This window comes from Bacillus arachidis (assembly GCF_030285945.1).
GTDB classification, from domain to species: domain Bacteria; phylum Bacillota; class Bacilli; order Bacillales; family Bacillaceae_G; genus Bacillus_A; species Bacillus_A arachidis.
Genome location: NZ_CP127376.1, coordinates 1,212,742 through 1,270,412 on the forward strand (window position 1 = coordinate 1,212,742; position 57,671 = coordinate 1,270,412).

Consider the following 57,671-nt stretch of genomic DNA (forward strand, 5'->3'; position numbering starts at 1 on the left):
TCTTCAAATGAAAGCAGGTGAACAACATGACTAATCAACGTGAGAAATTAATTGAAGTGAAAAATGTGAAGCAGCACTTTAATGTTAGTGGTGGTGTTGTAAAAGCGGTCAACGATATTTCATTTGATATTTATCGCGGTGAAACATTTGGACTTGTAGGGGAATCTGGTTGCGGAAAATCAACAACTGGAAGAACGATTATCAGGTTATACGATGCAACTGGTGGAGAAGTGTTGTTCGATGGTGAAAATGTACATGGTAAGAAGTCACGTGCAGAATTAAAGAAATTTAATCGTAAAATGCAAATGATTTTCCAAGATCCATATGCGTCATTAAATCCTCGTATGACAGTTGGAGATATTATTGCAGAAGGCATTGATATTCACGGTTTAGCAAAAAGTAAAAAAGACCGCATGGATCGTGTGCATGAATTATTAAACACAGTTGGTTTAAATAAAGAGCATGCCAATCGTTTCCCGCATGAGTTCTCTGGTGGACAACGTCAACGTATCGGAATCGCTCGTGCACTTGCGGTAGAACCAGAATTTATTATTGCGGATGAGCCGATTTCAGCACTTGACGTATCAATCCAAGCGCAAGTTGTAAACTTATTGAAACAACTGCAAAGAGAAAAGGGTTTAACATATTTATTCATCGCCCATGACTTATCCATGGTAAAATACATCAGTGATCGCATTGGTGTTATGTATCGCGGTCAAATTGTTGAATTAACAAGTAGTGACGAGTTATACGAGAATCCAATTCATCCGTATACAAAATCACTATTATCAGCAATTCCGCTTCCAGATCCAGATTACGAGCGCAATCGTAAGCGTATCGTATACGATCCATCTCAGCATCAATATGGAAATGAAGAGCCAAAGATGCGAGAAATCCGTCCAGGACATTTTGTTCTTTGTTCCGAAGCAGAATACAAGAAATATAAAGAAATCTATCAATAATAGAAAAGAAGCGGCCTGGGAGGTCGCTTCTTTTTTTATACATACAAATTAGAAAACTGATATAAACTCTTTCTTTTTGGATGGGAGAGAGCATCAGCTCATGTAGGCGGTCAGATCCCCATACTTTATGAATTTCCTTTTGTATTAAGCTTGAACAGGTGCTGACTCTTCAGAAGTCTCCGGTTTAACAAGTGCATAATTTTCCCAAGCTCTACTTCTCCAGCGGAAGAACATGATGATCGCGCGCGTCCACTCATCAATGGCAATGGCTAACCAAATACCAGGCAGTCCCATGTGTAAATAAAATACAAAAAAGTAGCCAAGTGGTAAACTCATTAAGACCATTGAGAATGCTCCAATTAAAACAGGATATTTTGCATCACCAGCAGCCCGCAAAGAATTAATGATTACAATATTCATTGTTCGCCCTGTTTCTAGCAGAATACTTAATAAAAGAACGGTTGATCCTAAAGTGATAATATCATGGTTAGTTGTAAATAGTCCCATTAACTGTGTACGGAATGTTATGACGAGAATGACCATACACAACGTGACACCGATGGCCCATTTTACACTTTTCCACACGCGTATATATGCTTCATCTTTCGCATTTCCACCAACTAGACGCCCAACGATGATTGCTGTTCCCATTCCGATGGCGATAGCAAATAAATAAGTAAACATTGAAATATTTGTCGCGTATTGTCTTGCGGCCAAGGATTCTGTTCCTAAGTATGTAGCATAATACAAAAAGACAATTTGACATGCTTGATACATAACTTGCTCAAAAGCCGATGGGATACCAATTTTTAAGATTTTTCCTACATATTCTTTTGATAAAGTGAAGTAGTATTTTAATTTGACGCGGTATTCCATGACGCGATATAGTAGCCAGAAGAAAACAATGAGTGCGATAAGTCGGCTGAAAGCAGAGGAAATAGCTGCCCCTTGAACACCGAGTTCAGGCATACCGAACTTTCCGAAAATAAGTATATAATTTCCAGCAATATGAAGGATATTCATCCCTAGTGAAATGAACATCGCTTGTTTTGTAAATCCATGAACACGAATAATTGCGGCCAGTGAATTGATAATGGCTTGAAGAAAAATAGCTCCCCCGACAATCGATAAATAATTTTGGGCGTAAGTCAATACATCACCTTGTAAATTCATTGCAGTCATCATATGTTTTGAGAATAAAAGAAAAACTGCGCTTATAACGAGCCCGACTCCTAAATTTAAAGTGATTGCTAATGCGGATATTTTTGATGCTTCCATAGATCGTTTAGAACCAAGATACTGCGATACAACAATAGCAGCCCCATTTCCGATTACTTCTAGTACTAAGATTGCGATATGAAGGTATTGATTCGCAGCTCCAACACCTGATACGGCGTCATCTGATAGTGCACTTAGCATAAAAGTATCAGCAATCCCCATTAACATAAAAAGAAACACTTCTAAAAAAATGGGCCATGTTAAGAAGAATAAATTTAACTGTTCTTCTTGCCCTTTTTTGGATGTAACCTCTGTCATATCATCCCTCACTTTACTGATATCTTTTTAAACAAAATGTATCTTAACACACTTTAGCAACACTTGCATTGATTTTGGAACTTGGTTAACAAATATATATTTCAAAGAAAAATAGGACATATATAGGTACAAATATAGAAGCGATCGGATCCTTTTTTAGCCCCATGCCGCGTGAAGACAAAAGGAGAGAAGAGTGGAGATATCTTTTTTAGATCAGCAACCTATATAGAAAAATCAAAATGGATTTATGTATGGTGCATGTGAAATTATAATAAAAGTTTTGCAGACTTGATAAAAGGGAGAACTGACGTATATGAGAAGGGAATAATCATGCGGAAAATATTATATAATATAAAATTAATTATACTCTGATAATTTAGATAATTACAAATGTGGTTAAATTTAGTATTTTAGGTGTTTAAATACGCGATATAAAACGTTTACAAAAACTGCTGTATTAGCAGAAAATTTTAATAAGATAGGAAAATAAATATACAAAGAATGTATTTATGTGTATAATATGAATTATTAGAACATACATATATTTCTTTCTGTTTGAAAATGAAAGGGCTAACATTTTTGGGAGGGGTAGCAGAATGAAGAAAAAAGTACCAGTTTTTGTAGCATCGACATTAGCAATGAGTATGATTTTAGGGGCGTGTAGTAGTTATCAAAAGGACGAGCCGCAAGCGAGTGCAAAAGGGGATAGCGGCAAGGCTAACGGGAAACAAGTCATCAATTTAACTGAAACACAGGAAATTCCAACAATGGACCCAGCATTATCAGCTGATGCAGTATCATCGCGCGTGATGAATAATACGATGGAAGGATTATATCGCCTTGAAAAAGGAGATAAGCTCGTTCCGGGTGTAGCAAAATCCAGTGAAAAATCAGAAGATGGGAAAAAGTATACGTTTAAATTACGAGAAGATGCGAAATGGTCAAATGGAGATCCTGTAACAGCGAAAGATTTCGTATACGCTTGGCAACGAGCGATTAATCCAGATAAAGCTGCAGTATCAGCATATATCATGTTTGATGTGAAGAATGCCCAGAAAATTAATAAAAAAGAAATGGCGCCAGATCAATTAGGGGTAAAAGCCGTTGATGATTATACATTAGAAGTAGAATTAGAACATCCAGTTCCTTACTTTGAAAATTTAATGATTTACCCACTCTTTTATCCTGTAAATGAAAAGTATGCAAAAGAGCAAGGGGACAAATTTGGTTTAGAGGCAAATACGACATTATATAATGGACCATTTGTATTAAGTGAATGGAAGCATGAAAGAAATTTCCAAATACAGAAAAACCCATCATACTGGGACAATAAAGTAGTGAAGATAGACGAAGTGAACTTTAATATTGTAAAAGACTTAGCAACATCAATTAATCTATATGATACAAAAGCAGTAGATCGTGTTATTTTGAGATCTGAGTTTGTTGATAAATATAAAGGGGACCCAGATTTCAAAACGGCAAATGAGGCTTCCGTATTCTTCCTTCGTTTCAATCAGAAAAATGAAGCTTTAGCAAATAAGAATATTCGAAAAGCAATTTCACTTGCCTTTGAACGTAAACCTTTTGTTGATACAATTTTAAACAATGGTTCTACTGAGGCGACAGGATTAATTCCAGGTAAATTTATTACAGGGCCAAACAAAAAAGACTTCCGAGCTGAAAATGGAGATTTAGTAAAAGCAAATGCGAAAGAAGCGAAGAAATATTGGGAAGCTGGTAAAAAAGAATTAGGAAAAGATAAGATTGAAATTGAGCTATTAAATGAAGATGTAGATTTATCTAAGAGAACAGGGGAGTACTTAAAAGGAGAGTTAGAAAAGAACTTACCTGGTTTGACATTGAAAATTAAGCAACAACCATTTGCGCAAAAGCTTAAACTTGAAGAAAGTGGAAACTATGACATGACATTCGCTGGATGGAGCCCGGATTTCCCAGATCCAGTAACGTACCTTGATATGTTTGTCACAGATGGTGCGCAAAATAAAATGAAATATTCTAATCCGAAATACGATGAAATTATTATGAAAGCGAAGACTGACGGTAGCGATGTACAAGCACGCTGGAATAGTTTACTTGAAGCTGAAAAAATGTTGCTGGATGATGCAGCAATTGCTCCTGTATATCAACGCAGTTCAGCTTACTTACAACGAGGAACAGTGAAAGATATTTATAAACATAATTACGGCGGAGATTTAAGCTTCAAATGGGCATCGGTAGGAAAATAATTTAAAAAGAAGCAGGAGAAATTCCTGCTTCTTTTTAGTATGTTCGTTTTTTATAAATCCCTTTTCCGCCAACTTGCTTCCAGCCGGATTGTACTTCCGCACTTTTATCAACAAATTTCATTTTCTCTTTCCCGCCAAATAGCTTTTCGCCAATGCCATTTGTAATGACACCAATCAATGCTGTAATTCCAATAACGAGGGCAGCGACAATGGCAAAATCAATAAAAAAAGCAACCATATGGAATTCCTCCTTTTGCCTGTCCGTAACTTTATTGTATGAAAAAAAAGAAAGAAAAGAAAGAAAAGTTAGAAAATAAATTTATTTTACTTGAAAATAAGCTAGACAGTAACTAGGGGATTTGATAGAATAAAAAAAGAACAAACGTTCTGTGCGCTGGTGTGTCTTACATTTCACCGCTGTTTTATGATGAAAAGAGTAAGGAAACGATATCTTTAGCAACTGGTTGATTGGATGGACAGCTTCTATAAACATGTTAAGAAGTAGCACCAAAGGTATATATATTAATAAAATAGAAGGATTTGTTCCATGAAAAATCCATGACAATTTTAGCTTAATGAAAGATGAGTTTTCCCATTGAGAAAGGAAATTTCCTGTATATTTCTTTCTCAATCTATTGTATAATGATTATAGAAGTTACTTATTTAAAGTAATTGTTGTTTAATAAGAGTTACTTGCTTAAAAGTTGTTGTTTACATGTAAGGCAATTTTTCATTATGTTGTAGGATAAGTTATAGTGGGGAATTGCTGGAAAATAGAAATTTAAACTGTAAGTAGTACAGAATTTGTACTCTTTAAGGAGAGTGAGTCTTGTATGGTAACACTATATAGTTCTCCAAGTTGTACGTCTTGTAGAAAGGCGAAATTATGGCTAGAGGAAAATCATATTCCTTATACAGAACGAAATATTTTCTCGGATCCATTAACGATTGAGGAAATTAAAGAAATTTTACGCATGACAGAAAGCGGAACGGATGAGATCATTTCAACTCGTTCGAAAGTTTTCCAAGAGTTAAATGTTAACTTAGAATCTTTACCACTTCAAGATTTATATAAGATGATTCGTGACTACCCAGGCATTTTACGCCGTCCTATTATGATTGACGAAAAACGCCTTCAAGTAGGTTATAACGAAGATGAGATTCGTCGTTTCTTACCACGTACAGTAAGAACATTTCAGCTACGTGAAGCACAGCGTCTTGTAAATTAATAATAAAAGTTTTGCATATGAAAACCTTCTACTGTAAAGTAGAAGGTTTTCGCATACATATATTCATTTGTATACAACCCATTTTGATTTTTGGCTATATAAGTTGCTACTGTGCTTGGGAGGATGCTCTCTTCTGCCTAAATAGAAAGGTTTTTCAGTTTGAGTTTATATAAATCTATATCAAATTAGAAAATACAAACTTCACCTTGCATTTCCTAATTTGATATGTTGCACAATAAATCCAATTGTTAATACTGTGAAAATAAAGAGGAAGGGCATACTTGTTGCAAAGATAGGGTTTTGCTGAAAAAAGTTTGTAAGCCGTGTTTCATGGGTGATCATTTTTCCAGCGGTGTAAGCAAGAACTGCTCCTCCGCAATAAATGAGAAAGGGAAAACGCTCCATAAGTAGTAAGATGAGCTTGCTTCCCCAAATAATAATAGGAATGGAAATTAATAATCCGATAATCACGAGTGTGAAATTTCCATGAGCAGCCCCCGCAATCGCAAGGACATTGTCAAAACCCATAACGAGATCGGCAAATACAATTGTACGAATCGCTTGAAATAATGTCGTTTTTCCTTGTATAGAAGAAAGATCATCGCTATTGTCAGTAAGTAAATTTACGGCAATCAGTGTAAGTAAGATGCCACCAATAAGCTGTAAGAAAGGAATATCGAGTAAGTAGACGGCAAGTATTGTAAGGAGAATTCGCAGTACGATTGCTAGGCCCGTACCAATAAAGATCGCTTTATTTCGTTTCGATTCGGGCAAGTTTCGGCTTGCAAGTGCGATTACAATTGCATTATCGCCGCCTAATACAACATCGATACCGACAATCATTAGTATAGATGTCAAAAAATCTAACTCCATTATTTTGCCTCCATTTATTCTGTTTTATTAAAGAGTACAGGTGTGGATATATGTATAGAATAAAAAAGCTTGATCAGCTCTATTACAATTGTACGGTGCGAAGTGTAATTGTATGTCCAATTTTTTATTAATGAGGTTTATATGGTAAGTGTATATAATGGAATATGTAAGAGTAAGGAATTACACTTGATTTGCGAACAATAATCTAGGCGAATGACTGTTTTTGTAAAATAAAACGATTTTATTTCCATTCTGGAGAATCTTATCATAAAATGAAAGTACAAGAATCTATTGATTTGTCATATGAGTGGGGAATCCCTTCATAACAATTCCAAATAGGAAGGGAGAGTTGTATTTTGGACATTGAAAGAATTAATGATCATACGATGAAATTTTTTATTACGTACATTGATATAGAAGATAGAGGGTTTAATCGTGAAGAGATCTGGTACAATCGTGAACGAAGCGAACAATTGTTTTGGGAAATGATGGATGAAGCGCACGATTATGATGATTTCTTTATTGATGGACCACTGTGGATTCAAGTACAGGCGCTTGATAAAGGCATTGAAGTACTTGTAACAAAAGCGCAGCTTTCAAAGGATGGACAAAAATTAGAATTACCAATAGGTCTAGATAAAATTATTGATATCCCTCTAGATGAGCGGATTGAATCACTATTTCAACAAGAATTAGAGGAAGAGATAGAGGCGGGGACAAACTTTAACGAAGATGGAACATTAGGCTTTTTAATTAAATTTGATGATTTTGAAGATGTCATTTCTTTAAGTCATCGTCTCATATTTGAAGATATAAAAGATGAATTGTATTCGTTTGAAGACCGCTATTATGTATATGTTGAATTCGATGAAGTGCTACACGATGAAGAAGAAATTGACCGCATTTTAAGTATTATTTTAGAGTATGGGGAAGAATCTACTTTAACGGTTCACCGTGTAAGTGAGTACGGCAAACAGGTCGTTAAAGAACGTGCACTTGAGACGATTCGCAGTCATTTTCCTTCTAAGACTTAGGCCGATTTCAATATTATGAAATCGGTTTTTTATATGCTGGGTATGACAGTAGAAATGCTTCGTAAGTAGGGGGGAAGAAATGAAAAATACGCTAAAGTTACTTGTTTTTTTTCTAGGTTTATTCGCAGCGTTTGTTTCGTTACGCATGTTTATTGATGTAGCATTTTATTCGGATGTTATAGGCATAAAAGATATTTCGTTTTTAGGAATTATAAGTATCGTATTTACTGTTTCTGCATTTTTAATTGGGTGTGTTATTTTCTTAGAAAACAGGCATCCATCTAAAACACTGACGTGGTTAATTGTACTAGGCATTTTTCCTGTAGTTGGTTTTTTTGCCTATTTATTATTTGGACAAAACTTTCGCAGAAAACGAATGTTTCAAAAGAAGGCTCTTTTGGACGAACAAGCTTTTTTGCAGTACAAAGGGCATGATGATTATAACGAACGCATTTTGCAAAATCATAAACATCAAGAATTATTATTTCGTTTAGCGGATAGGCTTGGCGCCTTAAATATTTCATTTCAGACAGAAACAAAAGTGTTAACGAATGGTGATGAAACGTTTCAATCGATTTTAGCAGGATTGCAAAGAGCGAAGCATCATATTCATATGGAATATTATATTGTACGTGATGATAAGCTCGGTACACAAATTAAAGAGATTTTAATGCAGAAGGCGCAGGAAGGTGTTACCGTCCGCTTTTTATATGATGCGGTTGGAAGTTTCAAACTGTCAAACGCTTATATTGATGAACTAAACGATGCAGGTGTAGAAATGATTCCATTCTTCCCGGTTCGTTTTCCGATTTTAAATGATAAAATTAATTATCGAAATCACCGGAAAATCGTTGTGATTGATGGAAATGAGGGGTTTGTAGGCGGATTAAATATTGGTGATGAATATTTAGGGAAAAATAAATATTTTGGATTTTGGCGAGATACACATTTATATTTAAGAGGTGAAGCAGTTCAAAGTTTGCAACTTATATTCCTGCAAGATTGGTTTTATATGACAGGTGAAGCTGTATTAGCACCTGAATATTTACAGGCGAAAGCTGTTGATGGAGATCATTGGGGCGGTGTACAACTTGTTGCAGGTGGGCCGGATAATAAATGGGAGACAATTAAGCATCTTTATTTTGCAATGATTGCTTCGGCAAGGAAGTCCATTTGGATTGCTACGCCATATTTTATTCCAGATGATGATATTTTATCTGCATTAAAAGTAGCAGCTCTTGCTGGCATTGATGTCCGTTTATTGATGCCGAGTAAACCAGATAAACGGACTGTATTTTATGCATCGAGGTCTTATTTTCCAGAGTTATTAGACGCAGGGGTAAAGATATATGAATATGAAAAAGGTTTCCTGCACAGTAAGATTGTCATTGTTGATTCTGATTTAGCATCAATTGGTACAGCGAACATGGATATGAGAAGCTTCCATTTAAATTTTGAGGTGAATGCCTTTTTATATGATACAAATAGTATTCGAAAGCTTGTTAAAGATTTTGAAGATGATTTACAAGTATCAAGTGAAATTCATGTAGATCGCTTTCATAGACGCCGTCTTCATAGGAGGATTGTGGAATCAGCATACCGTTTACTATCGCCTTTGTTATGAGGAAGAGGATATTCTTACAAGGATGTCCTCTTTTTGTTTAGAAAGGAATTTGCAATAAATTGTAGAATACAAAGCAGTATAGAAAGGATGTGGTATGATGTTTGTCGCAAGGCGAGAAAGTGGAGGGGAAGTTCACCTTCTTGAAAGCCGAGATGAAAAGGAGCTGCTTACAATGCGAAAGAAAGAGCGCTTTTTTTGTCCGGTTTGCGGGCGAGAGGTACAACTCAAGTTAGGTAAGCAAAAGAGATGGCATTTTGCTCATAAGAAAGTAAATCAGTGCCTCGTTTCATCTGAGCCGGAATCTGCTTATCATATGCACGGAAAGAAACAGTTATATAAATGGCTTAGGTCACAAGGGTTTCATGTGAAAATCGAACATTACCTCCCAGGGATTCGCCAAAGACCCGATCTTTTTATTGAAATGAAAGAGAGACAGATTGCAATTGAATATCAATGTGCCTCTTTATCCACGGAACAGTTATTAAAACGAACTTCTTCCTATTGGAAAGCAGGAATACAAATCATTTGGATATTAGGCGGAAATCAAATGAAAAAGCACTCTGCTTACTGGATTTCATTATCCTCGTTTCACTTTCTCTGCATACAATCTTATCCTCAGCCTTTCCTTCTCTTTTTTTGTCCAAATGCAAAATCATTTATGAAATGCGAACTGCTTACACCGTTTTCTACAAATGTTTATTTTTCACACATCACTCATTTTTCGGTACGCACCGTTACTTTTGAGGAGCTCTTTTGCCAAGCAGTCATTACGAAAGAACGATTGGAGCGGGAGTGGCAAAAGAAAAAGATTTATTTTCGAACGAATGTCCTTCCAATTTGGAATTATAGTCATAAATCACTTTTACACCTTTTATATCAATATCATCTTTCACCTTCTTGTTTTCCATCTGAAATTGGTGTTCCTCTTCCATCTGCATTTGCGTTTCAAACACATCCTTTTATATGGCAAGCTCTTCTTTGTATAGATTTCATTGGTAAATTTAAAACTGGAGAATACTTTTCATTACATGCCGTTTTTTCCTATGTAAATAAAAGACGTAATATTCAGCGGCGTACGTTACCTTATTTTTCGCAAAATGTATGGAGGTTAGCGATTCTAGAATATATAACGTTTTTATGTAAAGCAGGAATGATTGAAATGGTGGATGTGCATAAGTACCGAAAAATCAGGCAATTTATGATACTGAAAACGGAAGGGGAAATACAAGAATATGATGCGATTTGTTTGTCGCATGCACTATCGTTATTCGAAACAAAGTACAACATGAGAGAAGGAAAAGCGGATATAATAAGAGAGTACATGGAAGGAATTACATAACAAGAATCGAATTGTACTAAATAGAGATTCGAAGGAGGGTTTATAATATGGCTGATCAAAAAACAGCAAAAGCATTGCCGGACCGTAGTGAGATTGAGGAAATGAACACATGGCGCTTGGAAGATATTTTCCAAACGGATGAAGAATGGGAAAAAGAATTTCAAGCAGTGAAAGAGTTATTGCCGAAGTTAGCTGAATTTAAAGGGAAACTAGGTGATTCTGCTGATTCATTATTAGCGGCTTTACAGTATGAAGATGAAGTTTCGATGAGATTAGAAAAATTATATACATATGCTCATATGCGTTACGATCAAGATACAACAAATTCTGTTTATCAAGCGTTAAATGATCGTGCAACCAACTTATATTCTCAAGCTGCCAGCAGCACGGCGTATATCGTTCCTGAAATTTTAACAATTGCAGAAGAAAAGTTACAATCCTTCTTACAAGAAAACAAAGAATTAAGTGTATATGAACATGCGTTAGAAGAAATTACACGTCAGCGTCCACACGTACTATCAGAAGCTGAAGAAGCATTGTTAGCTGAAGCATCTGAAGTCCTGAATGCATCAAGTAATACATTTGGTATGCTTAATAATGCAGACTTGAAATTCCCATCTATTAAAGATGAGAATGGTGAAGAAGTAGAAGTAACACACGGTCGTTATATTCAATTTTTAGAAAGTGATGATCCTCGTGTTCGTCATGATGCATTCCATGCAGTGTATGAAACGTATGGGAAATATAAAAATACATTTGCAAGTACACTCAGCGGTGCGGTAAAACGCAATAATTTTAATGCGCGCGTTCGTAAATATGATTCGGCACGTCAAGCTGCGTTAAGCAATAATAACATTCCTGAAACAGTATATGACCAGCTTGTTAAGACGGTAAATGATAACTTACATTTATTGCACCGATATATTGACATTCGTAAACGTGCATTAGGTCTTGATGAATTGCATATGTACGATTTATATACACCGCTTGTACCAGAAGTGAAAATGAATGTGAAATATGAAGAAGCACAAGACATTCTACTCAAGTCATTAAACGTCCTTGGGGATGAGTATGTTGAAATTTTGAAAGAAGCATATGAAAACCGCTGGGTAGACGTGTATGAAAACAAAGGAAAACGAAGCGGTGCATATTCATCTGGTGCATATGGAACAAATCCGTATATTTTAATGAACTGGCACGATAATGTAAACAATTTATTTACACTTGCACATGAGTTTGGTCATTCTGTGCATAGCTACTATACAAGAAAAATACAACCACATGTTTATGGTGACTATTCAATCTTCGTTGCAGAAGTTGCATCAACTTGTAACGAAGCACTTTTAAATGATTATTTACTAAAAACGACAGAAGATAAGAAAGAGCGTTTATATTTACTAAATTATTATTTAGAGGGATTCCGTGGAACTGTATTCCGTCAAACGATGTTTGCTGAATTCGAGCACATCATTCATAAAAAAGTGCAAGAAGGTCATGCAGTAACGCCAGATATGTTAACGGAAATTTACTATGATTTAAATAAAAAATACTTTGGCGATGCTTTAGTCATCGATAAAGAAATTGGTATAGAGTGGTCTCGTATTCCGCACTTCTATTACAACTATTATGTATATCAATATGCAACAGGATTTAGTGCGGCAACAGCTTTATCAAAACAAATTTTAGAAGAAGGACAACCAGCTGTAGAGCGTTATATTAATGAATTCTTAAAAGCTGGAAGCTCCGATTATCCAATTGAAGTACTGAAAAAAGCAGGAGTAGACATGGCGTCTCCAGAGCCTGTTAAAGAAGCACTTCAAGTATTTGAAGAAAAGTTAAATGAATTAGAAGCATTATTATTTGAAGGGAAATAATAATGAAAGAAGAAGGGCGAGAGGAAAATTCTCGCCTTCTTTCTTTTTAGCCTTGTTACATAATATTGTTGATTTCAGTAAAAAGTAAGGGAACTCCTAATTTATGGAGTTCCCTTGTTTTGTTAAGCCCTCGATTATTAAATAAAAAAATCGGTCAAAGTATGTTAAACGATCGTGTTGATTATTTATCAATTTCATCTTAACTACGGTTTTTGAAAGAGTTTCAGTTGTTTCATATAGTCAACAGCCTTTGTTTTATTCTTTTGTTTAGAAACATAGTCTGCCTCGTTTTTATCTCTATAATAGTGATTAAATGCATCTTCACAAAGAGTACCGTCAGAAATGGCTTTTTTAACGGCGCAGTGTGGCTCGCTTGTATGTGTGCAATCAGAAAATTTACATCCCTTGGATAAACATACTATATCTTCAAATCCAAAATCTAAGTTTTCTTTCGGGTCTATCATTTCAAATCCCATTCTACTAAAATTCAATCCCTCACCTACTTTTAATAATATCTAACAATTGAAATCTTATCTTGCTAGTTCTCTAAAAGAATTTAATTTTGTAAATTCTGATAATTCAAGTGTATCATACGTCATTTCCGTTGAGAACAGATAGTTTTCAAGCATCATTTTACTAACTGTTGTATCGTCATTTCGAGCTCTGATTTGTTCAAAGAACTCTTTCAGGACGTATTGATTTGCTATGCTTAACTTTCTAATTTCTTAGGTGATATCCTTCAGTGTCATGCGAAACAAACCGCTCTCGTATTTTTTGTATGAAGAACAATCGTCTGTTGCTTTCGAATATCAACAGAGAAATTTAACATAGCGTTCTTTTTAAAAACCTTTAAAACGCTTTCTATGATTGAAATAAGAGAGGCTAACGAAGATGATTGCAAACAAAAGCGGCAAGGCAATAATCTTTGGGAATGCTTGTAATAGTGAAAGGATGTACAGGAAAAAAGAAATACAAGTACAAAAAAGAAGAAAGAAGATATGTGTTTTTTTCATCAAATCCCTCCTAAAAAGTTTCCTTTTATAGCTTATTCAGTAATGAAAACGTTTAGAATGTGACAGAAGTGTGAAATTCGACAAAAAGGGTTGTCATCTGACGTCGAATCTTGTAATATAATAGATGTGAACGAATTCACATACAAACATATACCCCTTTGTTTGAACGTGAAAATTTCTCCCATCCCCTTTAATATTTTTATAAGCCGTAAAGAAAAAGACCTGGTGTTTACACCAGGTCTTTTTCTTTTGCAATCCATTTCCAATAACGCTCACATTTTACTTCAACCATTCGTACTTTTCTTTTTAATGACAATTTTTTGAGCTCGCGTTCTATTTCTTGCTCCGAGCAGTCATAGATAAATGCAATTTCTTTAGATGACATAAATTGAGCCATCTCTAGCAATGTCTCTAGTGGTGGTAACGGAGCAGGCTCGATATCAAATTTTACAAGTTCTTTTAAGAGTTGTACGTACACATTATATGAATAAATGCCCGCAATCTTAATGCCTTCCTCATCTGAATTTGCATGGAAGAATACAAGAGAAGGGATTTCCGTGATGTGCATTTCATTTGTGAACTTTAGATCACATTGGAATGCTTTTTTTGCACTAATTGAATGCAAATCTTTTTTAAATTCTTCTACATCAATACCGCTTTGCTCTGCGCAGGCAAGTAGTAATTCTAAATCTGGTTTTGATACATTTTCAAGAAAAATGTATTCTTGGAGTTTCCGCAAAAATTTCGAACCTGCTTTTCGGCCTTGTAACTCAGCTGCTTTAATTGCAATAGAAACTAAATACGGTGTAGATGAGGCATCTTGCATATGCACTTTTCCATCGCATGAAAAGCCTTGTAAACTTGTTGTTTTTTCCCACACAAATCGAATATTAGCAGGTTTATTCCATTTGTGTGGGGAGGCGATTGCCCCTTCCACTTTGCCGGTTAATATGTGCCGAATCGAAAAATATGTTCCGTATTCGAGCCATAATTTAATGATAACTGGTTCAATGTCCCAGCAATCTTTGCAGAGCGGATCAATAAACAAATAGGCTTCTACAGATTTATGTTCGCACTTGGAAAGAGAAGGAATGCGTATATGCTTTGCTTCCTGTTTATCCATTACGCTTCACCTGTTTCGTTTGGAGTGTTGACCATATGCTGCGCAGTTAATGTTAAACGTTCAAAAACAAATTCTCGAATCTGCCCGTGTACTCCCGTATCTTCCATCGCTTGTTCCATACATGCTAACCAGGCTTTTGCTCGCTTTGGTGTAATCTCAAAAGGGAGATGGCGTGCTCTTAGCATAGGGTGACCATGTTCCTCTGTATACAAATTCGGTCCACCTAAATATTGCGTTAGAAATTGCTTCTGTTTCCTGGCTGTTTCTGTCAAATCGTCTGGGAAGATCGGAGATAAGTCAGGGTGTTTACTGACATAGGAATAAAACGTATCGACTAATGTTGCAATGGCTTGTTCACCGCCAATCGCTTCAAATGGTGTCATCGGTTGCTTGTTCATCCTGTATAAACTCCTTTTTCCATCAAATGTATATCTATTGTAGCAATGGATTGTCACGAAGAGCAACTAAACAGCTTTCGTACAATCTTTTGCTTAAAATAAAGTGAAACTTTAATCAGTTAGGGTCTTACTGACCGTAAGAACCCGATTGGTGAGGGCTAACCATCAGTGAGAAAAACGTTCGCTCATGGAAGTTTCACTTTAGCGTGCTTCGTTTTGTTTTGCAAGAAAAAAGCGTTGCACTTTATTTTTTGTATGACGAACAGGTATATGATATTTGTTTAACAAATTGAGGAAAGCCGCTTTGCCCGCTGCTTCATCTTGTACTTCATACTCAAGTTCATAATCATCGTGATTGTAATAGAAACTATGATCAAATACAAGTGTGCCGCCTTCGAATGTAGTTTCTGCTCGCTTTGTTGTTAAGCTTCCCATATAAGCTAAAGTAGAAACAGGGATTTGAAGTTTATGTAGTTGATCTAGCACAGGGCCTGTAATGAGCTGATTTGTTTCCATCATTTGCATTGCCTCCTGCTTTGTTACAGATTGATGAGTTTCTAGTAATCCAACTTCAGCGGGTTGTTTTAAAGTGAGTGTATACGCTCCACCTTTATAGCGAATACGAAGAGCAGAGCCCGCTGCTTTTAAAGAGAACTGAGGTGTTTCAAAATAATGATTCACTTGCTCTGCAAGTGATTGAATGGAAAAGGCGTTACATAATACTTGAAATTCTTCTTCTGTGACCATATTTTTAAACTCAATTTCAATTTCTTGTGTCATGGTTTAGGCTCCTTCTTAAAAATAATTCTTTAGACATTATCGCTTTTTCACAAATTTGGTTCAATGTTTTATTTGTTTGCGTCTATGTTATGATACAATAATAGTGTGAAGTAAGACAGGAAGTTGATATGGAGGAGTTAGAGCATGCAGAATAAAATTCAAGTTAAGAGCGTAGAAGAAAGAGAAAATGCTCTTATTTTTTGTGCGGAAAATACTGAAATACAAGTGGAGGAGTTAACAGCGCGTAATCACGTACTTGTAGACTCAGATCATTTATCATTTTTATATATTTTAGAAAACGAATCATCTTTCATTTATGTAAGTATTCCGCATACATGCTGGGAAGCAATGCAAGATGCAATGAAGAATGATAAAACGATGTTTGTTCGCGTAAATAATACTGAAATTGAGTTAGAGCAATTGAAGGAAGAAGTAGAATATTTAATTGAAAATATTGAAGGTAATGCAAATTATGGGGAAGAGCTTGTAACGGCTGTAGAAAAAGTATTTCTATAAGCAAATGGATTGACTTTGGTGGTGGTTGAAATGAATCGTAATTGGGAAGAATTTTTAGCGCCATATCACCAGGCGGTGGCAGAGCTAAAAGTGAAATTAAAAGGAATGCGTTCTCAGTTTACAATGTTAACAGAACACTCTCCGATTGAATTCGTAACAGGCCGAGTGAAGTCGGTTGCAAGCATTATTGATAAGGCGGAAAAGCGAAATGTACCGCTTGACCGGCTCGGAGAAGAAATGCAGGACATTGCTGGTCTTCGGATGATGTGTCAATTTGTTGATGAGATTAAGCCTGTTGTTGAATATCTTCGAAAACGGAATGACTTTGAAATTGTGGAAGAACGAGATTATGTAACGCAAAAGAAAGAAAGTGGCTATCGTTCATATCATGTTGTAATTAGTTATCCCGTTCAAACGATTTGCGGAGAGAAAAAAGTATTAGTTGAAATTCAAATTCGCACGCTAGCAATGAATTTTTGGGCAACAATTGAGCATTCTTTAAATTACAAATATAGTGGGCGTTTTCCAGAAGATATTAAAGTACGTCTTCAGCGTGCGGCAGAAGCGGCATTTTTATTAGATGAAGAAATGTCTTCGATTCGTCTTGAAATTCAAGAAGCACAAAAGATTTTTTCGCGCAAACAAGAAGCGAAAGAATCCGAATCATAAACTAAAGGGTGTTGGGCGATGAAATTTGCAATTATGTCAAAGGGAGATCAATCATCAAACGCACTTGCAAGTACAATGACCAATTACTTGCAGGATTTTGGATTTACAATGGATGAAGCAAAGCCGGATATTGTCATTTCTGTTGGGGGAGATGGCACGCTCTTATATGCGTTTCATCGCTATTATAACCGATTAGATGAGACTGCATTTGTCGGTGTACATACAGGGCATTTAGGATTTTATGCCGATTGGTTGCCAACAGAGGTAGAAAAACTTGTCATTGCGATTGCTAAAACGCCGTTTCAAGTAGTGGAATACCCGCTTTTAGAAGTCATTATTCGCTATGTGAATGGCGGTAAAGAATCGCAGTATTTAGCAATGAATGAAGCGACAGTGAAAAGCGCAGAAGGTACATTAGTAACAGAGGTAGAAATTCGCGGGGAATATTTTGAAACATTCCGCGGGGATGGTCTTTGTATTTCTACTCCTTCGGGAAGTACAGCGTACAATAAAGCGCTAGGCGGAGCGATTATTCATCCTTCTATTGAAGCGATTCAAATTGCAGAAATGGCTTCGATTAATAATCGCGTGTTCCGTACAGTCGGTTCACCGCTCGTTTTACCGAAGCATCATACATGTGTTCTAAAACCAACTGCAGGAATGAATTTACAAATTACAGTGGATCATTTAACGATGGTGCATCAAGATGTAAAGTCAATTCAATACCGCGTTGCAAACGAGAAGGTAAGATTCGTTCGTTTTCGTCCGTTCCCATTTTGGAAACGTGTCCGCGATTCGTTTGTTGCGGGTGAGTAGAGAGGATTTATGCATTTGAGAAGATTTACATTAAAATGGTGTATGACAGAAGCAGAGAAGGGAATGCTCATCCGGGAGTTTCTAAAAGTGAAAGGGATCTCTAAAGCTGCTTTGACAGATATAAAGTTCCAAGGCGGGGCAATTGAAGTTGACGGTAAGCATGCGACAGTGCGGCACGTATTACAGACTGGGGAAGAATTACAAGTGTTCTTTCCAGTTGAGGAGAGAAGCGAAGGAATGCTTGCTGAAAATATTCCTTTACACGTCCTATATGAAGATGAATCTGTACTGGTGATGAATAAAGAACCATACATGTCTACGATTCCGTCTAGGGAACACCCAGCAGGAAGTGTCGCCAATGCGCTACTTTATCATTATGATAAGCAGAATCTCGCAAGTACAGTGCATATCGTAACGCGACTCGACCGTGATACGTCAGGGCTTATGCTGATTGCAAAAAATCGTTTCATTCACCACCTTTTATCAAAACAGCATCAGCAAAAGCAAGTGAAACGAACTTACGAAGCAATTGTTCATGGAGAATTGATAGAAGAATCAGGAACGATTGATGCGCCAATTGGAAGAAAAGACGATAGTATTATTGAACGAATTGTATGTGAAGACGGCCAAAGGGCAGTTACGCATTTTCAAGTGCTAGAGAGATTTTCTGATAAGACGCGAGTTTCATTGCAGTTAGAAACAGGAAGAACGCATCAAATTCGTGTACATATGGCATATTTAGGCCATTCGCTATTAGGAGATGACTTGTATGGAGGGAGTAAGTCGCAGATAGGGCGACAAGCGCTCCATAGTACGAGTTTAACGTTCTATCATCCTATTTTAGAAAAACAGATGACATTTCATGCGGATGTGCCGGAAGATATGAAAGAATTATTGAAATAAGCTGCCTTGAGTATTGAAGTGACCGAAAAAAGTTAGACAGGTTATTTCATTAGGCAGCTTTTGGGGCATGGACCTGGGTATTGTACCGGGCTCATGCCCTTTCGTTTTGTCTTAATTCTTTTATGATATGTATGATTTACTTTGTGTCCGCGATTCGTAAGTTCATCACGAATATGACGATAAACATAAAGCCCTTCAAGTTCGTTATAAATGGCTTGAATTACCCCTTTTAGTTCTCCATCTGGATCAGGACGATCGAATTTTTTATCCAATAATAATACGTGCTTCGTGGAATACATATTCACTATATATTGTTTTTATAACGAACTCTACATGGAATATTATATTCATATTAAGTTATTAGGAACACCCAATGTTGTTTCACAACTGAAAGGAATTTGAAAAAAAACTGAAACTTTTCTCATTAAAATTCAATCTTACTTAAAAAATGAAAGAAAAGTGAAATTTTCCAAAAGAAATTCTTTGTTAAAATAAAAAGCATAAATAAAAAAAGTGTTGACATATGGAGAAGAATGTACTTTTTCAAGATGTAGTGGGGGAAAAAATGAGATTAGAAAAACAATTAATAAAAAAGACATATTATGAAACATTCCTAATGGAGAATGAAACAAATCCACCTCTTCAAGTACTTGGAGAAGCATATTTAAACGAACAAAAAAATGAGATTTCCGATGGATCTTATATTCGTTTTGCACAGGGTGAATTTTATTATCATCATCAAGATTTTGAAACAGCTATTTTTAAATGGGAGAAAGTCAGTAATGAATTAGCGCCATGGGCACAAAAAAATATTGCGGATGCTTATTTCGAACTTGACCAATTATCAGTTGCTGAAAATGTTTATACCTCGATTACTACTGATAACAAAATACTTATGACTGAAATTGTACTGCAATTACTGTCTCTTTACATCGAGCAAAATAATCTTGATTCAGCCTTCGGTGTTATTAAAGAAGCGGTTTCTTTAAATCCCGATTATCCAAACGTCACAACAATTGCACGTTCCTTTTATGAAGAACAGCAGGATTTTGACAGCGCAGTAGAGCTTGCTGTGAATGAGTTAATTCGAACAGAATCTTTTCCATGGTTTGAGGTTCTAAAAGAATATATCGATAAAGGATTTACTAAAAATCTTTCACCAGACTATTTTTATCAAGTATTAGATACATTAAATAATGTAGATCAAGTACAATTTACGCAAATTGTTTCATCACTTTGGCACAGCTATAAAAATGAACAAAATTACTTATTATGGCTTAAAACAATAAATGAATTTTTATTACATATTGAAATACATTCGTCCGATAGATGGGACGAAATTTCTGCTCTTTACGAAGAAACGTACTTTGAATTAATTCAAGGTCAATATATGCTAAGACAATTACAGGATATCATTCCTAACTTTTTAACAAATTGGTTAAAGATAGCCAATCCGTCTCATTCTGTATTTCCATCTGCAGCAGTATTGGCATGGAATGAGAGTTTCCCTTCCAAAATAGATTCAGAAAATATAAAACATGCGGAAAGCCTACTGTCATATTCTATTAATCATGTGAATGGCTTAGAGCATAGTTTACATCTTTTTGAATCTATTACACAGTGGGCACAAAAACATGATTTAGAAATGGGTCATCGATTTAGATGGTTAGTTGGTGAGCTTGCAGATTTAAGGACAAATCGCCTTTTAGTAACTGGAACTTCGGGAAATGGAAAAGCTTCATTTATTAACTCTATACTAGGAGAAAATATATTAGAAAACTCAATCTCAAATGTAGTTGTCTTTAAAAATGACGCTCATACAGAAATTAACGCGATAACAGATGCAGCAATTACAACAACTGAGAATTTCTCGGATTTCTATAACATGATGTCCATGCACCGCCAAACATATAGAGATAGAGCATGTGTTGAATTTAAATTACCATGTAGATTTTTAGGTAAAAATAAACTTACATTCGTTGTTGCACCTAGCTTTAATAGGAACAACGACACTAGAGATGAGATATTCGAATATTTGAATTCCGTAGACGAATTATTATTCGTATTGAATGCGGATTCACCTTTTACTGATAAAGAACGTGACATTCTATTAAGTATCCAAGAACATATACCAAATCTACAAATTCATTTCTTATTAAATAAAATCGATAACATTTATAGTGAAGTAGAAGTGAATAGAGTTATACATGATACGCAAGCGAGAATAAACGCATATTTTCCGTATGCGAGAGTTTTCCCTTACTCTTCGTTATATACAAACAGTCAACAACTAAACGATTTAACTGAGTTTATTCATTTTAACTTTAACCATAAAAACATCGATGCAGAACGTACTGAAAAGCTATTATTTTTCATTCGAAAAACAATTACATATCTTTTGGATAAACGCGTCGAGATGGAAAATGATCTAGTGGATTCTATTAATTGGAATGAAGATATGTTAGTTAAACTAAATGGTTGTATTAATAACCTTACTGCTTTTGAGAAGGAAAAAATTCATTTAATTACAGAATCATATCGTACAATGAAAAACGAAATTACGAATGATCTTACAGAACATATTCCGAAACTATTGCAGAGTTGTTCTGATTTAATTAGTGAAGAAAGCGATTTTGGGCACATTGATATTGAACTAAATACAGCGATGAACGAAAGAGTTCAAAAATATCTAGAACAAACTGTGTTACCTAATCTTGCTCGCTCTATGCAAAATTGGATTGAAACTTCTAATAACGAGTTCCTTCAAAGTCAATCGTACTTAGAAGAAATCAGTGAAGGACTTAATTCTTTATGTGGAGAAAATCGAATACAGTTAGAATGTGACTTTAAAGTGCTTGATGACTGGCGCAGAGATACTGATAGAATGACAACTAGAATACAAATGGAAGAAGTAAATATCTTACGCCGATTTACACCAGCACAATTTTTACTGAAAAGTGCCGGTAAATTATTTGGAGTTCTTCCTAAAAATAAAACTATGCTATATAACAAATACAAACAGTATTTAGAAAATGAAGATTATACAGATGTAACGGCTTCTATTATGAACAAATTTTTCTTGCAATTTGAGCTGTTTGAAAACGCACTAGAGCGGGATATTAATATATTCTTTAGAAATCCATTTGGCTCATTGAAACAAGCTGTAGAAAACACTCATTTAGAAATAAAAGAAAAACAAGATACACTGCATAAAATGAAATCAAATCCTGAAGTTTATCATGATTCTATAACGCTCTTTGAATTGAGATTACGTCAATGTGAAGTAATCTTAAATATAGGTGAGGATAATTCCTATACAGATTTAACTTTAGAAACAAGCATAGAATAAACGTAAAGTAACTCCAAAATCTACAATAAAAGTTGATTTTGGAGTTGTTTTTTATTTCCTTTCCTTTTTTTTGGAACTCTGCATTTAGACGGTAAATCCTTTAAACGCGGCAAGACTTTATTATGTAATTGCACGGAATTTTTCTGGTACAAAGGGCATCGAAGAAGGAACTGAAACAGTTTCCATCTCTGGATAACGCAGCCCTGTTAATTTTCCGCCAAATACAGCACCTGTATCAATATTTACCGTATGATTTACAAAACGGGGTTCTGCGACAGGTGTATGTCCATATACAATCCACGCTTCCCCTTCATAATGCTTCGCCCAATCACGGCGGACAGGTGAACCATCGGGATGTTTTTCTCCTGTAATGTCACCGTATAATACGAAAGTTTGGACTTTCTTATCAGTCCTTCCAATATAATCTTGGCGAATACCAGCGTGACAGACAATGAGTTTACCGTTATCTAATACATGGTAGAGAGGAGAGTGTTCATATAAATCAATAAACTTTTTCTGCACTATTTTTTGCTCACGAGTAGGTAATGCTTCATATTCAGCGACAGTTGTTTCTAAACCATGTGATACTTGTACTTTACGTCCAATAAAATAACGATACAGTTTGTTGCAATGATTCCCAGGAGCATAATAGGCTTCTTTTTTATTCATAACAAGCTCCCACACAATTTCAATCATGCGAAGGGATGCCGGGCCACGGTCAGTAATATCTCCGACAAAAGCAAGTTGTCTCTTCTCTGGATGGACAGGAAGACCGCTATCCCAGTTATAACCGAGCTGCTTTGTTAACGTTTGAAACTCTTCTAAACAGCCGTGGATATCTCCGATAATGTCGTATTTCATATTGTAACCCCCATTTCGAGTTTTTCTTAGTATACCTAAAGTGGATATAGAAAAAACCATACCCAAGTGGATATGGTTAGTCAAACATAAACGTTTTCGTTCGCGATCGTACGTTCAGTATGAAGCCAATCGCAATCATATATGTCAGCAAGGAACTACCGCCATAACTCATAAGAGGAAGTGTAATCCCTGTAATCGGAAGCAGTCCAATTGTCATCCCAATATTTTGGAATACCTGGAATGTAAACATTCCAATCGTTCCTGCACATAAATAGCTACCGAATGGATCATTACTTTCTAAAGCAATATGAATCATTCGATAAATAAGAAGGAAGAAAAGTGAAATAACAACACTTGCTCCTAAAAAGCCGAATTGCTCGGCAATGTTTGTAAAAATAAAATCGGTATGCGGTTCCGGGAAATATACTTGACCATTTTCCCAACCCTTACCATGCAATTCACCTGATCCAGTTGCTAAAACAGATTGCCTCAACTGATATCCTTGCGTTTCGTATTCATAAGGTGCTAGCCAGCCGTAGAAACGATCTAATTGATATTCTTTTAAAATATGTTCTTTAAAGAATGCTGTATGTTCAAAATAAATATACGTTAGCGTAGAAGCAGCTGCTACTACGATCCCAGCTAACCCGAAAATAAAGCGCCAGCGTACACCTGAAACTAAAATCATTGCTGCAATCATTGCTGAAATAACCATTGTATTTCCTAAATCAGGTTCTTTCGCAATTAAAAGTAGCGGCGGTAAACTTGCGCCGAATATTTTCCCGAGTAAAATTAAATCCTCGCGTGGAGAGCGAAACGGATATTTTTCATTATGATTGACGATAATGCGGCCAATAACAATGATTAAAAATAATTTCATAATCTCGGAAGGCTGGAAGTTACCAAGACCTGGCACACTGTACCAAGCAGTAGCACCTTTAATTGTTACAGCTCCAGGGATTTTTAATTCAAGTCCAATAAGTAAAATCATCGCAAATCCATACAAATACCAAGCAATTTGCTTATATCGGTCAAAATCAATAACCATAATTGCAACAACTGCGATGGACCCAATGACATACCATTGAATTTGTTTTGCTACAAAGTTTACTTTTTGTAAGGCTGGTGGTAAAGATGGTTGAGCACTTGCAATGGCAAAACAACTAACAATTGCAATTGCGAGTACAATCAGGATCAATATGTAATCTATTCGATATTGGGAATTCTTGTCTTTCACCGTACGTAGTCCTTTCTATTACTCTTTGTGAAATGAAAAAAAGACGCTATTACCATATTAGCGGATTTTGAGTGGTTTGCAAATATGTTGTTTTGATTTTGATTGTGAGATGTTAGATTATATAAATATAAATAGAGATAAAACCTTTCTTTTTTAGATGGAAGAGAGGCTCCGTCCGTGGGTAGAAGCGGTCAGTGTCTATTTTAGCCCCATGCCATGTTTAAGATAAAGGAAGAAAATGAGTGCGGTTCCCCTTTTATCTTTCATATCCGCAATCTATATAGCAAGTACATGTAACATAAGAAAGATTGAAATTATATCATTGCAGGAAAGTGAAAGAGCAAAAGAGAAGTAAAGAACCAGTCATACTAATAATTTTGTTTTGCCTTATTTTGAATTTGTGATATGATATAAACATATTACCAGGTACTAATAACTGATGTTATTTAATAAATTTAGGGGGATAAATAAATGAATCTTCTCAACTTAAAAGGAAAAAACATTATCGTAATGGGAGTTGCGAACCAACGAAGCATCGCTTGGGGAATTGCTCGTTCACTACACGAAGCAGGAGCAAACTTAATTTTCACATATGCAGGTGAGCGTCTAGAAAAGAACGTACGCGATCTAGCAGAATCATTAGAAGGACAAAAATCACTTGTTTTACCATGTGACGTAACAAACGATGAAGATATTGTACGTTGCTTCCAATCAATTAAAGAAGAAGTTGGAGTTGTTCATGGATTAGCACACTGCATCGCATTCGCAAACCGTGATGACTTAAAAGGTGAATTCGTTGATACATCTCGCGATGGTTTCTTACTTGCACAAAACATTAGCTCATTCTCATTAACAGCAGTTGCAAGAGCTGCGAAGCCATTAATGACAGAAGGCGGCAGCATCGTAACATTAACATACCTTGGCGGAGAGCGCGTTGTATCAAACTACAACGTAATGGGCGTTGCAAAAGCATCACTTGACGCAAGTGTAAGATACTTAGCAAACGATCTAGGACAGCACAACATTCGCGTAAATTCTGTATCAGCAGGTCCAATCCGTACGCTATCAGCTAAAGGTGTTGGCGACTTTAACAGCATCTTAAAACAAATTGAAGAACGCGCACCACTTCGTCGTAACGTAACACAAGAAGAAGTTGGAAACACAGCGTTATTCTTATTCAGTGATCTAGCAACTGGAGTTACTGGTGAGAACATTCATGTGGATTCTGGGTATCATATTTTGGGGTAATACATTTTCATATATTTGAAAATCGAGCAGCCGGCTGGAGACAGCTAGCTGCTTTTTTGTGTACTAACTATAGAAATAGACATGAAATGAATTGCGCCCTCTCATATACAAATTGTACATGGTTCGGTTAGTACCATATGACTATAAGTGGTATATATACCGCAATTGAAAAGTAAAATGGGTAGAGATAAGGTTTAGGGTGAAGAGCATATTAGGTTTTGCGGGTAGAAATATATAATAGCTCAGCCAACAGATTTTTAGAAATGAAACAGGTTTATTCACAATAAAAAAGAGTAATAAGATGGGAGGGGGAATGAATAACTAAGACAATAAATTTCTATGTACATAACTCGAAATTTATTTGGCTCATAGTGATATATAATAAGGTTCTTTATTCTGAAATTTTCACTTCCTTACGTCACATATAATTATTAAGTAGATAACAGAGCGAAACACTATTTTACTAGAAGTACTGTTCCAATATTTATTCAGAAATATTTGTAATTATCCTGTAAAAGTTGATAAAGCGTCTTTATGAAAATGTTGATAATCCCATATTCTAAAATAGAAGAAGGAGGTTCGGTTATGAAAGAAATTTTCAAGCGTATTTATCAAAATAATTTATGGGGAGGAAAACAATCTGTATCTGGACCTGGATCAGATGTTGAACAGACTGAAACCATTGTAACGCAAATTCCTATTTTAATTCATAATTTTAAAATTAAAACTATGTTAGATGCACCATGTGGGGATTTTAACTGGATGACACATATTAATTTAAATGTAGACTACACAGGGGTTGATATTGTTCCGGATTTAATCGAAAAAAATAATAAAATGTATGCTAACCCAAGAAGAAAATTCCTCTATTCGGATATTACCCGGGACCCTCTTGCTAAGGTAGATCTAATTCTTTGTCGAGATTGCCTTGTACATCTCTCGTTTCAGGATATTCAACTAGCACTTCATAATTTTAAAAGAAGCGGTTCAAAATATCTTCTTACTACAACATTTACTCGAATAGAAAGCAATAAAGATATAGTTACAGGAGAATGGCGCCCTTTAAACTTTGAAAGGCAACCTTTTAACTTTACAAAACCTTTGTTCATTATTAATGAAAATTGTACTGAGAACAATCTGCAATATTCAGATAAGTCATTGGCGTTGTGGGAAATAGATAGTATACCTCCCTGTTAAGTATAGAATATCTTGATCTTAAAATAGAGGAAGATGGAGCTCTACATTAAGAAAGGAGACTATCAAAACTTATATATAGAAAAATAAACATAAGTATGAAATTTATAAATTATGGTTGAATTCTAGCACTTTTCGTATCGGAAATTTAAATAATGAATTTAATCAATCGTACGATTGAACAATTTCGAAATATATTGAGTATACAGGATATTGAGTTAATCTATATCAATCACTTGATTCAATTTCCTATACCATTATTAATGAATCTTATTCAGGATTCTGGCGTAGGCTATATTTTTCCTACATTAACGGGCAGTAAGACCCTCACCAAAAAATTCAGCAAAAGCAAAGAAGTTAGGTGGGGGATCAACTGCCCGTAAAAGTTCGATTGGTGAGGGCTGATAATTAGTGGGAGAAAAAGCCCCCCCGCTGATTAAAGTTTCACTTTATTATAATAGAACCCTACGATAATACTAAAATGACATTCTTTTTTATAGCTGGATAAGGTTCAATATAACTGGTTAAATAAGGAAATAGAATTTATTTTCACCAACACTCATCGGTGAAAATAAATTCTCCAGTATTTGTAATACGTAAAATTACATCTTTATTTACAAGGTTACCAAAAACGTCATATATATATTTGTAACATTGTAGATTATCTAGTAAATTCTTAGTTTGAATATTGATCTGGTTTTGGGGGTCATTACTTTTATTTGGTATAAAGTTGACATGATCATTTAAAAATACTGGATGTAAAGATAAATATAAAGTTGGTTTTTGCAATTTTAAAAATTCATGTAAAAAGGGGATTAAAGAATACTCTCCACCCTCAATATCCATTTTTATGAAATTAACATTTTCAATATTATTTTCAGTAATTAAATCATATATAGTCAAAGCTCTAACCTGACAATAATGATCTGAAATTGTTGGAATAAGACTTGAGGAAGAGTCACCAAATCTAGATCTCATATATAAATTGGTATTACCCGATTTCTCAGCTATTGCCGCATTGATACAAGTTATTTTTGAGGAAATATCAGGATTTAAGTTCAGGTTTGTAATAAGTTCATTAAAAGCAACGGGATCAGGTTCAAGGCCATAAACGTGTTTAGCTTTATGAGCCCCATATAATACTGTTGGTCCAATCCAGGCTCCTATATCAATATAGGGATGTTCGGGGTGTAAGAATCTGTCAAATATCTTGAATGTCTGTTCTTCCCAATTATTTCGGTGCATTTCATCCCATATCCATCTCGTGTTTTGATTAGAAATTACACTGAAGTTAATCCCATTTTTTTGAATATTTATTGTGCCTGAAGGCATGATTTAATCGCCCCTTTATAACGTTTTTTAATGAAATATTTAAGAGGTTATTGGAGATTTGTATTTTCATGTATACTATTCTGCTGGTTTATGAGAAAAATCATAATAGTATAAAATAGAAGGAATTCTTATTTGATTTACAATATCTTTTGAAACTCTAGCTCCCTATTCATCGTCTTCTCCAAAGCTAATATTTAAAAATTTATGTTGAACGGCAATTTTCTTTGCATAACACATTAAATGGTTAGGTTTTCTATAGTAGAAATTTGCATCTTCCTTTTTTTAACATCACTAAGATTTCCACAGGCTTACTTTGTGATTGTTTATCTAATTCATCAATTATTCGCTGTAAGTAACTTTTTCGCTCTGGAACGGATGGGGGAAGGATAGATATAGATAATGTAACACTCAACTTATCACTTCCTTTGGGTAGATTGTTTATGCGAGAAGCTAATATATAGTAATACTATTTAACATATATATGCTTTATGTTTGCATCTTTCAATCTATCTCTATAGTATGCGGTAAGTTCTTTTTTGTTCGTAATTTTCTATAAGTAATTATCGTATTTTATAAGAGTGTCTTATACAGCGGGATAAGGTATCTACGATTTGTAAAAAAAGAATCAGGATTTGTGTATAAATAGGAAGTAAAACGATAGAAATAATGGATGCTCATGTAGTAAACACATACGCTAAGGCAATATCTTATGTAAGGATTTAGATAAAAAGGGAATATAGAGAGGTATTATATACATATATAGGATATGTATAAAGTTTACAGAATTGAATTCATCATTTGTGTAACGTTAAAGGTAATAGAAAATAGCAGCATGAATACACAGCTTTGAAGGAGAAGCAATAAAATGAAAGGAATTATCCTTGCCAGTGGAACTGGGTCTCGGTTATACTCGATTATAAAAATCATAAATAAACATTTGTTTTTCGTCCGTTACTCTCCTATGATTTATCACTCTGTATATAAGCTTCGGGAATGCGGTATTACAGATATTATTGTCATTAACGGGAAAGAGCATATGGACGATGTAATCAGTTTTTTTGTAGTGAAGCTGAATTTGAGATGTTCTTCACATAGCATGTACAAGAGAAAGAAATAACAAAAAGTATGCTAATTCTAAAAGGAAATTTCTCGTCTCAAGATATTCAACTAGCACTTCATAATTTTAAAAGAAGCACTCGAAATATATCCTTACTACAATATTTACTCGAATAGAAAGTAGTTACAGGAGGATGGCGTCCTTTAAATCTTGAAAATCACCTTTCAGCTTTACAAAACCTTTGTTTATCATTAATGAAAATTGTATAGAGAATAATCTACAGTATTCAGATAAGTTCTTGGCGTTAAGTATAGAATACCTTAATCTTAGAATAGAGCAAGATGAAACTCTCGATTAAGAAAGGGGACTATCAACATGGATGATTCTCAGTTCTTTACTTTTACCGGAAATGAGAAATTCTGTGTCCAAAAGTGCTTTCATTCTGTTAAAAATTCCTTTACGTATGAGTTTTTGGTAAAACCACAAGCTCTTCATAAAGTAGATATAGAGTCTCAAAAAGGTTGCTCAGGCACATCTAGGCAAAGATATTTAATCAGTGCAGAATATGGTGGGGATGAAAATACAGCAGGAGTAGGGGTATCTGTAGGGATAAATGGAATATCCGTTTATGAGCATTCGGTCAATCATCTACCTGCAACTCTAGTTTTCCAAAGCTTTATTTCTGGCTGGACACATGTAACAGTAGTATATGAAAATCGGACTCCTACTCTTTATATAAATGGAGAATTTATAAAAAGAGGATTACCTAGTACAAAAGCTAATGTCCTAGCATCAGGAGTTTTTGGCGGACTTGATCCCTATGGTTTTTTTATTGGACAGCTAAAATATATTAGAATATGGGATTATCCAAAGTCAGCAAAACAAATTAAGGAAATGCTGACTCAAGGGCTAAAGAATAAAGAGACGGGTTTAGTTGGTTATTGGGAATTTAATCGTGACTCTTCTGAGGGTTTAGTAATTAGTAATCATAAATTGAACGATATGCCGAGAAGAGGGATTTTATTTGTTATGAATCCTATAGGTGGGGGAACAGAACACTATCAAAACCTATATATAGAAAAAAATAAACATAAGTATGAAATTTATAAATTATGGTTGAATTCTAATACTCTTCGTATCGAAAATTTAAATAATGAATCGTACACTTTTAAACTAAATGATTTTAACAGTGAACATTTTCAGAGGGTGTTAATTTTATTGGGTATAGATTTGATTTATATTAATCACTTGATTAATTTTCCTATATCAGTATTAATGAATCTTATTCAGGATTCGGGTATAGAATATATTTATTTTATACATGATTTTTATTGTGTATGCCCTCTAATACATCTAATAAATAGTGATGGGGTATATTGTAATAATGAAACGGATGAATTTATATGTCAAAATTGTTTGGATAAAATTAATGCTATAAACATTAAGAATTGGAGAGAGAATTTTTTATCTTTTTTACAAGGGGCCAAAAAGGTAATTGCTCCAAGTAATAGTACAAAAGAAATGATACAGAAACATTTTCCACTTGTTCATATAGATGTTAAGGAGCATTCTCTATCTAGTACTGTTCGCTATACCTTCAATTCTCAATTTGTAAATGGAAAAGAGCTTAATGTAGCGTTTATGGGAAATATGCATTATATTAAAGGATTTCATATTTTGTATGAGTTGAAAGATGCTATTGAAAGAGAAAACCTGCCTATTTATATAAAAGTCATTGGTTCAACAAATAGACATCGGAGTTTTAGAAGTGCAGATGGAAAATTTATTGTAACAGGGCCCTACGATAATACTAAAATCTCGGATCTTCTTGCAAGTCATAAGATAGCTCTTACCATAACGTCTTCTATCTGTCCTGAAACTTTTTCTTATACAACAGCTGAAGCTATGTTTTCAGGATATCCTGTTATAACTTTTGATATAGGGGCACCAGCTGAACGAGTTAGAAGGTATAATGGAGGATGGATTTTAGAATCCGTAAATAGTACTAGTATTTTGCAACTTTTAAAACAACTGTTGAATAACCGGAATGAAATCTTGGAAAAGGCAAATAATCTATTAAATATTTCTCAAAATAAACTCTAATTAATAATTCTTTAACAAGGGTGTATATATATGTCATTAATAAGTATCATTAACTTTAAACAATTTTCAAAAAACTAAAACATGTATAGATAGTATTTATACATTTACTGATCAGCCATACGAGTTAATCATCGTTGACAAGAGTTCGAAAGATGAAATTTTAGAGTATTTAAAAAACCTTCAGATATCAACTTAATATGTAATAAGCAAAATAAAGGGTTTGCTGCAGGATGTAATCAAGATATGAAGATAGCGAAAGGAACACAAATATTATTATTAAACAATGACACAATTGAGTGGAAAACATTGAATAAATATTTACAACTCAAAACCCCTTTGAAGCAGGAAAAAAGATAAACAACATAGTGCTAATTCCTAACATCCTGTTGTTTGGGAACTTTTATAAGTAATGTTAGTGCTAAGGAATTACGTGAAAGCAGGAAAGGAATCGAAAAGACGAAGAATAATAACGGTTTCTAGGCATAAACTACCAGTTTATCTATGCTCAAGCGAATTCCTTCCTGCAAAGAACAAAATAGCTTTGAAAAATGGTTGATACAAGTAAAGAAGAATGACATATCTGAAATAAAACAATGTATCAAATATATCCGAGCAGATATAGAGGTTGTGCAACATGTCTTATCTTATTCTAGGAGTAATAGACTTGTTAAAGGTCATGTTAATCGACTAAAGATTATCAAATGATGCATATATAGGCGTACGCTATCAAACTACATAATATATTCTTGAAATAATGTTGATTAGGGATATTATGATACCCTGTATTCCTTCACTAAAATTACAGAAGAACTATTTCACCAACGTTATTAACAGTCATGGTATTAATAAAACTTAGAATTACTTTCAACAACGCTTGCTATATGTGGTGGTAAGTGTTTGATTTTAGATTGAAGACGTTTCTGAGCAGCACGACCTAAGTGACGTTTGTTTTCGATATAGTACGCACATATGGAAATTTCATAGTCAAACAGATAGTCGTAGACGTGGTAATCTACAAAAAGAATATCTTCTTTTGGGAAAGGAATTTCTTTTCCTTGTAATGCATACATCAAACTTATGTTATTTTTTGCTTTCAGTCGATACATTCTCGCAAGGTGGGATAAAGGTTCTGCTCTACAGGGTCTGTACTCCCAAGCATTCTGAAGATAAGTAGTAGCAAGAGCAAAAAATTGTTCTTCCTGATGGATGAAGGTATCTATTTCGGATTGATCAACTTTTGAGTTATTTTGTTCTGACACTTCGATTAATTGAGCGCGTTGGAAAGCAGCCGTATTTGCCAAACGTTCATAACAGAGTCCAATTCGTAAGAGGGCATAAAATACTTCTTCCGCCCATCCGCCCGCTTCAACTCTTTTTTTATACCATTTGATTGCTTCATCTAGTTCATTGAGAGTGGATAATGTTTGTGCTAAGTAAAACATGTATCTGATTTTTAAATCGGGCGGGGTTGCTTCATCGTGAATTCCTTCTAATAGCAACCGTTTATCTCGTTCAAATTTATCACTCTTACTCCCACCATCTCCTTGATCATTGATAATTAGACTATCGAGTTTTTCAACTGTATCAAAGTAAGTTAGTTGATCAGCCTTTAATTTAGAACGATCTAAATCCCAATATTCATGTGTAACTCCAACGGATCGCCATGGTAAAGATGTTTTAAGAATACGAGAAAGCCAATATTTAATGTGACTATCATATTGCATAGTCAAATAATGATCCTTATCTAAGCTACACTTATCAAAATGAGGTGTAACTTCTAAAACCATATCAGCATCGAGCAACAACAAATAATCTGCCTCTGGATAAGTTTTTTGGGCCAAAGATACAGCTAAACTTCGATTATATCCAAAATTTTTAAAAGGTTCATGGTGTACAGTGCCAGGTATGTTATTTTCCCTGCACCAATTTTCAATAATTTCAGGTGTTCCATCAGTCGAACCCGTATCACAAATAGAAACAAAATCAATGATAGATTTAGTCGGATTTAAACATCTTTCTATAATTTTTGATTCATTTTTTACAATCATGCAAAGACATATTTTCTTTTGCGATTTTATGTGCTTTGTTGTTTTTAATTTGTTTTTAGCCACTATTTTCCCCCCTATTTTGTTCAAAAGGTTTTATTCGTTCAACAACATCTGATTTTATATACTTTGAACAAATGCTAATAAAGAGTTATAAGTTCTCTAAAGTATTGTTAATAACTTTCAATCTTACAAATTCTCCTCATTTTAATCATTTGCCTTGCAATCTAATGGGTGCGCTATTGGTATGTGCAACTTCATATACGTAATTAATTACAATGGTAAAGCATGTAAGTATTTTGTTTTACTTTATGTGCGGAAACCATATTAGGCATGCGCTAGATGTATCATATGCAGTAGGCTTTAATTTTGTGAGTCTCTTTAAGCTGACGTTAAAGAGTTATAGGGCTTACTGTAGTAAAAAGTATATCGTCAACATAAATTGTAACGACATTAATGTTATAGAAACGATTATTCTATTGATTGGGACATCAAATATTTTTAGTTGTTTTATATTTAAGGAAATATAATTTTTGGGAGAGCGAATATTTGAAAGCTTTAGTCACAGGTGGACCTGTATCTATATTGTTGATTTCATATTGGAAAACAATATAGATACAGTGGTTGTTGATAATTTAGTTACTGGGCATAAGTATAATATTCCATCAAAAGTTGCTTTCTACCATTTTGATATAAGGGATCCAAATATCGATAAAATTTTCATAGTTGAAAAACCTGATTTTGTGATACATCAAGCGGCGCAAGTATCTGTACAGGAATCTGTAAAACAGCCATTTTACGATTGCAGTGAGAATGTAATGGCTACTGTTAATATTCTTCAAGCTTGTATAAAGTATAATGTAAAAAAATTATTTATGCATCAACTGCTGCTGTATACGGTAATCCCCAATACTTACCTATTGATGAGAACCATGATCTCAATCCTGTATCATTTTACGTTTTATCAAAATTGACCAGTGAAGCATATGTTCAATTATTTGCAAAGCTTTATGGTTTAAAATATACAATTCTTAGATATTCCAATGTTTATGGTGCAAGGCAGAATGCAGATGGAGAAGCTGGTGTCGTTTCCATTTTTATAGATCGTTTATTAAAGAATGATAGTCCAATTATATATGGTGACGGAAATCAAACACGAGATTTTATTTTTGTTAAAGATGTAGCGCATGCTAACTTCTTGGCATTTAGAAATGCTGACAATCAAATATGTAATATTAGTTCGAATCTAAATATTTCCGTCAATGAGCTGCTAGATACAATTTGTAATTTAATGAAAATAGAAGATAAAAGAATATATAAAGAGGAAAGACCAGGGGATGTTATTCATAGGTATTTATCAAATGATAAAGCTAAAAAACATTTGAACTGGCAACCGAAATGTTCATTGCTTAAAGGATTAGTGGAAACAGTTTCTTTTTTTATAAAGAATAAAGAAATATTACAACTCAATTATGAAATTTCAAGTAGAATATATTTAATTACTGGGGCTTTCTTATATTTGATGAGAAGGCTCTTTTCTTATGATAGGTATTCTAAAGCTTAGTAAATAGTAATTTTTTACATAACATGGTGATGAAAACACTTTCTTTATTTTCTGCTTTCAACTATATCGTTTGTAACACACATATATATGTGTGTAGGTAGTTAAATGTAATGTGTAAGGAAAGTAAAAGATAGGAGTTGTTTAAAGGTATTTGGAAATCTATATGGTTATTCTGAAGATAGGTTAGAGCGTAAAAAGCAGTGTGTAGCAAGTATTTTTCTTTATATAAAAGACGAAATTAAATAATTGTTTATCAAATGAAGCTAATGGAAGATAAGCTCCTTTACAAGCAAGGAATTAGATAAAGAGGAATATAGAAAAGCATTATGCACATATATAGGGTATGCAGAGAGTTTGCAGGATTCGGTTGATAATGTATGGAGATTGAAAGCTGTAGTGTATGAACCAAAAATAAAAATGTCTTAAAGGGGGAGGGATAAAATGAAAGGGATTATCCTTGCCGGTGGAACTGGATCACGATTATACCCGATTACAAAGGTCACAAATAAACATTTGCTTCCCGTCGGTCGCTATCCAATGATTTATCACTCTGTATACAAGCTTCGAGAATGCGGTATTACAGATATTATTGTCATTACCGGGAAAGAACATATGGGCGATGTAGTTAATTTTCTTGGCAGTGGAGCTGATTTTGGGGTGTCTTTCACATATCGTGTACAAGAGAAAGCTGGAGGAATTGCTGAAGCACTTGGATTATGCGAAACGTTTGTAGGAAATGAGAAGATGATTGTCATTTTAGGTGATAATGTTTTTTCAGACAGCTTGAAACCGTATGTGGAAAATTACAGAAAGCAAGAGGCGGGAGCAAGAATTTTATTAAAAGAAGTAGATGATCCGCAGCGCTTTGGAGTTCCTCATATTCAAGAGGGGGAGATTGTATGCATTGAAGAAAAACCAGTTTTTCCAAAGAGCAACTATGCTGTAATCGGGATTTATATGTATGATAGCAGTGTGTTTCCGATGATTCGTCAGTTAAAACCTTCTCAGCGAGGAGAGTTGGAAGTAACTGATATTAATAACGAATATTTAGCAAGAGGGGTTCTCAACTACGATACACTACAGGGGTGGTGGACGGATGCCGGAACGCACCCTTCGCTGTATAAAGCGAATACATTAGCGCAGCATGTAGATTTTGGGGATGAGTTTAATGGAGGGGGAGGGAAGATTTGAAGACGATTCCTACATCGCTTACTGATGTTAAGTTTATTGAGCCGAGTGTGTTTCATGATGCACGCGGGTATTTTAAAGAAAGCTATAACGAAAAGGTGCTGCAGCAATTCGGCATCCATCATAAATTTGTGCAGGATAATACATCATATTCAAAGGAGGCGGGTGTGATAAGAGGACTGCATTTTCAGCTAGAGCCGAGAGCACAAACAAAGCTCGTACAGGTTATACAAGGTGCGATTTTTGATGTGATTGTGGATTTGAGGAAGGGATCTCCAACCTATAAGAAATGGCAATCATTTTTGCTAACGGGTGATAATCATCGACTGTTATTTGTACCAAAAGGATTTGCACATGGTTTTTGTACACTCGTTCCTCACACAATTGTCCATTATAAAGTAGATGAATTTTACGACGCGTCATGTGATAGTGGAATCGTATGGAATGATGAAGAATTTGCTATTTCATGGCCCGTTAGTAACCCAATTCTATCAGAAAAAGATGGCATGTTACCTAAATTCAAAGAAATAACTCATTACTTTCAATTTAAGGAGATATTAACATGAATGTACTAGTCACAGGAGGAGCGGGATTTATCGGTAGTAACTTTATTCGTTATTTTCTCAAGAAGTATCCTGATTCCCGTGTTATTAATTATGATTTGTTAACATACGCTGGCAATTTATCTAGTATCAAGGATATAGAGCCTCTTAGTAATTATACCTTTATACAAGGGGATATAAGAGATGCTAAGAAAATTCAAGCTGTAATGCAAGATTACAAAATTGATAGTATTGTGCACTTTGCAGCGGAATCGCACGTAGACAGAAGTATACAAGGTCCTATGGAATTTTATACGACAAACATAGTAGGAACAGCTGTATTATTAGAAGCTGCTAAAGCTTTCGGTATTCAGCGGTTTCTTCACATTTCAACAGATGAAGTGTACGGATCTCTAGGAGAAATAGGTCATTTTACGGAAGAGACTCCTATCTCACCAAATAGCCCTTATTCTGCTAGTAAAGCCAGTTCGGATTTAATCGCTCTTTCTTATTTCGAAACGTACAAACTTCCTGTAATTGTTACACACTGTTCTAACAATTATGGTCCATATCAATATCCAGAGAAACTCATTCCGCTTATGATTACAAATGCAATGGAAGATAAAGAACTTCCTGTATACGGGACGGGACAAAACGTGCGGGATTGGCTTCATGTATTCGATCATTGCACAGCAATTGATTTAGTTCTGCATAATGGGAGAGACGGAGAAATATATAATGTTGGAGGCAATAATGAAAAGAGAAACATAGAGATTGTGGAAACGATTTTAGAAAAACTCGGAAAATCAAAGAGTATGATATCATTCGTCCCAGATCGCCTTGGTCATGATTGGCGGTACGCGATTGATTCGTCTAAGTTACAGAGAGAACTGGGATGGAAACCGGTATACTCATTTACAAAAGGCTTGGAGGATACAATAGAATGGTATAGAGAGAATGAACAATGGTGGAAACCACTGAAAAGTAGGTGAGATAAAGTGAAAGTACTTGTTACAGGAGCAGGAGGTCAGCTTGGTAAAGAATTTGTTGCGTACTTTGCAGAAAAGGAATGCACATTATATCATTTCACAAGGAAAGAATTAGATGTTAGAGATGCTACGTCACTTATTCCTATCATGAAAAACCTAAAACCAGATCTTGTCCTTCACTGCGCTGCGTATACAAGAGTAGATGCTGCGGAAGAAAATTGGAAAGAAGCATATGCTGTAAATGCATTGGGGACAAGAAACATAGCGGTAGCTTCGGAAGCAATAGGAGCGAAACTGGTTTATTTTAGTACGGATTATGTATTTGATGGAATGCAAACGCGTGATTACCACGAATTTGATCAAACAAATCCTCTTAACGTATATGGTGCTTCTAAGCTAGCGGGGGAAGAAGCAGTAAAAAACTTTCACAGTCGGTACTTTATTATTAGGACTTCTTGGTTGTATGGCAAATACGGCCCAAATTTTGTACGGACAATGCAGACGTTGGCTCAGACAAAAAAGGAGCTAAGTATTGTTTGTGATCAAATTGGGTGTCCTACTTATACAAAAGATCTAGTATGTAAAACCGGCGAAATGATACAAACGAATCAGTATGGAACCTACCATGTGTCAAATCAGGGGGAATGTTCTTGGTTTGAGTTTGCTGCTCGTATTTTTCAGGAAATGGGAGCGGATGTTAAAGTGATCCCTGTGAAAACAGAAAAATATGAGGCGAAAGCAGAAAGACCACGCTATTCAGTTTTACAGCACCTGTGCCTAGAACTGAATGATTTTGCTCCTATGAGGCAATGGGAGGAAGCGCTGAGAGAATATGTAATGGAAACTTTGTAATGACAAGTGAAAAAGTATTCAGACACAAAACAGGCTGTGGAGAAGACTTTCTCCACAGCCTGTAAATCGTAGCTCCATTAAGGAACTACGATTTTGTCAAATAATTAGAAGAACTTCTGCACACAACCATCACAACCTCCACCGGTAGGTTGGAATACGACGTTGTCGATGGATGCGTCACCTGTTGATCCTGCGAGGTTTTGGAAAGAAATGCACGCTGTTGTCGCGCCGGAAGGCACACAGACAACGAGAGTGTAGTGTTGGAAGAGAGATTGAGGTTGATTACCAACTGGTACAATGTGTGGAATAGGATTCGGCGTATTCAGTGAATTAGCAATCTCCGCAGGGTCAGGCGGACATGTCGTTCCCAGTACTCCTGGAAATGAAACGGACGCTACAAGTATCGTATTAGCTCTTACATCAGCAGCAAAGGAAAGCGTATAGCAACAACCTTCATCGACATCGACAGACTGGTTGATACTTCCTCCTGGTGGAAGGTCCGCAGCTTGGAGACGGCGTGTTGTAGCACTAGTTAAAATGCCACTGTGGGCGAAGTTGTCTGCATTTGAAGCTGTTCCTCCTACTGTTTGAGGAGATCCCGTCGGCGACCCCGTCGGACTCGGATTCCAAAATGGAATTGCTCCTGTAGCCCCTGCTGAAGCCCCTGTCAATCCTACATCAGCATCAAATCCAGGATTGTCGAGCAGATTAGTACATGGACAACAACCTGGCCCAGTCGGCCCGGTATTACCAGTCGGCCCAGTCGGCCCAGTCGGCCCAGTCGGCCCAGTCGGCCCAGTCGGCCCAGTTGGCCCAGTCGGTCCGGTCGGCCCAGTCGGCCCAGTCGGTCCGGTCGGCCCAGTTGGCCCAGTCGGTCCAGTTGGCCCCGTATTACCTGTTCCAGCAGCTCCAGTTGGCCCAGTCGGTCCAGTCGGTCCAGTTGGCCCAGTCGGTCCAGTTGGCCCCGTATTACCTGTTCCAGCAGCTCCAGTTGGCCCAGTCGGCCCAGTCGGTCCAGTCGGCCCAGTCGGTCCAGTTGGCCCAGTCGGTCCAGTTGGCCCAGTCGGTCCAGTTGGCCCAGTCGGTCCAGTTGGCCCAGTTGGCCCAGTTGGCCCAGTCGGTCCAGTTGGCCCAGCAGGTCCAGTTGGTCCGGGTTGAGGTAAAGGGAATAAACAATTAAGCGGTATGCAGTTATGTTGATTAAACCTATCCAAGTCAGTTCCTCCTCATCTTTTGTATAAAACTTAATAAAAATATAAACATCCATACATTGTATGAATGATAAAAAATAATGGTACCGAGTATATACTCTAAAAGGTGTAAATGAGTACATTATTTTAAGGTGGGATTTCCAAATGATTTGAGAGTCTGTTCTATATTGTACAATTGGAGTGTTTTTTTGTTTTTATATACATTCTGATAACTTAAAATAGGTTATGTGAATGAGCTTTCTCTTGTAAACAGAAAAAAGATAAGTAATTATCAGAATTGAGAGTAAATTGAAAAGAAGTATCCTGCTTTTATGAATGGTAGGATACTGATATTTTTTAAGAAATAGGAACTAGTGTTAGGGTTCTTCCTGTGAAAACAGAAGAATAGGAAGCGAAAGCAGAACGAATACGATATTCTGTAGTTGGGCTATTATATGTAAAAAATCAACCGACCACCTCAATTTCATGGTAAACATGAAATTGAGAGGTGATTGATTGATGAACTTTCTAAGCGAGTTTTTCAAACAGAATCGATGCACTGACCACAGCAGGATTAGGACCACCCGCTACTTGGTTATTCAAAGCAGTATTACCATCAATATTTCGTAGGGTAATAGTGTCCCCTTGGTTTAATGCAACGATTACTTGCCCAGGGAGTGTTTGGTTACCTGAACCAGATCCATAATTTGAACCTGCTATTTGAGTCGCATTATTTAAAAATAAAGCGAAGGCAGAAGTACCTTGTTGAGGGAATGTCTCCCAATCGATGCGGTATGTTCCTGTTTGATTAATAGTGATAGTTGTAGATGTTGGAGTAAATGTTACAATTGTTGAGTTAGCCCCGACATTATTAAATGAAACATTCGCATTTGCAGCTAAGGTTTGTGCATCGGTACTATAAATATAGGCAAAACCTATTGTACCAGTCGGCCCAGTCGGTCCGGTCGGTCCAGTCGGTCCAGTCGGTCCAGTATTACCTGTACCAGCTTGCCCAGTCGGCCCAGTCGGCCCAGTCGGTCCAGTCGGCCCAGTTGGCCCAGTTGCCCCGGTTTGGGGTAAAGGGAATAAACAATTAAGTGGTATGCAATTATGAAACCTATCCAAATCAATTCCTCCTAATTTCTTGTATGAAATTTAAAATATAGAAACTTTAATATATTGTATGAATGATAAAAAATAATGGTACTGCTTATCTTTGAAAATGGGACACCTCTTTTTGACACATTTTAGTTTGCAATATTCCTATAAGAAATGATGTCTATTCCTTATTATTGATAAATTTAAAGGCAAGTTCTTCAATTTTGGGAATATACTTTGAAGAGAAGTGTTGTTGACAGGAGGGAGAACCTTGACTAAAAAGCAAACTGAGGATATAAAAAACCAGCCTCGTCTTTATACGGCAGAACCTAATTTGGAGAAAAGTAAGTGGAATATACAACAAACGTTTATTCTTAAATTGAATCAAAGCGTTTCTGAAAAAAAGGAAGAAGTGCAAAATGTTGTGAAAGAAGAGCAAGTCGTCAAGGAAGATAAAGTAGGGCCATTTGTTCAAGAAGAAATCGTTACATCGGATGAAGAGGCACTAACAGAACAAGAACAACAAGGAAGTTCAGACATTATAGAAGGTATTGAGTTAGTGGAAGTAACAGACGTAACAGAGGTATTAGAAGAAGCCGAAGAATCAACAGAGGTGATAGATGAGTTAGCGGAAGAAAAAAAGGATGGGAAGCCACAAATTTTTTTAAAGGATTTGACGAAAAAATCGTTTAAGGATATGGACAATGAAGAGAAAATATATTTTTTTCTTCATAGACCGCATTACATTCCAAATGTAAAATGCCGCGTAATAACAGTGAAGGATATATATGTAGGGTTTATCATTTCGTATGAAGATGGTTATGTATCTATTAATTCAGCACAAACATTCGAAAAATTCCAAGTGAAGTTTGAAGAGATTGTATCGATTCAAATTATGGGAATATAGAAAAGGTGGTAGGAATACCTACCACCTCATAGTTTTTTAGTTTTACAAATTGTTCTAATCAAGCGATTATACGCCTGGAACATTTACATCACGTAAACATTGAATCGCACAGAAACAATTTAAATCAACTGTAATAGATAAATTTGTAGAGATTAATTGTGGTATTGTTTGTTTTAAAAACGCACAAACAATATCTTCAGGTGTTGCAGCCGTTTCTGGAGTAAGTCCAGGCGGAACTAATATCTGTAATACGGCGCAGCAATCATCTACACTCGCTACGCGATAAATAGGGGCGCTTGCACAGATATCATCACTTGATATTCCAGGATTGTTTTCTTGGAAGAATACGGAAGAAAAAAGTTCTCCTTCTGTAGTATATAACAAAAAAGGGCGAGTGTTTGCGAATTTAGCGCCTTGATTTGCTCCTAAAAATGGAACGTCACAGCCTGTTGGGCAAGCAGAAGAAGCACAATCTTGCAATTCATCGATAAATTTTACCACGTCACATACGCAGTTTGAGCGGTGATGGTGATGATCATGTCTTTCATCTTTACAACTCATGAATTTCACTCCTTATATTTAGTTTTCATTTACACTATTAGAGTATTGAAATAGGAGCAAATCGGTTACGGTTCATAGGATGTTTTTTTTTCGGGATAAGCCTTTATTTGTCCTCATTTAAAGGAGAGTAAAGTCTTCGGCTTTGGATGCTTACGATATGTTTTATGTTTCGGTAAATAGAAATAAGGAGATGAGAAGAATGTTCTCCAATAGTTGGTTTTTATTCTTTATTTTTTCGTTAGCTGTGTTTCGGTTTACGCGTCTCATTGTATACGATAAAATTACCAGCTTTATACGCTCTCCTTTTATTGAAGAAGTACAAATTCAAGAACAAGACGGAACCATGTCTACATATATGAAAGTGAAGGGGACTGGACTCCAAAAATGGATTGGTGAATTGTTAAGTTGTTATTGGTGTACAGGTGTATGGATTAGTGCATTTTTACTTCTCTTGTATCATTGGATTCCTAAAGTTGCAGAACCTGTATTAGCGTTGTTGGCACTCGCCGGGGCAGCGGCTATTATTGAAACGATAATTGGACGATTTGTTGAAGAATAGAGGTTTTTAACTGATGATTAGTTGAAAAATCGGACTTTAATAGCGTAAAAATAGGTGAACAGAAAGGATAGGCTGTTCATATAGTGAATAGATAGAAATGCACAGCAGAGGAGATGTTTGTTATGGAAGATAATCTGCAATCCAATCCATATAGTCTTCAACAGTGGCAGCAAATGCAGCAACAAGCGCAGCAACAACAGTTATATCAGCAACAGGCACACCAATTACAACAGCAAGGCTTCGTAAAGAAAAAGGGTTGTAATTGTGGTAAGAAAAAAAACATTTCTAATCAACAAAATCAAGGTTGAAAAACACTCATGTTATCGTGAGTGTTTTTGTTTTGTATCAAAATATATGAAAAAGAATTTTTGTAATAAGACAATGAAGCTATATTGTATCGGAGGGGGATATGCCTTTAAAGCATGACATATAGCGAAGGGGTAATTTTGCGGACATATTGAGATACTACAGTGAAGAATCGGGAAGCTAATGGACGAGAAAAATTATATATGTTAAAAGGTTATACTATGCTGTTATATGCTCAGCAGATTGCAACAAATGCATCACGCAAACATTGAATACCACAAAAACAATGTAAATCAACCGTGACACGAGAGGAAGTTGCATGCAATTCAGCATGTGGAATACTTAAGTAAGTACAAACAGGGTTTGGGCTCGTGTCAGGTTCTTTTCCTACAATAACGATCAATGCTTGAAGCACGGCGTAGCAATTTTTATCTACACTTTGTACACGGAAAATAGGAGAGCGGCAATATTTATTTGCAGAAGGAACAGATAATTCGAATGGGTTTCCTGAATTTGTGAATAAAATAAATGGCCGTGTGTTTGCTGCTTTTGCTGCATAATGCGAACCAAGGAATGGAGCATTATACTGCGATGAATAAGCAGTAGATGTGCATTCTTGTAATTCATGTATGAATTTGACGACATTACATATACAGCTTTCATCAAAGTATGTATCATGCCCGTCGCTAGAATTACAGCTCATATTGTTCACTTCCCTATCCTCAAGTTTTTACTATTAGAATATGAGTCGAGAAGAGTCGATATTACGGAGGACAAAGGTGATTCCTGTTTAAAGCAGTGGCGGATTTGACGAATTGTATTGGACAATAAGCAGGATATTATTTGAGGAATATATGAAAAAAGTCAGCACCACATCACATTAAGGTGCTGATTTTTTCGGTAAATCTTTTCGAGCAATATATAAAAATCTCGATACATCTAATTTTTTTCCTCTAAAAAATTGCGGAGAGGAAATATACAGTTCTTCTTTTGCGCGAGTGATGGCGACATACATGAGCCTTCTTTCTTCCTCTAACGCTTCAGAAGTATCAGTCACACGGTCATTTGCATCTTTTAAAGAAGAAGAATGAGGCAGTATACCATCGCTCGCTCCAAGTAAAAAGACACATGGGAATTCCAGTCCTTTTGCATTGTGAATTGACATGAGAGAAACTGCATCTTTTTGTTGCATTGTTTTTAATGCTTCCATTTCTTTTTGGCTTTGAATCGCTGTGCTTACAAATTCTAAATAGGAAGGGATATCGGTAAATCGAGTAGCCGATTCCATTAATTCTTCGAGCATTTCTTCTTGTATGTCTTTATGCATCGTAAAGGAAGAGCGGTCATTGCTTTGTAGGTACTCTAGATATTTACCCTTACCTTTAATAATTTCTTTTAGAGCTTTCTTTGGTTCTAATTCTTTAATGAATTTAATGAAGTCAATCCGTTCGTTTATTTTTTTGACTTGGAATGGTTTTAAACTCGGGTTTAGCAATAGAAAATGCAGGAGGGAAGGGAATCTTCCTTCGCCGTATTTCCACTGCTCGCGTTCAATAAATGAGATGCATTCATCACGGCCGATATACATCGTCGGCAATATGTTTGAGAGCGATTCGATTCGAAACGGTTCATATGCGAGACGTAGCTGATCGAGCACGGGCTTAATTAAAGAATGCTCATAGAACGATTGGCTTGCACCGTGTTTGATAAACGGAACTTTATGAATCGTTAGTTGGTCGAGTAAAGAACGACTGACAGAGTGCGTACGATACAATAAACAAAAGTCTTTGTATTCTCGTTCGCCACTCGCTACTTTATCTTGAATGAGTTGCAGGATTTGATTTGCCTCATCAAGAGTAGTGGCAGGGCGTGCATAAAATGGCTGTATACCTTCTTCATGAACAGAATATAATTCTTTTTTAAAACGTTCTTGATTCAGTTTAATGACTTCGTTTCCAAGACCAACGATAAATGGGTTAGAACGATAATTTGTATTTAAAGCAATAATGGTTGTATCTTCAAATTCTTTTGGGAAGGATAAGATAATTTGATGGCTCGCGCCGCGCCAGCCATATATCGCTTGATCGTCATCTCCCGCGATAAATAAATTATTTCGCGGCGAAGCTAACAGTTTTACAATCTCATATTGCGCATACGACGTATCTTGAAATTCATCGACTTCAATGTAATGGAATCTATTTTGTAATTGCGTTAATAAAGGTGCGTTATTTTCAAGCATATAGAATGTTTCTAGTAAGATATCATCAAAGTCTATATATCCGTATCTTTGTTTTACATCTTCATAGCGTTCATATACTTCACGGAATTCTTGTTCAACGGGTGTTTTTGCTTGTACATCTTTTGGACGATTTAATTTATTTTTCTCGAGTGAAATCATTGCGAGCATTGTTTCTGCGTCATAATCGTCTTTTAAGCGCAATTCTTTCAAAATTTTCTTTATCATAATTTGTTTATGTTTTTCATTTGCTAAAATCTGCTGGTTGTATCCTTGACTGCGAAGCAATTTTAAAAAGACAGAATGGAATGTGCCTGCGACAACGTAGCGACTTGCAGCATGGTTCATACCAGGTAAGCTTGCCACGCGACTTCGAATCTCTTCAGCAGCTTTTTGTGTAAACGTAAGTAGTAAAATGTTGCGTGGATGAACATTTTTTACATTAATTAAATAGCCAACGCGAGTTGTTAACACAGATGTTTTCCCGCTCCCAGCTCCGGCCAATGTAAGAACAGGACCTTCTGTCGTTCTGACTGCTTCTAATTGTTTTTCATTTAAATAGACGCCTTGTCGCTCTAGGGCACGAAAATAAGCTGCATCTGCTTCTTTCTCTGGGATTAAATCAACAGAGGTTTTCGGGATATGATATATTGCCTGCGGAATGCTAGCATGTGTTAATAATTTTTGCGAAAATTTCTCCATTGTCATAACTTCACCTTCAAATATGGGATCAAATAATAACTTTATCGGAAGAAAGGCGAAAAGGCAATGTTAAAAAGAGTATATGGACATGTTTGCATTCGGATATTTTGAATACTGGGGTCAGTTTTATGTAGAATTTTTGAAAAGTATAGGACATACGTTTGCGCAAAAATAAGGATTTAGAATATTAATATATTTAAAGTGCATTTTCTATAGTGGTGTATATGATAGTCTATCAAAAATAGAGAGGTCATGTATTGTGAAGAGAAGGGAAGAGAGTCTCTGTTGTTGTCACTACGTTGCATTTCCAGTTTATAATGCGCCGACAGGACCTAGGAGAGTAACAAATGAAATTTATTATGCTCTTTCAGATGGTCAGAAGTTAATTTATACAAATAGTGATGGGCTACAGGAGTATGGAACTACACAGATTTTGTCACCGAATCAAGTTTCGTGTATGAATTTATTTGTGAATGGTGTTCTTCAACCACCGATAGCTTACAGAGTTGAAGATGGTCAATTGACACTTTTAATCGACGAGGTTCCATTAAAAGGTGTGCCAATTATACTTCAGTTTATTACTGTATATTAAGGAAGGATGAGATTTAAACGATGGCGGTTTCACTAATTAAAATGGTAATTACAGCAACGAGTACGATTTCAGGAGAGGTTACAACAACGACGAATACGACCGTTACTCCTACTGGTAACAGATTTGTGGCGTTTGTAACGGCAGGGATGGTTGTAGGAGGAGTTACTACAATTCCTGCAGCGAATTTTGCAGATGATAGCGGAACGGCAGTAGTAAATTTACCTGCTATAGCAGGTGATTCTTATGTGAATCTGTACGTGAATGGTGTGCTTCAACAAGCGGATCTTATGACGACTTTATCGACAACACAAGTAGTTCTTGGTGCAGCACTTACAGAAAGCCAGCCTGTAATGCTAGAATTTATTAATGTAACAGCAGCTTCTACGTCAACTTCTACGAATAATTTAACAGTTAATACAACAATTAACACATAAAATTGATTGGTATCAGATTTCTTGATAGGGATTATAATCTGATTGAGTTATACTTCTAGCTAATAGAAAAAGCCTTAGCTCTATATTCTTATAGGCTAAGGCTTTTTTCATTAGATTAAATTTCTTTTATCATAACAACATGTGGTATATCTGCTTCTATAAATACATCAGAAACAGTTTCATATCCGAGCTTCTTATAAAAAGGTTCCGCTTGTGTTTGCGCATGAAGTTTCAATTTTGGTAGCGATTCTTCTTTCGCATATGCTTCGAGCGAGTCCATAATGATTTTTCCGACACCCTTTTTGCGATAGGAAGCGAGAACGCATATCCGTTCCATTTTCCCGATGTCATCAACGATGCGAAAGCGACCTGCCCCAACTGGAATATCCTCATCATATATAACGATGTGTTTAGAAGTTTCTTCAAATTCATCGTATTCTTCTTCAGCAGACACATGTTGTTCTTCAACAAAGACTTGTTTGCGTACAGAGAATGCGTCTCTTAGCTGCTGATCTGTTTGTACGATTTGTGCTTGCAAATTAGTTGTTCCCCTTTCCAATATGGAATGTTTCATATACTGTCCATGTTTCATTTTCTAATTGATATAGAAGGTGGAAACGGTCGATTGGTTGCTCGTAATAAAAGTCTTTCATACGTAAGCGACCTAATACATCAGCATGCTCTGCATCTGATAAATTTTGACCAATTGTTAAATGTGGTACGAATGCATATTCACGCTCTTGTGTGAAGAATCCTTTATGCATTTCTTCATTTAACAATGTAAGTTCAGGTGTTTTTTCTACTTTGAAATAAAGAACATTATTAACGGGTGCGAATGAGCTTACCTTTCCAACATGAAGGGTAAACGGATTTGTTTTGTTTGCGATTGTATGCAGTTCTTGTACAATTGCTTCTAATTGCTCATCTGGTGCCTCAAAGGGTGCTTTTAATGTGATATGTGGTGGAACTAATGCATAATGCGGATCATAACGCTTACGCAATCCGTTCGCTTTATCTTGAATCATTTTTGATGGGAAAATTACAATGCCTAGTTTCATCTTTCGATTCCTCCCTTTGTAAGTCTAGTTAGATTTGAGAAAATAACTCCTTATTCTATTGTATCAAATAATTCTGAATATAGCTCTCTATTATTTCATTGATAGAATGTAAGAAAATGCTTTTGGTAAATCATTTTGCCAATATTTCCATGTATGATTGCCTTCAAATTCTTCGTAATGCGTTGTGAAATTTTTCTCTGTAAGCAAGGCATGTAATTCGCGATTTGGCTCTACAAAATCAGAAATTTGCCCATCCGTTCTTTTCACAGCAGTTTCTTCTGTCCCAATTACATGATAAATTTCTAATGCTTGTGGCTCTGTAAAATCTTTTGCAAGGCTCAGTACGGTTTCATCAACAAATGGGGACTGCATAACGACTTTACCAAATGTATGCGGATACATAAGTGATGTCATAAAGGACACTGTACCGCCAAGGGAATCGCCAATTAATACGCGACCTTTTCCCATTTGATAAGTTGGATAGTTTTCATCAATATATGGAACGAGTTCGTGAGCTAGGAAACGAATGTATGCGCTATTTTTCACATCGTTTGGAAAGTATTTTTCTTTACGATCGTGCACATTTTTATATGGAATACCGACAATAATTGTTCGGTCAATTTCTTCATTTTCACGAAGATGCTCAATTACGCGGTGCGCTTTACCAAGCTGGAAATAATCTCTTCCGTCCTGTGCAATTACAACGGTGTGTTTGTGCAGCGGTGTATAATTAGCTGGTAAATAGACGAGAAGTGTAATCTCTTCTTGAAGTGATGTACTGTAAAATGAAAGTTCTTCTATTCTCCCGATTGCTTGACTCATGTGTGATCCCCCTAAATAAAAAATATGCTGTAGTTGCTTTGTGAGGGTAGCGCAGATAGTCAAAATGAAAGGATATATTTACTACCTGTGCTTCTCATTTTATATTTTACCATAGTAGTATGAAGAATCTAAAAAAATAGTATTCATATGATGGAAGAAAGGTTGAGGTAAAAGCTTTCTTTTTTAGATGGGAGAGAAGGTACGGCGATGGATAGAAGTGATTCAGCCCACATCCTAAGTGAAAACAAGGCGAGACAGTAAGTGCAGGTTCTTTTTTGTTTTTCATAACAAAGATTTATATGTTGAAAGATTAAATTGGATTTATATATAATGAGGTGGGGATTTTTACAGGAGAGGGGCAAAACAACTTTGAAACAAGAAAAATCAATCGCACTACCGTTAGCAGTTTCTATTATAGCCATTTCATTTGCAGCAGTTTTCGTAAAGATGTCCTCGGCGCCATCTTCAATTTTAAGTATGTATCGATTATGGATTATTGTAATCCTTATGCTTCCAATCGTTTGGAAAAAGCGTGAAGAGTTTCGCAGAATTCGAGCGCGAGATTGGTGTTTTTTAATAGGATCTGGATTCTTTTTAGCGCTGCATTTCCTTTTATGGTTCGCATCTTTAAAGTTTACAACTGTAGCAAGTTCAACGATTATTTTAGCGCTCCAGCCCATCGTATCGCTAGTTGGAGGTTTTTTTCTGTTTAAAGAAAGAACGACTTCTTCAGCGATTGCCACAATGGGGATTGCCATCTTAGGTGTAATGTGTATTGGATGGGGAGATTTAGGATTAAGTGAGCAAGCGGTGATAGGAGACATTTTATCCTTTTTAAGCGTAATTGCAGTTGTTGGTTATTTATTTATTGGGCAAACAACTGTAAAAAAAGTTTCACACTGGATTTATAGCTTTACCGTGTTTGCATTTGCGGGGCTATTTATAGCTATTTATAATGTAATCATGAGCGTGCCATTTACAGGATATTCCACATGGGATTGGTGGATTTTCATTTTACTTGCGATTGTACCAACTGCTTCACATATGATTAATAACTGGTTATTAAATTATGTGAATGCCACAACGATTTCAATGAGTATTTTAGGCGAGCCTGTTGGTGCGTCTATACTTGCCTTTTTCTTGCTTGGTGAGAAGTTAAATGTGATGCAAGTGATTGGTAGTGTTCTCGTATTATGCGGTGTGTCTATTTTCTTGCTGCAGCAGCAAAAACGTACGCAAAAAGAGCCGGTGCAAAGTGTAGCATTTACGCAAGAGCTGTAGTGTATGTATAGATAATTAGTAGGCTGTTAGGGGCGATCCTAACAGCTTTTTCTATATAAGTTGAAAAACTGATAAAAAACCTTTCTTTTTGGGTGGGAGAGAGGATCCGTTCCTTTTTTAGCTGCATGCCCAGTGGAGTCAAAGAGAGAAAACGAGTGAGGATATCCTTTTTGTTGAGTAATAATAAAATTGTTTACTTACAAATAAAATCGTTACATTTACAAAAAAAGATGCTTAAAAACCTTAATCATGTTATGCCATGAAAGGGCTATTATCTTGAATAAGAGAAAGGGTTATTCGTAAGTAAATCGAAGTTAATTTAAAAGATGTTATTTCGTTTCGCATCGAGCCGTACTACTTAACATTAAGGAGGAAATCGATTATGAGCGACACACAGACATTACGAGGACTAACCACAGTCAGTTTTTGGACGGATAATCTAACAGCGGCAAAGAAGTGGTACGCCAATCTATTAGGCATCGAACCATACTTCGAACGTCCAGGATATGTCGAGTTCCGCCTTGGCGACTACCAGCACGAGCTGGGTTTGATCGATAGCCGCTATGCGCCCGGTGATTCAGTGAGCGGCCCAGCCGGTGCTGTAGTGTACTGGCACGTCGACGATGTAACAGCAACTTTCAAAAAGCTGCTGTCTATGGGAGCAAAAGAGTATGAGGCACCCACAGAGCGCGGTGAGGGGTTCATTACTGCTTCCGTGGTCGATCCCTTTGGAAACATCCTAGGTATTATGTACAATCAGCACTATTTAGAGGTTCTGGATTCGAACAGAAAAGTATAATCCTTTCATCCGAGGCTTGGTAAGTTGAACTGTGGTGTACAGCAATTATCTATGCCAGTGGTAGCTGTCTCGATTTATGTTTACCGCAACTGTTCGGTATTCAACTACTATTCTGGAGACAAAGGGCACAAGAAAAATGAAAAGGGCTTCACGAGGCAATTTGATATATAATGGGTGCGGGGGATTGTATATGTACTTTCCATCAAAAAAAGATGCATGGATATATTCAATTTATTTGGCGGGGTCGCTGCCTGTTTTGCTCCATTTCTTGCAGGAAGGGACTATTTCCTTCTATTTTTCACCATTCCTCTTGCAATTCTTCTCATTTGGAGCTGGTTTACAACAGGGTATACGGTAGAGAATGAACAAATTATTATTCGATATGGGCCGATGAAAAAAAGAATTTCAATTAAGGATATAAGGAAAATTTCAAGAACAAAAAATCCACTAGCAGCCCCGGCATTGTCCTTTGATAGACTGGAAATACTTTATGGTTCTCAGTTTCAAGCAGAGCTTGTCTCACCGAAAGATAAGCAACAATTTGTTTCTTTGTTAAAAAGCATTCATCCGCAAATTGAAGTGGAATATCATATAATGAACAAGTGATAAGAGTGGTCTCAAGAGCCACTCTTATTTTTATTCTCTCGATGTACAGAGAAAAATGTGAAAGCGAGACGGAGATGAAGAAAAATCACGCTGATTTAAAGGTTCACTTTATATTTTGATGCTGAAATTTAAGATTTGCTGGCTATATAGGATGTGAAGTTGATATGTATATGAATTATATGAAAAGCAGAATAACTAAAACGGAATTTTCATAAATAGTAAAAGGAATGAAATTAGTTTTTATGTAAAAAATGGAAAATTATATAATTTGTTCTCAGAGGGGAGAGCGGAAAGAAAATGGAATTAATTAGATGGGCCGTTGAACTAGGAGCTTCAGTACATGGTGGTACCCCTAATGAGCTGTTACCTGCATTGGAATATTACTATGATCGAGATCATCTAAAAGCCTTTTTGATTGCAGGTCTCCTTCTTGAAATGGATCTCTCACCGAGTCAAAGAGAGGCTGTTGAGCTGAAAAAATGTATATCAGCGTACTATGCGGGATTGCATAAGATTGGGAAAAAATATGCCGATAAACTTCTAGCTGAGCATCCTGAAGTAGTTCTTTATCAAAATAATGTAAAAGCATTTGAAGCGTATTTCAACGAATCTTATGACTATTGTCTTTATATATGGCCAAATACATATATAAGTTTTATTGATGTTGCCAGGGCTTTAAAATGGAAATTAGAACAGCAGGGGAAAACGGCGATTATATCAGAAACACTATTAACAAACGCGAATAATACAATAGTTTTTGGTGCACATTCATATGTCCGTACTCCTGTTGAGATTCCAGAAGATGCGATTATTTATAATTTAGAGCAGCTATATGATGGATGCCCTTATGATAATATTGTTTATCGCAATATATTGAGAAATAGGATAATTTGGGATTACAGTTCTCAAAATATTGCTTGGTTGAAAAAGAAAGAATTAGGAAAAGAAGTGAAACACGTCAAAATGAATTATGCTCCTACTTTAAAGATTAAAACAGATACTTTTATAAAGCCTATCTCTGAAGACATTGATGTATTATTTATCGGTGCTATGAATAAGCGCCGTAATGCAATTTTTGATCAGTTAAAAAAGCTTGCACCAGATTTAAATATTATTTTTAATAGCAATGTATGGGGAATTCTCAGAAATGAACTTATCGCGAGATCCAAAATTGTTTTAAATCTACACTACTATTTAACAGGTATTCTTGAAACGCCGAGGATTTCTTACGCTGTCGCGAATCATAAATTCATTATCTCTGAAAGTAGTAATCCTGATGATGAAGCAGAGTGGCCAGGAATTGTTTTTGTCCCTCATGAAAAGATTGCGGAGACAGTTATAGAGTATCTCCAAAAGCCAGAGGAACGTAAAATGTTAGCAGAAAAGGCCCATGATCATTTTAAGTCACAAGGATAAATAAAATCCCTTGCTTAACAAAGCAAGGGATTTTATTTTGGATTTGTTATAAAAGGATGAACATAAACGACGCATAAATCTCGAAATTTCCCTTCGGCAGTTGTTACGATCACGACAGCTCGCCCAGGGTTCTTTCCCGTTATGATGGCTTTGTCGTCATCTGTATGAACTGTTATAACGTCATGATTCATGTTTGTCCAAATAAGTTCTTGATTTGTTGCTTGAATTGGGAGAACAGAGGCAGATAATTCAGCGCTTTGTCCTACTTTTATTTTTAGTTTGTTTTTTTGTATATGCACACCAATTACAGATACAACAGAAGGAGCAAGTGAAATTCGAGGTTTTGATTGTATGTTTGGGCAAGAAGTATTTGTGATAGGTGAAAAATTTTTTTGATTTTGGTTTCTTATTGATGCCATCATTTCGAAGTCTCCTCTCTGTATAAGTGCTGATACTAATACTATAACGAAGTAGTGTTATAGTTAATTTAACGAAACATAAAGAAATTGTTAATTTCAAAGAAAAAATTGTCGAAAGGTACATAAAAAAAAGAACCTCCACTTTTATGATGAAAGTGGAGGTTCTCTATTCTAAAAAATATTATGCAGTTTTTTCAAATTCCTCAAACTGCTTTTCAACTTCTTTTGAAGGTTTTGTTAGTAAACTAACAATAACAATCGCTAGTAAGCTTGCTGTGAAACCTGGAATCATTTCATATAGGAAATCTTTTAAAAACTTAAATTGTGTCCACGTGATAACAGTTGCAGCACCAGCGATCATTCCAGCTAACGCGCCCCATTTTGTCATACGTTTCCAGTATAAGCTTAGTAAAACGACAGGACCAAATGAAGAACCGAAGCCAGCCCAAGCATAGCCAACAAGCGCTAAGATTGTGTCGTTTTGTTTAAATGCTAATCCACAACCAATAAGTGCAATAACAAGAACTGCCATACGACCAACAAATACAAGCTCACGATCAGATGCAGAACGTTTAAAGAATGTTCTATATATGTCTTCCGTTACCGCACTTGATGTAACAAGAAGTTGAGAAGAGATTGTACTCATAATAGCTGCTAAAATAGCTGCTAATAAAAATCCAGTAATTAATGGATGGAATAAAATATTACCTAGTTCAACGAAAATTGTTTCTGGGTCAGAGAGCTTTAATCCTGCTTTTGAATAGTAAGCGATACCGATAAGACCAGTAAACATAGCTCCCACTACAGAGAAAATCATCCAGCTCATACCAATTCGGCGTGCGCTTTTAATTTCTTTTACAGATGAAATAGCCATAAAGCGTACGATAATATGAGGTTGTCCAGCATAACCAAGACCCCAAGCGAATAATGAAATAATACCTAATACGGATGTTCCTTTAAAAATATCTAATAGTGCTGGGTCAATAGATTTAATTGTATCAAATGCTGGTCCAAGGCCATTTACATTCATAATTGTTACGAGCGGAACAAGGATAAGAGCAACCACCATGATGATTCCTTGAACGAAGTCTGTCCAACTTACAGCTAAGAAGCCGCCGAATAATGTGTAAGCTACAACAACGCTTCCAACAATAAGTAATCCAACATGATAATTTAGTCCAAATGAATTTTCGAATAATACCGCACCTGAGACGAATCCTGAAGCTACATAAAATGTGAAAAAGATCATAATAACAAGTCCAGAAACAAGGCGTAGCATATGAGATGCATCATGGAAACGATGCTCTAAAAATTCTGGAATAGTAATAGAGTTGTTAGCAATTTCTGAGTAGGTACGTAAGCGAGGAGCGACATAGATCCAGTTTGCGTATGCGCCAAGTGTAAGGCCAATCGCAATCCAGCTACTACTTAATCCAACGCTAAACATAGCACCGGGTAATCCCATTAACAGCCAGCCGCTCATATCGGCTGCTCCAGCACTTAATGCTGTTACTGCGGGACCTAGTGTACGCCCGCCAAGCATATAATCTGTTAAGTTGGATGTCTGTTTATAGGCAAAATAGCCAATGACTAGCATCCCGAGCATGTAGATAGAGATAGAAGTTAAAATTAACATCTGCGTACTCATGTAGTTCCCCTTCCTTTTGTAATATCTTTTGATGAATTTTGCATATTTATAATCTATCATGATTATTTCAGAAAATCCATACACAAATACGAATTTTCTGAAATGTAAGCGTTTTTTGACATTGGTTTATTTTTCGAATATATAATTTTCTGACAAAAAACTTTGATTTTAATAGAGTATTTATTATATTTACATAAAAACGGGTTGTTTTGTCAATATAATATTGAATGAAGAAAAAATATTTTTTTTTTGAAAAGCGTTGACTTTTCGGAAAAGTAGAGAATATAATGAATGCAACTTAAAAAAATGCAAGCGTTGATGAAGAAGAGTACGTATTATGAACATGTCAGAGAGCTGATGGTTGGTGCGAATCAGTATGGAATTAATATGGAATGGCCTTCGGAGCTTCCAAACCGAACCGAAAGAAGTAGGCTTTGGCGACATGATCTCATCGATACAAGAGACACGTATTAACTTTTGATACGGCAAAGTGCGTTACATGTGTAACGAATTAAGGTGGCACCACGGGAGTACCCGTCCTTTTTATAGGATGAGTACTCCCTTTTTGTGTATAAATATTTGTTCAAAAAGGAGGATACGGAGTGTAGATAGAACTACATGAGTACCAGACTGGCGACACAGGCGAAGAAATGCGAAAGCTATCTTTACCGGACTTTTTGAATATCCTGTATAAAAATAAATGAACTAAATAAACTAAATCGTTTAAGTAAGAAGAGTACGTATATTGGAGACGTTCCAGAGAGCCGGGGATAGGTGGGAGCCCGGTGCGGTGCCATATACAGAATGGGCTTACGAGAGGTATGCTGAACCGAAAGAAGTAGGCAACCCGGGTTCCGCCGTTACAAGGATAAGGTATATATTTGTACCTGAATAAAGAGGGATGCTTTTGCATCCAAACGAGGTGGTACCGCGGTAACTTTATCGTCCTCTGCATATTCCGATATGCAGGGGACTTTTTTATTTTAAATAGTGAGGTGGCAGTCATGATAAGGAAAGAACAATTTCAACAGAAGCAAGGAAAGACATTTTTGGTCATTGATGAAGAAGAAGGAGATAGTGTGACACCGATTGCTTTATATCGCCGGATGAAGGGTGAGAAAAAATTTTTACTCGAGAGCTCACAGCTTCATCAAGATAAGGGACGTTATTCCTATTTAGGATGTAATCCATACGGAGAAATCAAAAGTAATGGCACAGCGGTAGAGATTACGATAAATGGTAGGAGTGAACAGATAGAAGAAAACGTATTGCAAGCATTGAAAAAGATACTTGCGCCATCGGAGGTGGAAAGTCCATTTCCATTTTGCGGAGGAGCAGTTGGATATATTGGTTATGATGTGATTCGGCAATATGAAGATATTGGAGAAGAACTGTTTGATCCGATAAATATTCCAGAGGTTCATGTATTACTATACCGCGAGTTTGTTGTATACGATCATTTACGTCAGAAATTATCGTTTGTATATGTATACAGAGAAGAGGATACAGACTCTTTTGAAGAAGTGTATGAGAGATTGCAGGTATATAAACAAAATGTGTTACATGGAGAAGAAGAACAAGTAACAGAAATGCAGTCTTCTTTATCCTTTACTTCTTCTATAACGGAAGAAAAGTTTTGCGAAATGGTAGAAAAGGCAAAAGAATACATTCGAGCTGGTGATATTTTTCAAGTTGTATTATCTCGGCGTCTGCAAAGTGAATTTATAGGCAATTCATTTGCATTATATCGCAAACTTCGTATTGCAAATCCATCACCATATATGTTTTATATTGATTTCCAAGATTATGTTGTGCTTGGTTCTTCACCAGAAAGCTTACTGTCTGTACGAAATGATAAGGTGATGACAAATCCGATTGCAGGAACAAGACCACGCGGAAAAACAAAAGGTGAGGATGAAGAGATAGCGAAAGAGTTGTTAGCAAATGAGAAAGAGCGTGCTGAACATATGATGCTTGTAGATTTAGGGAGAAATGATATCGGGCGAGTGAGTGAAGTCGGTTCTGTTAGATTAGATAAGTATATGGAAGTAGAGAAGTACTCGCACGTTATGCATATTGTATCTGAAGTTTCCGGAATATTAAAAAAACAAATGGGTTGTTTTGACGCATTAGCTTATTGTTTGCCAGCTGGCACTGTATCCGGTGCCCCGAAAATTAGAGCGATGGAAATTATAAATAGATTAGAAAAGGAAAAAAGAAATGTATATGCCGGAGCAGTAGGATATATAGCTTTTTCTGGAAACCTTGATATGGCGCTTGCGATTCGCACAATGGTTGTAAAAGATAAGAAAGCATATGTGCAGGCGGGAGCTGGTATTGTCTATGATTCAGATCCAATTGCTGAATATGAGGAGACATTGAATAAAGCGAAAGCACTTTTGGAGGTAATGAAATGATTGTACTCATCGATAATTATGATTCGTTTACTTATAACTTGTATCAATTGTTGGGGGCGTATTACAAAGAGATAGTGGTACTGCGAAATGATAAAGTGACGGTTCAAGAACTTGAAGAAATGAA

The 57,671-nt window shown here is 35.9% G+C and carries 51 protein-coding genes, 5 pseudogenes and 2 other annotated features (2 of these 58 only partly in view); of the genes and pseudogenes, 34 read left to right on the plus strand and 22 right to left on the minus strand.

Going from position 1 to position 57,671, the window contains the following annotated elements:
* Positions 1-34 carry the final stretch of an ABC transporter ATP-binding protein gene (locus QRY57_RS07620; RefSeq protein WP_286017106.1) on the plus strand. It extends 1,010 nt beyond the left edge of the window, so only the last 34 of its 1,044 coding nucleotides appear in the window; the start codon falls outside the window, past its left edge; it ends in the stop codon at positions 32-34.
* Positions 27-962 (plus strand): ABC transporter ATP-binding protein, encoded by a 936-nt coding sequence (locus QRY57_RS07625; protein ID WP_026590448.1) that lies wholly within the window; start codon positions 27-29, stop codon positions 960-962. Before QRY57_RS07620 ends, QRY57_RS07625 begins: the two co-directional genes overlap by 8 nt.
* Before the next feature lie 144 nt (positions 963-1,106).
* On the opposite strand, the gene QRY57_RS07630 is transcribed toward QRY57_RS07625, so the two are convergent.
* Positions 1,107-2,498 (minus strand): MATE family efflux transporter, encoded by a 1,392-nt coding sequence (locus QRY57_RS07630; RefSeq protein WP_286017107.1) that lies wholly within the window; start codon positions 2,496-2,498, stop codon positions 1,107-1,109.
* Between the two features lie 596 nt (positions 2,499-3,094).
* Here QRY57_RS07630 and QRY57_RS07635 point away from each other — a divergent pair.
* Positions 3,095-4,744, plus strand: coding sequence for a peptide ABC transporter substrate-binding protein (locus QRY57_RS07635; protein ID WP_286017108.1), 1,650 nt, complete (start codon positions 3,095-3,097; stop codon positions 4,742-4,744).
* A 34-nt stretch (positions 4,745-4,778) separates the two neighbouring features.
* On the opposite strand, the gene QRY57_RS07640 is transcribed toward QRY57_RS07635, so the two are convergent.
* Positions 4,779-4,982 carry a hypothetical protein gene (locus QRY57_RS07640; RefSeq protein WP_000225326.1) on the minus strand — a complete coding sequence of 68 codons (204 nt, stop codon included), beginning with the start codon at positions 4,980-4,982 and terminating at the stop codon, positions 4,779-4,781.
* Positions 4,983-5,577: 595 nt separating this feature from the next.
* Here QRY57_RS07640 and spx point away from each other — a divergent pair.
* On the plus strand, positions 5,578-5,973 hold the full coding sequence (gene spx / locus QRY57_RS07650) for a transcriptional regulator Spx (protein WP_000258267.1): 396 nt from the start codon (positions 5,578-5,580) through the stop codon (positions 5,971-5,973).
* A gap of 201 nt (positions 5,974-6,174) precedes the next feature.
* Here spx and QRY57_RS07655 read toward each other — a convergent pair whose 3' ends face one another.
* On the minus strand, positions 6,175-6,846 hold the full coding sequence (locus tag QRY57_RS07655) for a TerC family protein (RefSeq protein ID WP_208017822.1): 672 nt from the start codon (positions 6,844-6,846) through the stop codon (positions 6,175-6,177).
* Between the two features lie 356 nt (positions 6,847-7,202).
* Between QRY57_RS07655 and mecA the strand changes: the two genes are divergently transcribed.
* From mecA to pepF, 4 genes are all read left to right on the plus strand, one after another.
* A complete protein-coding gene (gene mecA / locus QRY57_RS07660; protein ID WP_208017823.1) occupies positions 7,203-7,880 on the plus strand; it encodes an adaptor protein MecA in 678 nt (225 codons plus the stop codon).
* A gap of 79 nt (positions 7,881-7,959) precedes the next feature.
* Positions 7,960-9,504: a cardiolipin synthase gene (gene cls, locus QRY57_RS07665; protein WP_090693262.1), complete on the plus strand. Its 1,545-nt coding sequence runs from the start codon at positions 7,960-7,962 to the stop codon at positions 9,502-9,504.
* A 97-nt stretch (positions 9,505-9,601) separates the two neighbouring features.
* The gene (locus QRY57_RS07670; protein ID WP_286017819.1) at positions 9,602-10,843 is read left to right on the plus strand and encodes a competence protein CoiA; all 1,242 of its coding nucleotides are present in this window, start codon (positions 9,602-9,604) and stop codon (positions 10,841-10,843) included.
* A 47-nt stretch (positions 10,844-10,890) separates the two neighbouring features.
* Entirely contained in the window at positions 10,891-12,717 is a 1,827-nt protein-coding gene (gene pepF, locus QRY57_RS07675) for an oligoendopeptidase F (protein WP_286017109.1), read from the plus strand.
* Positions 12,718-12,920: 203 nt separating this feature from the next.
* On the opposite strand, the gene QRY57_RS07680 is transcribed toward pepF, so the two are convergent.
* The 4 genes from QRY57_RS07680 to QRY57_RS07695 all read right to left on the minus strand — a co-directional run bounded on the left by QRY57_RS07680 (position 12,921) and on the right by QRY57_RS07695 (position 16,031).
* Entirely contained in the window at positions 12,921-13,193 is a 273-nt protein-coding gene (locus QRY57_RS07680) for a P-loop NTPase family protein (protein ID WP_286017820.1), read from the minus strand.
* A 766-nt stretch (positions 13,194-13,959) separates the two neighbouring features.
* Entirely contained in the window at positions 13,960-14,853 is an 894-nt protein-coding gene (locus QRY57_RS07685; RefSeq protein ID WP_026590439.1) for a ClpXP adapter SpxH family protein, read from the minus strand.
* The gene (locus QRY57_RS07690) at positions 14,853-15,251 is read right to left on the minus strand and encodes a globin domain-containing protein (protein WP_026590438.1); all 399 of its coding nucleotides are present in this window, start codon (positions 15,249-15,251) and stop codon (positions 14,853-14,855) included. Before QRY57_RS07690 ends, QRY57_RS07685 begins: the two co-directional genes overlap by 1 nt.
* 201 nt (positions 15,252-15,452) lie before the next feature.
* Positions 15,453-16,031, minus strand: a complete 579-nt coding sequence (locus QRY57_RS07695; RefSeq protein WP_090693251.1) for a CYTH domain-containing protein — start codon at positions 16,029-16,031, stop codon at positions 15,453-15,455.
* Positions 16,032-16,175: 144 nt separating this feature from the next.
* Between QRY57_RS07695 and QRY57_RS07700 the strand changes: the two genes are divergently transcribed.
* Genes QRY57_RS07700 through QRY57_RS07715 form a run of 4 tightly spaced genes read left to right on the plus strand, consistent with a single transcriptional unit; the run spans position 16,176 to position 18,935 of the window.
* Entirely contained in the window at positions 16,176-16,547 is a 372-nt protein-coding gene (locus tag QRY57_RS07700; RefSeq protein WP_026590436.1) for a UPF0738 family protein, read from the plus strand.
* A 30-nt stretch (positions 16,548-16,577) separates the two neighbouring features.
* Positions 16,578-17,216 carry a GTP diphosphokinase gene (gene yjbM, locus QRY57_RS07705; RefSeq protein ID WP_026590435.1) on the plus strand — a complete coding sequence of 213 codons (639 nt, stop codon included), beginning with the start codon at positions 16,578-16,580 and terminating at the stop codon, positions 17,214-17,216.
* Positions 17,217-17,234: 18 nt separating this feature from the next.
* Complete coding sequence (locus tag QRY57_RS07710; RefSeq protein WP_208017826.1) at positions 17,235-18,032, plus strand: NAD kinase; 798 nt, start codon at positions 17,235-17,237, stop codon at positions 18,030-18,032.
* Positions 18,033-18,047: 15 nt separating this feature from the next.
* Positions 18,048-18,935 carry an RluA family pseudouridine synthase gene (locus tag QRY57_RS07715; RefSeq protein ID WP_208017827.1) on the plus strand — a complete coding sequence of 296 codons (888 nt, stop codon included), beginning with the start codon at positions 18,048-18,050 and terminating at the stop codon, positions 18,933-18,935.
* 131 nt (positions 18,936-19,066) lie between these two features.
* Here QRY57_RS07715 and QRY57_RS07720 read toward each other — a convergent pair.
* Positions 19,067-19,230: pseudogene (locus tag QRY57_RS07720) on the minus strand (IS3 family transposase); the annotation flags it as partial.
* Between the two features lie 270 nt (positions 19,231-19,500).
* On the opposite strand from QRY57_RS07720, the gene QRY57_RS07725 reads away from it, so the two are divergent.
* Complete coding sequence (locus QRY57_RS07725) at positions 19,501-22,284, plus strand: dynamin family protein (RefSeq protein ID WP_286017110.1); 2,784 nt, start codon at positions 19,501-19,503, stop codon at positions 22,282-22,284.
* Between the two features lie 120 nt (positions 22,285-22,404).
* Here the strand turns inward: QRY57_RS07725 and prpE are convergent, their stop codons facing one another.
* The gene (gene prpE / locus QRY57_RS07730; RefSeq protein WP_286017111.1) at positions 22,405-23,145 is read right to left on the minus strand and encodes a bis(5'-nucleosyl)-tetraphosphatase PrpE; all 741 of its coding nucleotides are present in this window, start codon (positions 23,143-23,145) and stop codon (positions 22,405-22,407) included.
* Between the two features lie 76 nt (positions 23,146-23,221).
* Positions 23,222-24,382, minus strand: coding sequence for an FtsW/RodA/SpoVE family cell cycle protein (locus QRY57_RS07735; protein ID WP_098302790.1), 1,161 nt, complete (start codon positions 24,380-24,382; stop codon positions 23,222-23,224).
* A 471-nt stretch (positions 24,383-24,853) separates the two neighbouring features.
* Between QRY57_RS07735 and fabI the strand changes: the two genes are divergently transcribed.
* Complete coding sequence (fabI, locus tag QRY57_RS07740; RefSeq protein WP_286017112.1) at positions 24,854-25,630, plus strand: enoyl-ACP reductase FabI; 777 nt, start codon at positions 24,854-24,856, stop codon at positions 25,628-25,630.
* Positions 25,631-26,215: 585 nt separating this feature from the next.
* Positions 26,216-26,827, plus strand: a complete 612-nt coding sequence (locus QRY57_RS07745) for a class I SAM-dependent methyltransferase (RefSeq protein WP_286017113.1) — start codon at positions 26,216-26,218, stop codon at positions 26,825-26,827.
* 546 nt (positions 26,828-27,373) lie between these two features.
* Here QRY57_RS07745 and QRY57_RS07750 read toward each other — a convergent pair.
* Entirely contained in the window at positions 27,374-28,156 is a 783-nt protein-coding gene (locus QRY57_RS07750) for an FkbM family methyltransferase (protein WP_286017114.1), read from the minus strand.
* A gap of 865 nt (positions 28,157-29,021) precedes the next feature.
* Here QRY57_RS07750 and QRY57_RS07755 point away from each other — a divergent pair.
* The 3 genes and pseudogenes from QRY57_RS07755 to QRY57_RS27100 all read left to right on the plus strand — a co-directional run.
* Positions 29,022-29,213, plus strand: a pseudogene (locus QRY57_RS07755) (sugar phosphate nucleotidyltransferase); the annotation flags it as partial.
* Between the two features lie 375 nt (positions 29,214-29,588).
* The gene (locus QRY57_RS07760) at positions 29,589-31,316 is read left to right on the plus strand and encodes a glycosyltransferase (protein ID WP_286017115.1); all 1,728 of its coding nucleotides are present in this window, start codon (positions 29,589-29,591) and stop codon (positions 31,314-31,316) included.
* A gap of 64 nt (positions 31,317-31,380) precedes the next feature.
* Positions 31,381-31,512 (plus strand): annotated as a pseudogene (locus QRY57_RS27100) (glycosyltransferase family 2 protein); the annotation flags it as partial.
* Positions 31,513-32,158: 646 nt separating this feature from the next.
* Here the strand turns inward: QRY57_RS27100 and QRY57_RS07765 are convergent.
* Entirely contained in the window at positions 32,159-33,364 is a 1,206-nt protein-coding gene (locus QRY57_RS07765; protein ID WP_286017821.1) for a glycosyltransferase family 2 protein, read from the minus strand.
* 617 nt (positions 33,365-33,981) lie between these two features.
* On the opposite strand from QRY57_RS07765, the pseudogene QRY57_RS07770 reads away from it, so the two are divergent.
* From QRY57_RS07770 to rfbD, 5 genes and pseudogenes are all read left to right on the plus strand, one after another.
* Positions 33,982-34,925: pseudogene (locus QRY57_RS07770) on the plus strand (NAD-dependent epimerase/dehydratase family protein).
* Positions 34,926-35,366: 441 nt separating this feature from the next.
* Entirely contained in the window at positions 35,367-36,116 is a 750-nt protein-coding gene (locus QRY57_RS07775; RefSeq protein WP_286017116.1) for a sugar phosphate nucleotidyltransferase, read from the plus strand.
* Positions 36,113-36,679 (plus strand): dTDP-4-dehydrorhamnose 3,5-epimerase, encoded by a 567-nt coding sequence (gene rfbC, locus QRY57_RS07780; RefSeq protein WP_286017117.1) that lies wholly within the window; start codon positions 36,113-36,115, stop codon positions 36,677-36,679. The genes QRY57_RS07775 and rfbC overlap by 4 nt, the downstream gene beginning before the upstream one ends.
* Positions 36,676-37,647 (plus strand): dTDP-glucose 4,6-dehydratase, encoded by a 972-nt coding sequence (gene rfbB / locus QRY57_RS07785; protein WP_286017118.1) that lies wholly within the window; start codon positions 36,676-36,678, stop codon positions 37,645-37,647. Before rfbC ends, rfbB begins: the two co-directional genes overlap by 4 nt.
* A gap of 6 nt (positions 37,648-37,653) precedes the next feature.
* Entirely contained in the window at positions 37,654-38,496 is an 843-nt protein-coding gene (gene rfbD / locus QRY57_RS07790) for a dTDP-4-dehydrorhamnose reductase (protein ID WP_286017119.1), read from the plus strand.
* 104 nt (positions 38,497-38,600) lie between these two features.
* Here the strand turns inward: rfbD and QRY57_RS07795 are convergent, their stop codons facing one another.
* Both QRY57_RS07795 and QRY57_RS07800 read right to left on the minus strand, forming a co-directional pair.
* Positions 38,601-39,710, minus strand: coding sequence for a hypothetical protein (locus tag QRY57_RS07795; RefSeq protein WP_286017120.1), 1,110 nt, complete (start codon positions 39,708-39,710; stop codon positions 38,601-38,603).
* A gap of 504 nt (positions 39,711-40,214) precedes the next feature.
* A complete protein-coding gene (locus tag QRY57_RS07800) occupies positions 40,215-40,811 on the minus strand; it encodes a BclA C-terminal domain-containing protein (RefSeq protein ID WP_286017121.1) in 597 nt (198 codons plus the stop codon).
* A 244-nt stretch (positions 40,812-41,055) separates the two neighbouring features.
* On the opposite strand from QRY57_RS07800, the gene QRY57_RS07805 reads away from it, so the two are divergent.
* Positions 41,056-41,691 carry a CotO family spore coat protein gene (locus tag QRY57_RS07805; RefSeq protein WP_286017122.1) on the plus strand — a complete coding sequence of 212 codons (636 nt, stop codon included), beginning with the start codon at positions 41,056-41,058 and terminating at the stop codon, positions 41,689-41,691.
* Positions 41,692-41,757: 66 nt separating this feature from the next.
* Here QRY57_RS07805 and QRY57_RS07810 read toward each other — a convergent pair whose 3' ends face one another.
* The gene (locus QRY57_RS07810) at positions 41,758-42,252 is read right to left on the minus strand and encodes a CotY/CotZ family spore coat protein (protein WP_026591483.1); all 495 of its coding nucleotides are present in this window, start codon (positions 42,250-42,252) and stop codon (positions 41,758-41,760) included.
* Between the two features lie 199 nt (positions 42,253-42,451).
* Between QRY57_RS07810 and QRY57_RS07815 the strand changes: the two genes are divergently transcribed.
* Positions 42,452-42,811 (plus strand): DUF1360 domain-containing protein, encoded by a 360-nt coding sequence (locus tag QRY57_RS07815; RefSeq protein ID WP_026591482.1) that lies wholly within the window; start codon positions 42,452-42,454, stop codon positions 42,809-42,811.
* A 113-nt stretch (positions 42,812-42,924) separates the two neighbouring features.
* On the plus strand, positions 42,925-43,119 hold the full coding sequence (locus QRY57_RS07820; RefSeq protein ID WP_139265579.1) for a cytochrome C oxidase subunit III: 195 nt from the start codon (positions 42,925-42,927) through the stop codon (positions 43,117-43,119).
* Positions 43,120-43,352: 233 nt separating this feature from the next.
* Here the strand turns inward: QRY57_RS07820 and QRY57_RS07825 are convergent, their stop codons facing one another.
* Positions 43,353-43,820, minus strand: coding sequence for a CotY/CotZ family spore coat protein (locus QRY57_RS07825; protein ID WP_286017123.1), 468 nt, complete (start codon positions 43,818-43,820; stop codon positions 43,353-43,355).
* Between the two features lie 177 nt (positions 43,821-43,997).
* Positions 43,998-46,061: an ATP-dependent helicase gene (locus QRY57_RS07830; RefSeq protein WP_286017124.1), complete on the minus strand. Its 2,064-nt coding sequence runs from the start codon at positions 46,059-46,061 to the stop codon at positions 43,998-44,000.
* Positions 46,062-46,314: 253 nt separating this feature from the next.
* On the opposite strand from QRY57_RS07830, the gene QRY57_RS07835 reads away from it, so the two are divergent.
* Both QRY57_RS07835 and QRY57_RS07840 read left to right on the plus strand, forming a co-directional pair.
* A complete protein-coding gene (locus tag QRY57_RS07835) occupies positions 46,315-46,647 on the plus strand; it encodes a DUF4183 domain-containing protein (RefSeq protein WP_331280094.1) in 333 nt (110 codons plus the stop codon).
* Positions 46,648-46,667: 20 nt separating this feature from the next.
* Complete coding sequence (locus tag QRY57_RS07840; RefSeq protein WP_090693188.1) at positions 46,668-47,081, plus strand: DUF4183 domain-containing protein; 414 nt, start codon at positions 46,668-46,670, stop codon at positions 47,079-47,081.
* Positions 47,082-47,196: 115 nt separating this feature from the next.
* Here the strand turns inward: QRY57_RS07840 and QRY57_RS07845 are convergent, their stop codons facing one another.
* From QRY57_RS07845 to QRY57_RS07855, 3 genes are all read right to left on the minus strand, one after another.
* Positions 47,197-47,619: a GNAT family N-acetyltransferase gene (locus QRY57_RS07845; RefSeq protein WP_286017125.1), complete on the minus strand. Its 423-nt coding sequence runs from the start codon at positions 47,617-47,619 to the stop codon at positions 47,197-47,199.
* A 1-nt stretch (position 47,620) separates the two neighbouring features.
* Positions 47,621-48,139, minus strand: a complete 519-nt coding sequence (locus tag QRY57_RS07850; protein ID WP_090693181.1) for a YjcG family protein — start codon at positions 48,137-48,139, stop codon at positions 47,621-47,623.
* Positions 48,140-48,229: 90 nt separating this feature from the next.
* Complete coding sequence (locus QRY57_RS07855; RefSeq protein WP_098302396.1) at positions 48,230-48,961, minus strand: alpha/beta hydrolase; 732 nt, start codon at positions 48,959-48,961, stop codon at positions 48,230-48,232.
* Positions 48,962-49,330: 369 nt separating this feature from the next.
* Between QRY57_RS07855 and QRY57_RS07860 the strand changes: the two genes are divergently transcribed.
* The 4 genes and pseudogenes from QRY57_RS07860 (at position 49,331) to QRY57_RS07875 (ending at position 53,063) form a co-directional block, all read left to right on the plus strand.
* Positions 49,331-50,242 carry a DMT family transporter gene (locus QRY57_RS07860; protein ID WP_286017126.1) on the plus strand — a complete coding sequence of 304 codons (912 nt, stop codon included), beginning with the start codon at positions 49,331-49,333 and terminating at the stop codon, positions 50,240-50,242.
* Positions 50,243-50,624: 382 nt separating this feature from the next.
* Positions 50,625-51,041, plus strand: coding sequence for a VOC family protein (locus QRY57_RS07865; protein ID WP_286017127.1), 417 nt, complete (start codon positions 50,625-50,627; stop codon positions 51,039-51,041).
* Between the two features lie 190 nt (positions 51,042-51,231).
* Positions 51,232-51,647 (plus strand): annotated as a pseudogene (locus QRY57_RS07870) (PH domain-containing protein).
* 297 nt (positions 51,648-51,944) lie between these two features.
* Complete coding sequence (locus QRY57_RS07875) at positions 51,945-53,063, plus strand: CgeB family protein (RefSeq protein ID WP_286017128.1); 1,119 nt, start codon at positions 51,945-51,947, stop codon at positions 53,061-53,063.
* 32 nt (positions 53,064-53,095) lie between these two features.
* Here the strand turns inward: QRY57_RS07875 and QRY57_RS07880 are convergent, their stop codons facing one another.
* Positions 53,096-53,482 carry an Ig-like domain-containing protein gene (locus QRY57_RS07880; protein WP_432804080.1) on the minus strand — a complete coding sequence of 129 codons (387 nt, stop codon included), beginning with the start codon at positions 53,480-53,482 and terminating at the stop codon, positions 53,096-53,098.
* 181 nt (positions 53,483-53,663) lie between these two features.
* Positions 53,664-55,130 (minus strand): sodium/proline symporter PutP, encoded by a 1,467-nt coding sequence (putP, locus tag QRY57_RS07885; protein WP_026591471.1) that lies wholly within the window; start codon positions 55,128-55,130, stop codon positions 53,664-53,666.
* A gap of 306 nt (positions 55,131-55,436) precedes the next feature.
* Positions 55,437-55,675 (plus strand) — a binding site (T-box leader).
* A 168-nt stretch (positions 55,676-55,843) separates the two neighbouring features.
* Positions 55,844-56,083, plus strand: a binding site (T-box leader).
* A 51-nt stretch (positions 56,084-56,134) separates the two neighbouring features.
* On the opposite strand from putP, the gene trpE reads away from it, so the two are divergent.
* Together trpE and QRY57_RS07895 are read left to right on the plus strand one after the other, a co-directional pair.
* Positions 56,135-57,547, plus strand: a complete 1,413-nt coding sequence (trpE, locus tag QRY57_RS07890) for an anthranilate synthase component I (RefSeq protein WP_286017130.1) — start codon at positions 56,135-56,137, stop codon at positions 57,545-57,547.
* Positions 57,544-57,671 carry the 5' portion of an anthranilate synthase component II gene (locus tag QRY57_RS07895; protein ID WP_026591469.1) on the plus strand. It continues 460 nt past the right edge of the window, so 128 of the gene's 588 nt are visible here — the first part of the coding sequence; it begins with the start codon at positions 57,544-57,546; the stop codon falls past the right edge of the window. Before trpE ends, QRY57_RS07895 begins: the two co-directional genes overlap by 4 nt.

Excerpts from the sequence above, each read along its gene's own strand:
- QRY57_RS07625 (WP_026590448.1), top strand. The coding sequence starts at position 27 with ATGACTAATCAACGTGAGAAATTAATTGAAGTGAAAAATGTGAAGCAG.
- QRY57_RS07630 (WP_286017107.1), bottom strand. The coding sequence starts at position 2,498 with ATGACAGAGGTTACATCCAAAAAAGGGCAAGAAGAACAGTTAAATTTA.
- QRY57_RS07635 (WP_286017108.1), top strand. The coding sequence starts at position 3,095 with ATGAAGAAAAAAGTACCAGTTTTTGTAGCATCGACATTAGCAATGAGT.
- QRY57_RS07640 (WP_000225326.1), bottom strand. The coding sequence starts at position 4,982 with ATGGTTGCTTTTTTTATTGATTTTGCCATTGTCGCTGCCCTCGTTATT.
- spx (WP_000258267.1), top strand. The coding sequence starts at position 5,578 with ATGGTAACACTATATAGTTCTCCAAGTTGTACGTCTTGTAGAAAGGCG.
- QRY57_RS07655 (WP_208017822.1), bottom strand. The coding sequence starts at position 6,846 with ATGGAGTTAGATTTTTTGACATCTATACTAATGATTGTCGGTATCGAT.
- cls (WP_090693262.1), top strand. The coding sequence starts at position 7,960 with ATGAAAAATACGCTAAAGTTACTTGTTTTTTTTCTAGGTTTATTCGCA.
- QRY57_RS07670 (WP_286017819.1), top strand. The coding sequence starts at position 9,602 with ATGTTTGTCGCAAGGCGAGAAAGTGGAGGGGAAGTTCACCTTCTTGAA.
- pepF (WP_286017109.1), top strand. The coding sequence starts at position 10,891 with ATGGCTGATCAAAAAACAGCAAAAGCATTGCCGGACCGTAGTGAGATT.
- QRY57_RS07680 (WP_286017820.1), bottom strand. The coding sequence starts at position 13,193 with ATGGGATTTGAAATGATAGACCCGAAAGAAAACTTAGATTTTGGATTT.
- QRY57_RS07685 (WP_026590439.1), bottom strand. The coding sequence starts at position 14,853 with ATGGATAAACAGGAAGCAAAGCATATACGCATTCCTTCTCTTTCCAAG.
- QRY57_RS07690 (WP_026590438.1), bottom strand. The coding sequence starts at position 15,251 with ATGAACAAGCAACCGATGACACCATTTGAAGCGATTGGCGGTGAACAA.
- QRY57_RS07695 (WP_090693251.1), bottom strand. The coding sequence starts at position 16,031 with ATGACACAAGAAATTGAAATTGAGTTTAAAAATATGGTCACAGAAGAA.
- QRY57_RS07700 (WP_026590436.1), top strand. The coding sequence starts at position 16,176 with ATGCAGAATAAAATTCAAGTTAAGAGCGTAGAAGAAAGAGAAAATGCT.
- yjbM (WP_026590435.1), top strand. The coding sequence starts at position 16,578 with ATGAATCGTAATTGGGAAGAATTTTTAGCGCCATATCACCAGGCGGTG.
- QRY57_RS07710 (WP_208017826.1), top strand. The coding sequence starts at position 17,235 with ATGAAATTTGCAATTATGTCAAAGGGAGATCAATCATCAAACGCACTT.
- QRY57_RS07725 (WP_286017110.1), top strand. The coding sequence starts at position 19,501 with ATGAGATTAGAAAAACAATTAATAAAAAAGACATATTATGAAACATTC.
- prpE (WP_286017111.1), bottom strand. The coding sequence starts at position 23,145 with ATGAAATACGACATTATCGGAGATATCCACGGCTGTTTAGAAGAGTTT.
- fabI (WP_286017112.1), top strand. The coding sequence starts at position 24,854 with ATGAATCTTCTCAACTTAAAAGGAAAAAACATTATCGTAATGGGAGTT.
- QRY57_RS07745 (WP_286017113.1), top strand. The coding sequence starts at position 26,216 with ATGAAAGAAATTTTCAAGCGTATTTATCAAAATAATTTATGGGGAGGA.
- QRY57_RS07750 (WP_286017114.1), bottom strand. The coding sequence starts at position 28,156 with ATGCCTTCAGGCACAATAAATATTCAAAAAAATGGGATTAACTTCAGT.
- QRY57_RS07760 (WP_286017115.1), top strand. The coding sequence starts at position 29,589 with ATGGATGATTCTCAGTTCTTTACTTTTACCGGAAATGAGAAATTCTGT.
- QRY57_RS07765 (WP_286017821.1), bottom strand. The coding sequence starts at position 33,364 with ATGATTGTAAAAAATGAATCAAAAATTATAGAAAGATGTTTAAATCCG.
- QRY57_RS07775 (WP_286017116.1), top strand. The coding sequence starts at position 35,367 with ATGAAAGGGATTATCCTTGCCGGTGGAACTGGATCACGATTATACCCG.
- rfbB (WP_286017118.1), top strand. The coding sequence starts at position 36,676 with ATGAATGTACTAGTCACAGGAGGAGCGGGATTTATCGGTAGTAACTTT.
- QRY57_RS07810 (WP_026591483.1), bottom strand. The coding sequence starts at position 42,252 with ATGAGTTGTAAAGATGAAAGACATGATCATCACCATCACCGCTCAAAC.
- QRY57_RS07815 (WP_026591482.1), top strand. The coding sequence starts at position 42,452 with ATGTTCTCCAATAGTTGGTTTTTATTCTTTATTTTTTCGTTAGCTGTG.
- QRY57_RS07820 (WP_139265579.1), top strand. The coding sequence starts at position 42,925 with ATGTTTGTTATGGAAGATAATCTGCAATCCAATCCATATAGTCTTCAA.
- QRY57_RS07825 (WP_286017123.1), bottom strand. The coding sequence starts at position 43,820 with ATGAGCTGTAATTCTAGCGACGGGCATGATACATACTTTGATGAAAGC.
- QRY57_RS07830 (WP_286017124.1), bottom strand. The coding sequence starts at position 46,061 with ATGACAATGGAGAAATTTTCGCAAAAATTATTAACACATGCTAGCATT.
- QRY57_RS07840 (WP_090693188.1), top strand. The coding sequence starts at position 46,668 with ATGGCGGTTTCACTAATTAAAATGGTAATTACAGCAACGAGTACGATT.
- QRY57_RS07850 (WP_090693181.1), bottom strand. The coding sequence starts at position 48,139 with ATGAAACTAGGCATTGTAATTTTCCCATCAAAAATGATTCAAGATAAA.
- QRY57_RS07855 (WP_098302396.1), bottom strand. The coding sequence starts at position 48,961 with ATGAGTCAAGCAATCGGGAGAATAGAAGAACTTTCATTTTACAGTACA.
- QRY57_RS07865 (WP_286017127.1), top strand. The coding sequence starts at position 50,625 with ATGAGCGACACACAGACATTACGAGGACTAACCACAGTCAGTTTTTGG.
- QRY57_RS07875 (WP_286017128.1), top strand. The coding sequence starts at position 51,945 with ATGGAATTAATTAGATGGGCCGTTGAACTAGGAGCTTCAGTACATGGT.
- QRY57_RS07880 (WP_432804080.1), bottom strand. The coding sequence starts at position 53,482 with ATGGCATCAATAAGAAACCAAAATCAAAAAAATTTTTCACCTATCACA.
- putP (WP_026591471.1), bottom strand. The coding sequence starts at position 55,130 with ATGAGTACGCAGATGTTAATTTTAACTTCTATCTCTATCTACATGCTC.
- trpE (WP_286017130.1), top strand. The coding sequence starts at position 56,135 with ATGATAAGGAAAGAACAATTTCAACAGAAGCAAGGAAAGACATTTTTG.